This is a genomic window from Candidatus Symbiopectobacterium sp. NZEC135, assembly GCF_025962695.1.
Genome location: NZ_JAGFPF010000029.1, coordinates 1 through 52,534, shown reverse-complemented (window position 1 = coordinate 52,534; position 52,534 = coordinate 1). Strand labels below are relative to the sequence as shown.

General features: G+C 52.4%; 53 protein-coding genes and 2 pseudogenes. 13 read left to right on the top strand and 42 right to left on the bottom strand.

Annotated elements, in window-relative coordinates:
• Positions 1–484: 484 nt before the first annotated feature.
• Entirely contained in the window at positions 485–1,048 is a 564-nt protein-coding gene (gmhB, locus tag J5224_RS14870) for a D-glycero-beta-D-manno-heptose 1,7-bisphosphate 7-phosphatase (protein ID WP_264626112.1), read from the bottom strand.
• 181 nt (positions 1,049–1,229) lie between these two features.
• On the opposite strand from gmhB, the gene metN reads away from it, so the two are divergent.
• The 6 genes from metN (at position 1,230) to proS (ending at position 6,948) form a co-directional block, all read left to right on the top strand.
• Positions 1,230–2,264 (top strand): methionine ABC transporter ATP-binding protein MetN, encoded by a 1,035-nt coding sequence (gene metN / locus J5224_RS14865; protein WP_264626111.1) that lies wholly within the window; start codon positions 1,230–1,232, stop codon positions 2,262–2,264.
• Positions 2,257–2,910, top strand: a complete 654-nt coding sequence (locus tag J5224_RS14860; protein WP_195316266.1) for a methionine ABC transporter permease MetI — start codon at positions 2,257–2,259, stop codon at positions 2,908–2,910. Before metN ends, J5224_RS14860 begins: the two co-directional genes overlap by 8 nt.
• A 70-nt stretch (positions 2,911–2,980) precedes the next feature.
• Positions 2,981–3,796 (top strand): MetQ/NlpA family lipoprotein, encoded by an 816-nt coding sequence (locus tag J5224_RS14855; protein WP_264626110.1) that lies wholly within the window; start codon positions 2,981–2,983, stop codon positions 3,794–3,796.
• A gap of 121 nt (positions 3,797–3,917) precedes the next feature.
• Positions 3,918–4,325, top strand: coding sequence for an Rcs stress response system protein RcsF (rcsF, locus tag J5224_RS14850; protein WP_264626109.1), 408 nt, complete (start codon positions 3,918–3,920; stop codon positions 4,323–4,325).
• 9 nt (positions 4,326–4,334) lie between these two features.
• A complete protein-coding gene (gene tsaA, locus J5224_RS14845; protein ID WP_264626108.1) occupies positions 4,335–5,045 on the top strand; it encodes a tRNA (N6-threonylcarbamoyladenosine(37)-N6)-methyltransferase TrmO in 711 nt (236 codons plus the stop codon).
• A 184-nt stretch (positions 5,046–5,229) separates the two neighbouring features.
• Positions 5,230–6,948, top strand: a complete 1,719-nt coding sequence (gene proS, locus J5224_RS14840; protein WP_264626107.1) for a proline--tRNA ligase — start codon at positions 5,230–5,232, stop codon at positions 6,946–6,948.
• Between the two features lie 102 nt (positions 6,949–7,050).
• Here the strand turns inward: proS and rpoS are convergent, their stop codons facing one another.
• From rpoS to ftsB, 7 genes are all read right to left on the bottom strand, one after another.
• A complete protein-coding gene (gene rpoS, locus J5224_RS14835; protein WP_264626106.1) occupies positions 7,051–8,043 on the bottom strand; it encodes an RNA polymerase sigma factor RpoS in 993 nt (330 codons plus the stop codon).
• Positions 8,044–8,096: 53 nt separating this feature from the next.
• Positions 8,097–9,167 carry a murein hydrolase activator NlpD gene (gene nlpD / locus J5224_RS14830; RefSeq protein WP_264626105.1) on the bottom strand — a complete coding sequence of 357 codons (1,071 nt, stop codon included), beginning with the start codon at positions 9,165–9,167 and terminating at the stop codon, positions 8,097–8,099.
• 191 nt (positions 9,168–9,358) lie between these two features.
• Positions 9,359–9,970, bottom strand: a complete 612-nt coding sequence (locus J5224_RS14825; protein WP_264626104.1) for a protein-L-isoaspartate(D-aspartate) O-methyltransferase — start codon at positions 9,968–9,970, stop codon at positions 9,359–9,361.
• A 175-nt stretch (positions 9,971–10,145) separates the two neighbouring features.
• Positions 10,146–11,210, bottom strand: coding sequence for a tRNA pseudouridine(13) synthase TruD (gene truD, locus J5224_RS14820; protein WP_264626118.1), 1,065 nt, complete (start codon positions 11,208–11,210; stop codon positions 10,146–10,148).
• Positions 11,210–11,707, bottom strand: coding sequence for a 2-C-methyl-D-erythritol 2,4-cyclodiphosphate synthase (gene ispF, locus J5224_RS14815; RefSeq protein WP_264626103.1), 498 nt, complete (start codon positions 11,705–11,707; stop codon positions 11,210–11,212). Before ispF ends, truD begins: the two co-directional genes overlap by 1 nt.
• Before the next feature lie 51 nt (positions 11,708–11,758).
• Positions 11,759–12,469 carry a 2-C-methyl-D-erythritol 4-phosphate cytidylyltransferase gene (gene ispD, locus J5224_RS14810; protein WP_264626102.1) on the bottom strand — a complete coding sequence of 237 codons (711 nt, stop codon included), beginning with the start codon at positions 12,467–12,469 and terminating at the stop codon, positions 11,759–11,761.
• Positions 12,470–12,472: 3 nt separating this feature from the next.
• The gene (gene ftsB, locus J5224_RS14805) at positions 12,473–12,835 is read right to left on the bottom strand and encodes a cell division protein FtsB (RefSeq protein ID WP_264626101.1); all 363 of its coding nucleotides are present in this window, start codon (positions 12,833–12,835) and stop codon (positions 12,473–12,475) included.
• 292 nt (positions 12,836–13,127) lie between these two features.
• On the opposite strand from ftsB, the gene J5224_RS14800 reads away from it, so the two are divergent.
• From J5224_RS14800 to J5224_RS14790, 3 genes are all read left to right on the top strand, one after another.
• On the top strand, positions 13,128–13,898 hold the full coding sequence (locus J5224_RS14800) for a basic amino acid ABC transporter substrate-binding protein (protein ID WP_264626100.1): 771 nt from the start codon (positions 13,128–13,130) through the stop codon (positions 13,896–13,898).
• Positions 13,899–14,025: 127 nt separating this feature from the next.
• A complete protein-coding gene (locus J5224_RS14795; protein ID WP_264626099.1) occupies positions 14,026–14,787 on the top strand; it encodes an amino acid ABC transporter permease in 762 nt (253 codons plus the stop codon).
• The gene (locus J5224_RS14790; protein ID WP_264626098.1) at positions 14,774–15,496 is read left to right on the top strand and encodes an amino acid ABC transporter ATP-binding protein; all 723 of its coding nucleotides are present in this window, start codon (positions 14,774–14,776) and stop codon (positions 15,494–15,496) included. The genes J5224_RS14795 and J5224_RS14790 overlap by 14 nt, the downstream gene beginning before the upstream one ends.
• Positions 15,497–15,531: 35 nt before the next feature.
• Here the strand turns inward: J5224_RS14790 and J5224_RS14785 are convergent, their stop codons facing one another.
• The 24 genes and pseudogenes from J5224_RS14785 to J5224_RS14670 all read right to left on the bottom strand — a co-directional run bounded on the left by J5224_RS14785 (position 15,532) and on the right by J5224_RS14670 (position 37,459).
• Positions 15,532–15,858, bottom strand: coding sequence for a DUF3561 family protein (locus J5224_RS14785; protein WP_264626097.1), 327 nt, complete (start codon positions 15,856–15,858; stop codon positions 15,532–15,534).
• 58 nt (positions 15,859–15,916) lie between these two features.
• Complete coding sequence (cysC, locus tag J5224_RS14780) at positions 15,917–16,696, bottom strand: adenylyl-sulfate kinase (protein ID WP_319802444.1); 780 nt, start codon at positions 16,694–16,696, stop codon at positions 15,917–15,919.
• A complete protein-coding gene (gene cysN / locus J5224_RS14775; protein ID WP_264626095.1) occupies positions 16,635–18,062 on the bottom strand; it encodes a sulfate adenylyltransferase subunit CysN in 1,428 nt (475 codons plus the stop codon). Before cysN ends, cysC begins: the two co-directional genes overlap by 62 nt.
• 11 nt (positions 18,063–18,073) lie before the next feature.
• A complete protein-coding gene (cysD, locus tag J5224_RS14770; protein ID WP_264626094.1) occupies positions 18,074–18,982 on the bottom strand; it encodes a sulfate adenylyltransferase subunit CysD in 909 nt (302 codons plus the stop codon).
• A 9-nt stretch (positions 18,983–18,991) separates the two neighbouring features.
• Complete coding sequence (gene cysG, locus J5224_RS14765) at positions 18,992–20,413, bottom strand: siroheme synthase CysG (RefSeq protein ID WP_264626093.1); 1,422 nt, start codon at positions 20,411–20,413, stop codon at positions 18,992–18,994.
• Positions 20,414–20,687: 274 nt separating this feature from the next.
• Positions 20,688–23,090 (bottom strand): pyocin knob domain-containing protein, encoded by a 2,403-nt coding sequence (locus J5224_RS14760; protein WP_264626092.1) that lies wholly within the window; start codon positions 23,088–23,090, stop codon positions 20,688–20,690.
• A gap of 14 nt (positions 23,091–23,104) precedes the next feature.
• On the bottom strand, positions 23,105–24,112 hold the full coding sequence (locus J5224_RS14755; protein WP_264626091.1) for a hypothetical protein: 1,008 nt from the start codon (positions 24,110–24,112) through the stop codon (positions 23,105–23,107).
• Positions 24,113–24,172: 60 nt separating this feature from the next.
• Complete coding sequence (locus J5224_RS14750) at positions 24,173–24,640, bottom strand: DUF1983 domain-containing protein (protein WP_264626117.1); 468 nt, start codon at positions 24,638–24,640, stop codon at positions 24,173–24,175.
• Between the two features lie 924 nt (positions 24,641–25,564).
• A pseudogene (locus tag J5224_RS14745) lies at positions 25,565–28,390 on the bottom strand (phage tail protein); the annotation flags it as partial.
• Positions 28,391–28,437: 47 nt separating this feature from the next.
• Positions 28,438–28,728, bottom strand: coding sequence for a hypothetical protein (locus tag J5224_RS14740; RefSeq protein WP_413544681.1), 291 nt, complete (start codon positions 28,726–28,728; stop codon positions 28,438–28,440).
• A 132-nt stretch (positions 28,729–28,860) separates the two neighbouring features.
• A complete protein-coding gene (locus J5224_RS14735) occupies positions 28,861–29,466 on the bottom strand; it encodes a tail assembly protein (RefSeq protein WP_264626089.1) in 606 nt (201 codons plus the stop codon).
• Positions 29,450–30,178, bottom strand: a complete 729-nt coding sequence (locus J5224_RS14730) for a C40 family peptidase (RefSeq protein ID WP_413544680.1) — start codon at positions 30,176–30,178, stop codon at positions 29,450–29,452. The genes J5224_RS14735 and J5224_RS14730 overlap by 17 nt, the downstream gene beginning before the upstream one ends.
• Before the next feature lie 4 nt (positions 30,179–30,182).
• Positions 30,183–30,935 carry a phage minor tail protein L gene (locus J5224_RS14725; RefSeq protein ID WP_264626088.1) on the bottom strand — a complete coding sequence of 251 codons (753 nt, stop codon included), beginning with the start codon at positions 30,933–30,935 and terminating at the stop codon, positions 30,183–30,185.
• A 63-nt stretch (positions 30,936–30,998) separates the two neighbouring features.
• Positions 30,999–31,346, bottom strand: a complete 348-nt coding sequence (locus J5224_RS14720) for a phage tail protein (RefSeq protein WP_264626087.1) — start codon at positions 31,344–31,346, stop codon at positions 30,999–31,001.
• Entirely contained in the window at positions 31,346–32,698 is a 1,353-nt protein-coding gene (locus J5224_RS14715) for a phage tail tape measure C-terminal domain-containing protein (RefSeq protein WP_264626086.1), read from the bottom strand. The genes J5224_RS14720 and J5224_RS14715 overlap by 1 nt, the downstream gene beginning before the upstream one ends.
• Positions 32,679–32,984 carry a phage tail assembly protein T gene (locus tag J5224_RS14710; RefSeq protein WP_264626085.1) on the bottom strand — a complete coding sequence of 102 codons (306 nt, stop codon included), beginning with the start codon at positions 32,982–32,984 and terminating at the stop codon, positions 32,679–32,681. Before J5224_RS14710 ends, J5224_RS14715 begins: the two co-directional genes overlap by 20 nt.
• 20 nt (positions 32,985–33,004) lie before the next feature.
• Entirely contained in the window at positions 33,005–33,391 is a 387-nt protein-coding gene (gene gpG, locus J5224_RS14705; protein ID WP_264626084.1) for a phage tail assembly chaperone G, read from the bottom strand.
• A gap of 247 nt (positions 33,392–33,638) precedes the next feature.
• Positions 33,639–34,109: pseudogene (locus J5224_RS14700) on the bottom strand (phage tail tube protein); the annotation flags it as partial.
• Between the two features lie 7 nt (positions 34,110–34,116).
• On the bottom strand, positions 34,117–34,518 hold the full coding sequence (gene gpU / locus J5224_RS14695; protein ID WP_264626083.1) for a phage minor tail U family protein: 402 nt from the start codon (positions 34,516–34,518) through the stop codon (positions 34,117–34,119).
• Between the two features lie 63 nt (positions 34,519–34,581).
• Positions 34,582–35,109, bottom strand: coding sequence for a hypothetical protein (locus tag J5224_RS14690; RefSeq protein ID WP_264626082.1), 528 nt, complete (start codon positions 35,107–35,109; stop codon positions 34,582–34,584).
• A 4-nt stretch (positions 35,110–35,113) separates the two neighbouring features.
• Entirely contained in the window at positions 35,114–35,668 is a 555-nt protein-coding gene (locus tag J5224_RS14685) for a lysozyme (RefSeq protein ID WP_264626081.1), read from the bottom strand.
• Positions 35,661–35,879, bottom strand: a complete 219-nt coding sequence (locus J5224_RS14680) for a class II holin family protein (protein WP_252120335.1) — start codon at positions 35,877–35,879, stop codon at positions 35,661–35,663. The genes J5224_RS14685 and J5224_RS14680 overlap by 8 nt, the downstream gene beginning before the upstream one ends.
• Positions 35,880–36,321: 442 nt before the next feature.
• Complete coding sequence (locus tag J5224_RS14675) at positions 36,322–36,726, bottom strand: hypothetical protein (RefSeq protein WP_264626080.1); 405 nt, start codon at positions 36,724–36,726, stop codon at positions 36,322–36,324.
• A 301-nt stretch (positions 36,727–37,027) separates the two neighbouring features.
• Entirely contained in the window at positions 37,028–37,459 is a 432-nt protein-coding gene (locus J5224_RS14670; RefSeq protein WP_264626115.1) for an antiterminator Q family protein, read from the bottom strand.
• Between the two features lie 256 nt (positions 37,460–37,715).
• Between J5224_RS14670 and J5224_RS14665 the strand changes: the two genes are divergently transcribed.
• Positions 37,716–38,450, top strand: a complete 735-nt coding sequence (locus J5224_RS14665; protein ID WP_264626079.1) for an XRE family transcriptional regulator — start codon at positions 37,716–37,718, stop codon at positions 38,448–38,450.
• Between the two features lie 70 nt (positions 38,451–38,520).
• Here the strand turns inward: J5224_RS14665 and cysH are convergent, their stop codons facing one another.
• From cysH to cysJ, 3 genes are read right to left on the bottom strand one after another with little or no spacing between them, the layout of a single operon-like run.
• On the bottom strand, positions 38,521–39,255 hold the full coding sequence (gene cysH, locus J5224_RS14660; protein WP_264626114.1) for a phosphoadenosine phosphosulfate reductase: 735 nt from the start codon (positions 39,253–39,255) through the stop codon (positions 38,521–38,523).
• Between the two features lie 12 nt (positions 39,256–39,267).
• Positions 39,268–40,983, bottom strand: a complete 1,716-nt coding sequence (gene cysI / locus J5224_RS14655) for an assimilatory sulfite reductase (NADPH) hemoprotein subunit (protein ID WP_264626113.1) — start codon at positions 40,981–40,983, stop codon at positions 39,268–39,270.
• Between the two features lie 32 nt (positions 40,984–41,015).
• A complete protein-coding gene (cysJ, locus tag J5224_RS14650) occupies positions 41,016–42,830 on the bottom strand; it encodes an NADPH-dependent assimilatory sulfite reductase flavoprotein subunit (protein WP_264626078.1) in 1,815 nt (604 codons plus the stop codon).
• Between the two features lie 336 nt (positions 42,831–43,166).
• Between cysJ and queD the strand changes: the two genes are divergently transcribed.
• Positions 43,167–43,529, top strand: coding sequence for a 6-carboxytetrahydropterin synthase QueD (queD, locus tag J5224_RS14645; RefSeq protein ID WP_264626077.1), 363 nt, complete (start codon positions 43,167–43,169; stop codon positions 43,527–43,529).
• A gap of 16 nt (positions 43,530–43,545) precedes the next feature.
• Here the strand turns inward: queD and queE are convergent, their stop codons facing one another.
• The 4 genes from queE to J5224_RS14625 form a co-directional block, all read right to left on the bottom strand.
• On the bottom strand, positions 43,546–44,217 hold the full coding sequence (queE, locus tag J5224_RS14640) for a 7-carboxy-7-deazaguanine synthase QueE (protein WP_264626076.1): 672 nt from the start codon (positions 44,215–44,217) through the stop codon (positions 43,546–43,548).
• Positions 44,218–44,347: 130 nt separating this feature from the next.
• Positions 44,348–44,656: a YciI family protein gene (locus J5224_RS14635; RefSeq protein WP_264626075.1), complete on the bottom strand. Its 309-nt coding sequence runs from the start codon at positions 44,654–44,656 to the stop codon at positions 44,348–44,350.
• Between the two features lie 32 nt (positions 44,657–44,688).
• On the bottom strand, positions 44,689–44,823 hold the full coding sequence (locus tag J5224_RS14630; RefSeq protein ID WP_264626074.1) for an NAD(P)H-dependent oxidoreductase: 135 nt from the start codon (positions 44,821–44,823) through the stop codon (positions 44,689–44,691).
• Positions 44,824–44,851: 28 nt separating this feature from the next.
• On the bottom strand, positions 44,852–45,625 hold the full coding sequence (locus tag J5224_RS14625; RefSeq protein ID WP_264626073.1) for an alpha/beta fold hydrolase: 774 nt from the start codon (positions 45,623–45,625) through the stop codon (positions 44,852–44,854).
• Between the two features lie 152 nt (positions 45,626–45,777).
• On the opposite strand from J5224_RS14625, the gene J5224_RS14620 reads away from it, so the two are divergent.
• Together J5224_RS14620 and J5224_RS14615 are read left to right on the top strand one after the other, a co-directional pair.
• The gene (locus J5224_RS14620; protein ID WP_264626072.1) at positions 45,778–46,794 is read left to right on the top strand and encodes a GlxA family transcriptional regulator; all 1,017 of its coding nucleotides are present in this window, start codon (positions 45,778–45,780) and stop codon (positions 46,792–46,794) included.
• Positions 46,795–46,914: 120 nt separating this feature from the next.
• Positions 46,915–47,892: an MBL fold metallo-hydrolase gene (locus J5224_RS14615; RefSeq protein ID WP_264626071.1), complete on the top strand. Its 978-nt coding sequence runs from the start codon at positions 46,915–46,917 to the stop codon at positions 47,890–47,892.
• A 56-nt stretch (positions 47,893–47,948) separates the two neighbouring features.
• On the opposite strand, the gene J5224_RS14610 is transcribed toward J5224_RS14615, so the two are convergent.
• The 3 genes from J5224_RS14610 to J5224_RS14600 all read right to left on the bottom strand — a co-directional run bounded on the left by J5224_RS14610 (position 47,949) and on the right by J5224_RS14600 (position 52,298).
• Complete coding sequence (locus J5224_RS14610) at positions 47,949–49,088, bottom strand: glycoside hydrolase family 105 protein (protein WP_264626070.1); 1,140 nt, start codon at positions 49,086–49,088, stop codon at positions 47,949–47,951.
• A gap of 39 nt (positions 49,089–49,127) precedes the next feature.
• On the bottom strand, positions 49,128–50,690 hold the full coding sequence (locus tag J5224_RS14605; RefSeq protein WP_264626069.1) for an MFS transporter: 1,563 nt from the start codon (positions 50,688–50,690) through the stop codon (positions 49,128–49,130).
• A 429-nt stretch (positions 50,691–51,119) separates the two neighbouring features.
• On the bottom strand, positions 51,120–52,298 hold the full coding sequence (locus J5224_RS14600; RefSeq protein WP_264626068.1) for a hypothetical protein: 1,179 nt from the start codon (positions 52,296–52,298) through the stop codon (positions 51,120–51,122).
• Between the last annotated feature and the right edge of the window lie 236 nt (positions 52,299–52,534).

Here is a 52,534-nt window from a genome sequence, read left to right as displayed (position 1 = left end):
TTGCATGTGTTAGGCCTGCCGCCAGCGTTCAATCTGAGCCATGATCAAACTCTTCAATTTAAAGTTTGATTTGCTTATGCCGTGTTTTTACAAACAACGGTAAGCGATGCTCAAAGAATGTTGACTGTTCATTCGTAATGAATTCACTGTTGTTCACTCTTCAAGACTTTTATTTTTTAAGCCCGTAGGCTTTACGATAAAGTCCTGTGAGTGCCCACACAGATTGTCTGATTAATTGTTAAAGAGCGTTGCGATGCGGCTTACAGCCTGCTATCGCGAGGTGGCGTATACTACGCTTTCCTCTTTAAGAGTCAACGATTATTTTCATTTGAAAGTGAATCGTTTTTCTCTTGCTGACCTCGCCTTGAATCGCTTCGTGTCGTGTCAACGGAGGCGCATTATAGGGATCCCAGTAATTTACACAACCCCTTTTTTCATCTTTTTTTCCGTTTGTTCAAATTCCGCCCGATAAGCCCGATTTTACTCATTTACGCTGTTCGATAATGCGCGGCAAATCGGCCAGGCTATCAATCACAACATCAGCCAGCGCTTCGCCTTGCTCGGTAATCGGCTTGCCGGTACGCACCAACACTTTTGTGCCGACACCCGCCGCAATGGCAGCCTGCATATCCTCTTCTTTATCACCTACCATATAAGAAGCGGCCATATCGATATTGAGGAAGCTCTGCGCTGAGAGGAACATGCCCGGCTTGGGTTTACGGCAGTCACACTCCTGACGGTATTCCCCTTGCCCGTGTTCTGCGTGGTGGGGGCAGAAATAGATGCCGTCCAAATCAACCCCGCGATCGGCCAGCGACCAATCCATCCACTCAGTCAGGTGCATGAAATCATCTTCACTGAACATGCCACGCGCAATACCGGACTGGTTAGTCACCAGTACCAGTGCAAATCCTTTCTTCTTTAGTTCACTCATCGCGTCGATAACGCCATCAATAAACTCAAACTGATCGATCTCATGAACGTAACCATGATCGACATTAATCGTGCCGTCGCGATCGAGAAAAACGGCTGGAATCGGTTGTGCCACTGCTATGTGCTCCTGATGGCGTTATTTGCGCGTTAGTATCGCATGTTTTTGTACGTTGCGAGAATGCGTCATAACGACAAAGTAAATTGACTTAGACGTCTAGACGCCCTAACATCCGTACAATATTCTGCATACGGCAGACGTTGATCTATCCCGCGATAGGCACTTACGATAAATAAAGATGATTAAACTTTCTAACATTACAAAAATTTTCCAGCAGAAAGGCCGGACCATCACAGCACTGGACAATGTCAGTCTGTATGTCCCTGCTGGGCAGATCTATGGCGTTATCGGCGCATCCGGTGCAGGTAAAAGTACATTAATCCGCTGTGTAAATCTGTTGGAGCGCCCGACACACGGTGAGATATTGGTTGATGACCAGGATTTGATGGCGCTGTCCGAAGCGCAGTTGACCAAGGCACGTCGCCAGATTGGCATGATCTTCCAGCACTTTAATCTTTTGGCGTCACGTACTGTGTTTGGTAACGTGGCCCTGCCCCTTGAGCTGGACACGACGCCGAAAAGCGAAATTACCCGCCGCGTCAACGAACTGCTCGAACTGGTGGGGTTATCGGACAAGCACGATGCCTACCCGGCAAATCTGTCCGGTGGGCAAAAGCAGCGCGTTGCGATTGCTCGCGCGCTGGCCAGCAATCCCAAAGTGCTGCTGTGTGATGAGGCCACCAGTGCGCTCGACCCAGCAACTACGCGTTCCATTCTCGAATTGCTCAAAGACATTAATCGCCGTTTAGGGATAACCATCCTGCTGATCACCCATGAAATGGACGTGGTAAAACGCATCTGCGATCAGGTAGCAGTGATCAGTGGCGGTCAATTGATTGAGCAGGACACGGTCAGCGAAGTGTTCTCTCACCCTAAAACGCCTCTGGCACAAACCTTTATTCAGTCTACGCTGCATCTGGATATCCCCGAGGATTACCAATCCCGACTCATTGCCGCACCGCACAACGACCAGAACACCCCGCTGCTACGGCTGGAGTTTACCGGTCAATCCGTCGATGCGCCGTTACTCTCAACTATCGCGCGCCGCTTTAACGTCAATAACAATATCATCAGTGCGCAGATGGATTACGCAGGCGGCGTCAAATTTGGCATCATGCTGGCCGAGATGCACGGCGAAGAACAGGACACGGTGGCCGCCATCGCGTTTTTACAGGAACACCATGTGAAAGTTGAGGTGCTGGGCTATGTCTGAAGCAATGATGTGGTTGATGGCGAAAGGCGTTTGGGAAACCGTCGTGATGACATTTGTTTCCGGCTTCTTTGGCTTCGTGCTGGGATTACCCGTTGGCGTAATGCTTTATATTACCCGTCCGGGCCAGATCGTTGCCAATCCGCCGCTGTATCGCACACTGTCAGCGTTAGTGAATATTTTCCGTTCTATTCCATTCATTATTTTACTGGTGTGGATGATTCCGTTCACACGCGCTATCGTCGGCACCTCTATCGGGCTGAAGGCAGCCATTGTGCCATTGACCGTAGGCGCTGCGCCGTTTATCGCGCGCATGGTAGAAAACGCCCTGCTGGAAATCTCCAGTGGATTGATCGAGGCGGCGCGCGCTATGGGTGCCACGCCGTTACAAATCATTCGTAAGATTCTGCTGCCAGAAGCACTTCCCGGTCTTATCAATGCCGCCACCATCACACTTATCACCCTGGTAGGCTATTCTGCAATGGGGGGCGCAGTCGGTGCCGGAGGGTTAGGTCAAATTGGTTATCAGTATGGATACATTGGTTATAACGCGACAGTCATGAATACGGTATTAATATTACTGGTTGTTCTGGTCTACCTGATCCAATTCGTAGGCGATCGCACGGTACGGGCAGTGACTCATAAATAAGTTTTACTACACGTCGGACTATGCCGCTGACGGCAAGCCGCAAAACGTTAAATATGCAGAGGTTAAGGAAATGACAATCAAATTTAAAACCGTCGCCGCATTGGGTACATTACTGGGTGCACTGGCGCTGGCAGGCTGCGGACAAGAAGAAAAAGACCCGAACCACATCAAAGTCGGCGTTATTGTAGGTGCTGAGCAGCAAGTTGCTGAAGTTGCACAGAAAGTGGCTAAAGACAAATATGGCCTGACGGTGGAACTGGTGTCCTTTAACGATTACGTGCTGCCAAACGAAGCGCTGAGCAAAGGGGATATCGACCTGAATGCCTTCCAGCACAAACCGTATCTGGACCAACAGATCAAAGACCGTGGCTACAAACTGGTTGCTGTTGGCAATAGCTTTGTCTATCCGATCGCTGGCTACTCTAAAAAAATCAAATCATTAGACGAGCTGCAAAACGGGGCGCAAATTGCGCTGCCTAACGATCCGACCAACCTGGGCCGTTCCCTGCTGCTGCTGCAAAAACAGGGTCTGGTCAAACTGAAAGATAACGTTGGTCTGCTGCCGACCGTGCTGGACGTGGTTGAAAACCCGAAAAACCTGAAACTGGTCGAGCTGGAAGCACCGCAACTGCCGCGTTCTCTGGATGACGATCAAATCGCACTGGCTATCATCAACACCACTTATGCCAGCCAGATTAACCTGACACCGACCAAAGACGGTCTGTTCGTGGAAGAGAAAGACTCTCCGTACGTTAACCTGATTGTGTCGCGTGAAGACAACAAAGACGCGGCTAACGTGAAGAAATTCGTTCAGGCTTACCAGTCAGACGAAGTTTATGAAGCTGCCAACAAGATTTTCAACGGCGGCGCGGTGAAAGGCTGGTAATATCACCCGATACGCGAGTGACAATTATTTCAAGACGGGCCTCGGTGCCCGTCTTGTTATTTGTGTCGTAGCTTGCTTCAATAAGCGCACTTCAAAAGAAGAATAGTAGAGAGGAAATGCTATGCGTGCTATACCGCTCGTGTTTTTAGCGCTGTCATTAACAGGATGTTCGCTGCTGCAACCCAAAACGGCATCCGCGCCGCAGCCCGTTATCGAACCTGCTGTCGAAGCACCGGCCAAAGTGAAACCGGCTCCGCGTCCGGCAACCGCCGTGCTGTATAACAATGCAGAGGAGTTGGTGGGTAAACCGTTCCGTGATATGGGCGAAGTGTCCGGCTCAGTATGCCAGGCAAGCATGCAAGATACGCCCGCAACGGTTGCGAATGCCCGTCGCCGAATGCAAACGCGTGCAACAGCGATGCGCGCCAATGCGGTTCTGGTTCACAACTGCCAGGTTGTCAGCGGCGTTGCAGGCTGCTATCGGCAGGCCATTTGTGAAGGTACTGCACTGAAAATTTCTTCTCAATAAAGCCGGGCAATGACCACCTATCATTTCGATCAGATTGGCGTTATCCGTTCGCCTTATAAAGAAAAATTCGCCGTGCCACGGCAACCCGGCCTGATTGAAGATGGCGACGGAGAGCTGCATCTTCTGCCGCCCTACCACCAGCCAGAAGCGGTACGTGGGCTGGAGGCATTCAGCCATATTTGGGTGTTATTTGTTTTTCACCACACCATGGAACAGGGCTGGCGACCCACGGTGCGCCCTCCCCGTTTGGGCGGGAATGCGCGTATGGGGGTTTTCGCCACCCGCTCCACGTTTCGCCCGAATCCCATCGGTATGTCGCTGGTCCGATTGAAAGGGATAAAAACCACAGGCGACAGCGTTATCTTACAGTTGGGCAGCCTCGATCTGGTCGATGGTACGCCGGTGGTTGATATCAAACCCTATTTACCGTTTGCAGAGAGCGTGCCTGATGCCATCGGCGGCTTTGCGCAACAGGCACCCGACACCGCGATGCCCGTGTATTTCTCTCCCCTGGCAGAGCAACAACTGGTGCAACATCAATCCACTTACCCGCACCTGCGCCGTTTTATCACTCAGGTGTTGAATCAGGATCCGCGCCCGGCGTACCGCAAAGGCGAAGCCTCGCGTGATTACGCCGCCCTGTTGCTGGAATTCAACGTGCGCTGGCGCGTAACAGCCATGCAGACGGAAGTGCTCAGCCTTGAGCCAGCACCGCGCTAAGCGAAAATTGAATCGTTATTCATGGCCTGCGCGCCATAAAATTCACGCCGCACACTTTTGACGAAGGAAAGTCACTGTTACACTAAGCCACTTTACCGTGTTTAAGGGCCTACATGGCCTTTTGCATCTTGTTTTGGGGCACACTGGTGCCCATTACTTTGCGTTCTGACGGAACTAAAACACCATGCGTACTAGCCAATATCTGCTCTCCACTCTGAAGGAGACGCCTGCCGACGCGGAAGTCATCAGCCATCAGTTGATGCTACGCGCCGGGATGATCCGCAAGCTGGCCTCCGGGTTATACACCTGGTTGCCGACCGGCTACCGGGTTCTGAAGAAAGTCGAAAACATCGTGCGTGAAGAGATGAACAACGCCGGTGCGATCGAGATTTCTATGCCCGTGGTACAACCCGCCGATCTGTGGCAGGAGAGTGGCCGCTGGGAACAGTACGGCCCGGAATTGCTGCGTTTTGTCGATCGCGGTGACCGTCCGTTTGTTCTCGGTCCGACGCATGAAGAAGTGATTACCGATCTGGTGCGTAATGAGCTGAGCTCTTATAAGCAGCTGCCGCTGAACCTGTTTCAGATCCAGACCAAATTCCGCGATGAAGTGCGCCCACGTTTCGGCGTGATGCGTTCTCGCGAATTCATCATGAAAGATGCCTACTCGTTCCATACCTCGCAGGAATCGTTGCAGGTCACCTATGACGCGATGTACGACGCCTATAGCCGTGCATTTAGCCGCATGGGATTGAACTTCCGCGCCGTTCAGGCGGATACCGGCTCCATCGGTGGCAGCGCATCACACGAATTCCAGGTGCTGGCGCAGAGCGGCGAAGACGACATCGTTTTCTCTACCGACTCCGAGTACGCCGCTAATATCGAATTTGCTGAAGCCGTTGCCCCCACGCTGGGACGTGCCGAAGCGAAAGAAGAGATGCGTTTGGTTGATACCCCCAACGCCAAAACCATCGCCGAACTGGTTGAACAATTTAATCTGCCGATTGAAAAAACGGTTAAAACGCTGCTGGTGAAGGCAACCCAAGAGAGCGGACACAAGCTGATTGCCCTGCTGGTGCGCGGCGATCATGAGCTGAATGAAGTGAAAGCGGAGAAACTGGAGCAGGTCGCCAGCCCGCTGACCTTCGCTACCGAAGCAGAAATTCGCGACATCGTTGGCGCAGGTCCAGGCTCACTCGGCCCGGTCAATATGCCGATACCGGTGATTATCGATCGCACCGTCGCGGCAATGAGCGATTTCGGCGCAGGCGCAAACCAGGACGGCAAACACTTCTTTGGCATTAACTGGGAGCGTGACGTTGCACTGCCGCAAGTGGCAGATATCCGCAACGTGGTTGAAGGCGATGCCAGCCCAGATGGGAAAGGCACGCTGTTAATCAAACGCGGCATCGAAGTGGGCCATATCTTCCAACTGGGCACCAAATACTCTCAGGCGCTGCAAGCCAGCGTACAAGGTGAAGATGGTCGTAACCAGATCCTGACCATGGGCTGCTACGGTATCGGGGTGACACGCGTGGTGGCTGCCGCCATCGAACAGAACCACGACGATCGTGGCATTATCTGGCATGACGCTATCGCCCCCTTCCAGGTGGCGATCCTGCCGATGAACATGCACAAATCGTTCCGCGTGAAAGAGCTGGCTGAAGACATTTATCAGCAACTGCGCGCCAAAGGTATCGATGTGTTGCTCGACGATCGTAAAGAGCGCCCGGGTGTGATGTTTGCGGATATGGAATTGATCGGCGTACCGCACACTATCGTCATTGGCGATCGAAATCTGGATAACGCCGAGATTGAATATAAATATCGTCGCGACGGCGAGAAAAAGATGATCAAGGTTAGCGAGATCGTTGATTTTTTGTCTGCCAATACCGTTCGTTAATACGCAGCAATAAAGCATAAAAAAGAGGTGGGGTTTTCCCCACCTCTTTTATTTGACTGATAGTCGACTCAACGTGCAAATACGGTATTCACTTCTGCTTCGTTATTCACGGAACAGCTCTTCAATATCCAGCCCCTGTACTTGCAAAATTTCACGCAAACGGCGCAGCCCTTCCACCTGGATTTGGCGCACGCGTTCACGGGTCAAGCCAATTTCACGACCAACGTCTTCAAGCGTTGCCGCTTCATACCCCAGCAGCCCAAAACGACGAGCCAGCACTTCACGCTGTTTAGCGTTTAGTTCGAACAACCATTTAACGATATTTTGCTTCATATCGTTGTCTTGCGTGGTGTCTTCTGGTCCGTTATTTTTTTCATCCGCCAGAATATCCAGCAGCGCTTTATCAGAGTCCCCGCCCAATGGCGTATCGACCGATGTGATACGCTCGTTCAAGCGCAACATGCGATTTACGTCATCAACAGGTTTGTCGAGCTGCTCAGCAATCTCTTCCGCACTGGGCTCATGATCCAGCTTATGCGAAAGCTCACGCGCAGTACGCAGATAAACGTTTAATTCTTTAACGATATGGATAGGCAAACGAATGGTGCGGGTTTGGTTCATGATAGCCCGTTCAATCGTTTGGCGAATCCACCATGTGGCATAGGTTGAAAAGCGGAAACCCCTTTCGGGATCGAACTTCTCAACCGCACGGATCAAACCAAGATTACCTTCTTCGATAAGATCCAACAGCGCCAAACCGCGATTGTTGTAGCGACGAGCGATTTTCACCACCAGTCGCAGGTTACTTTCAATCATACGGCGTCGCGATGAAACATCACCACGCAGCGCTCTACGGGCAAAAAAAACTTCTTCTTCAGCGGTCAGAAGCGGAGAGTAACCGATCTCTCCTAGATAGAGTTGTGTAGCATCCAGCACACGCTGGGCTGCACTTTGGGATAACAACTCATCGTCGGATGCCTCATTATCTCCCGCTTCTTCCTCTGCTAGCGCCTTTTCGTCAAAAACATCAAGTCCATTTTCCTCGAACTCGGCATCATCATGTAACTCGTTAACTTTCAGCGTGCTTTGGCTCATAAGTGGCTCCTACCCGTGATCCCTTGGCAGAATACCTAAATACTCTGCCCGATTTATCGCTGCGGAAGGTAACGCAGCGGGTTTACGGATTTCCCCTTGTAACGAATTTCAAAATGCAAGCGTACTGAACTGGTTCCGGTGCTACCCATGGTAGCGATCTGTTGACCCGCCTTGACCTCTTGTTGTTCCCGGACCAGCATAGAGTCATTATGGGCATAGGCGCTCAGGTAATCATCGTCGTGTTTGATGATGATCAGATTACCGTACCCGCGTAAAGCGTTGCCCGCATAAACGACGCGCCCTGAAGCGGTCGCCATGATCGGTTGCCCACGAGTGCCAGCGATATCAATCCCTTTGTTTCCCCCCTCCGACGCGGAGAAACTATCTATGACTTTCCCCTCGGTAGGCCAACGCCAGCTGCCGACAGCAGGAGCACTGCTTTCAACAGCCGCGGGGGCGGTCACAGGAGCCGTCACGGCAGCCCCGGTGGAAGGCAACATCTTACCTACATTCTGTTTACCCGAATTTCCAGAATACGCATTAGTTGGCTGAGAATCAACCTGCGTTGTTTGAATTTGCGTCATTGACGGCGGCTGAGGCACACCGCCACGCGTGGCATCAGAAGGTGCCAGCATACCGCCGCTGCTGCCGCCCGTACCACCTGCCAGCATGCGCCCGCCACCGGTCGATCCGCTGCTCACTGGCGCGGAGGAGGAACCGTCACTCACCTGAAGCACCTGACCAACGTTCAGGCTATAAGGCTCAGGCACGTTGTTGCGTTGCGCCAACTCACGATAATCACTGCCGGTAATCCAGGCGATGTAGAACAACGTATCGCCCCGTTTTACCGTATAGGTGCTGCCGCCATAGCTACCTTTAGGAATGGCGTTATAGCTACGGTTGTAAACAATGCGGCCATCGCGCGTGGTGATCGGCGCATCGCCAGAAGATGATATGTTCGAAGGCGCAGTCGCGAGCATGCCACCGCGGCTGCTGCTATTGCCCTGACCGCCTACGCTGCTGATTGGCGCAGGTTTACTGTCGTTATTGGAGCACCCCGCCAACCCCAGAATAATTGCCGTGCACGCCGCCATCTGACGCAGTGTTCTCGTTTGGCTTCCCATGCGTCTTGCTCCCCTATAACCGTAATACTCAATAATCAAACCGCTCAAAGACGGCCCTGTCGTCACCGTATTGGCATTTATCCAATGCTAACAATATCAACATGTTCTCACTATGACAGGGTTGTATTGAACTACGTTCTATTGAAATAAATCGTAAATGACTGATACCCATAAACGTGTTTGCAAAGGTATCAGGCTAGTTCGCCTTTGACCAGTGGAACAAATTTAACCGTTTCAATGGTATTAACCACAAATTCTCCACCGTGACGTTGTATGCGCTGCAACGTTTGCGACTGTTCTCCCACCGGGAGCACCATAATGCCCCCTTCATCCAGTTGCGCTATCAGCGCATTCGGAATTTCAGGTGCCGCCGCCGTTACAATAATGGCATCGAACGGGCCGCGTGACGGCCAGCCTTGCCAGCCATCGCCGTGCCGGGTGGAAACATTGTGCAGGTCCAGTTGCTTCAAACGCCGTTTCGCCTGCCATTGCAGCCCTTTGATACGTTCAACGGAAAAAACCTGCTTGACCAAATGCGCCAAAACCGCCGTTTGGTAGCCGGAACCGGTGCCAATTTCGAGCACGCGAGACGCAGGGGTCAATTGCAACAGGTCCGTCATGCGGGCAACCATATAAGGCTGAGAGATGGTTTGACCGGAGCCTATTGGCAACGCGGTATTTTCATAAGCCTTATGCTCAAAGGCTTCGTCGACAAAACGCTCACGCGGCACAGCCTCGATGGCCTTAAGCAATCGCTCGTCATGAATGCCCTGCTGACGCAGCAGTGTCAGCATCGTTTGCATGCGTTTGTTCACCCTATCCCGTCAGCCTCAGTCGTGATTAACGTCTTCATGCCTTTACTCTATAACGGCAATGCCTTGCCGTGAGTTCGCACCCTTATTACCTAGGTACTCTATATAAGTACTGCATACAGGAATTGTATAGCGACGACATCGTTGCTATATCAGACACTGGGTTTCAATCAGCGATATCCATCTGCTCAAGCGGCGTAATCAGTTCACGCACAACGCTGGTGGCAAAACTGCCTGCCGGCAGCCAGAAATCCAGCGTGACCGACGCATCATCCAGCCAAGACCAGCGCATCTGCTGCGGATAGAGCAGCGCGGCACGGCGCGCGACCTCCACCCGTTCACGACGCAGCAGTCCAAGCAGCGTCTCGTGCCCCGCCAGGCAGCGTTGTTCAAACGCCAACGCGTCACCCTGAGTGCCCGGATCGCCGTCACCGGGCAGCGGTGCCGTCACGCACAGCTCACGCTTATCAACGCGCGTTTGCAATTCGGTCACTTCGTCGTCATTTGCCACAAACCAACTGCCGCGCCCGGCCAGTTGCAATGCATCGCCCGCCAGCACCTGCGTTGCCAAGCCTTGACTCAAACGTTGGCTCACGATGAGATTGAACAGCGCGCTACGGCTGGCCGACAGATAGAAGCTGCGTTTACTGCGCTCACTGACACGAATCTCGTCTCTGGCCCAACGCACCGCCTGAATCAGGTTATTGCCACCGCGACCAAAACGCTGACTGCCAAAATAGTTCGGCACACCCTGTTCGGCAATCGCGACTAACCGCGCATCAACGGCCGCACGGTCGCTGATAGCGCGCAGCGTCAACGTAAACTGATTGCCGCGCAACGCACCGATACGCAGTTTGCGCCGATGGCGTGCACTGCTAAGGATTTCACACCCTTCAAGCACAAAAGCGGATAAATCGGGTAACACTTTGCCCGGCACATGCAGGCAAAACCACTGCTCCGTCACCGCATGCCGGTCTTTCAAGCCAGCATAGCTCACGGCACGCGCGGGAATACGGGCAAATTTCGCCAACGCCTCCGCGACAAAGGAGGTGTTGCAGCCACGTTTACGTACCTGAACCAGCAGATGTTCGCCATCGCCGTCCGGTGCAAACCCCAGATCTTCCACCACACGGAAATCATCGGCGGTGGCTTTGAGCGTCCCTGTCGCCTGCGGTTCACCATGCAACCAGAACAGGCTTTCCATGTTGAGCGTAGCGGGTTCTTGCTGCATTACCATGCGACCACTTCACTCCGTTCATCTTTCACTAACAGCGCAACCGCTTCGCAGGCAATCCCTTCTCCACGGCCGGTAAACCCGAGTTGTTCCGTGGTGGTGGCTTTGACGTTAACGTCATCCATATGGCAGTGAAGATCTTCTGCCAGATTCACCCGCATTTGCGGAATGTGCGGGGCCATTTTCGGCGCTTGCGCAATGATAGTGACATCCAGATTGCCCAGTCGATAGCCCTTTTCCTGTATTTGCTGCCACGCTTGACGCAGCAGTTCGCGGCTATCCGCGCCTTTGTAGGCGGGATCGGTGTCAGGAAACAGTTTACCAATATCGCCTAGCGCCGCCGCGCCAAGCAGCGCATCGGTTACGGCATGCAGCAATACATCACCATCAGAATGCGCTAACAATCCCTGAGGGTAAGGAATACGAACCCCACCGATCACCAATGGGCCTTCGCCGCCCAGTTTGTGGACATCAAAACCGTGACCAATACGCATGGGGTTATTCTCCTTGATTAGCAAATGGTTATGAAACCGATGAAGGGTACATCACACGCTTGGCGGTGCCAATCGAGCCAGGTAGAACTCGGCCAGTGCCAAATCCTCAGGGCGCGTTACTTTAATATTATCAGCACGCCCGGCAACAATGTGTGGATGATAGCCACAATATTCCAGCGCCGACGCTTCATCGGTCACGACAGCCCCTTGTTGTAACGCGCGCGCCAGGCAATCTTGCAATAATAACCGTGGAAACAGTTGCGGCGTCAAGGCGTGCCATAAATCGCGGCGATCAACCGTGTGCTCAATCGCCTCACCCTGACTACGCTTCATGGTATCTCGCACCGGTGCAGCAAGAATGCCGCCCACGTCGCAGTGCCGGATAAGCTGTAACAGGTTGTCGAGATCCTGAAGATGCAAGCACGGACGGGCAGCATCATGCACCAGCACCCAAGGCGCATCATTAACCGCACGCAAACCGGCCAGCACCGAATCAGCCCGCTGTTTGCCGCCGAACACCACGCTGATACGCGGGTCTTGTGCCAGCGGCAAGGCGGCAAAGCGCCAATCGTCGGGGCTGATAACCACCACGGCACGCTGAATGTGCGGATGCCGAAACAGCGCAGCCAGCGTGTGTTCCAGCAGTGTTTTACCATGAAGGGTGAGATATTGTTTTGGGCAGTCGCACGCCATTCTGCTACCGTTTCCGGCAGCGGGGAGAACGGCGACAACCTCAGGTAAGGAAACCAGCGGTTCAGACATGGGTTAACGTGACATCATAGGGTTGGAAGACGACAGGGAGCTGGACGCACCAGAATTCGCCGATGAAGACGCTGTCGCCGCGCGGCGACCGGATTGATCCGGCACCAGACGATAGAAGCTCTCACCCGGTTTAATCATGCCCAGTTCATTGCGCGCACGCTCTTCAATGGCTTCTTGTCCACCGTTGAGATCGTCGATTTCAGCAAACAGCTGTTCGTTCCGGGCTTTGAGCTTACCGTTGTTGCCCTGTTGGACAGCCACGTCGTCTTTAACCCGAACATAGTCATGAATGCCATTTTTACCCAGCCACAGCGAATATTGCAGCCAACCGAGCAAAACCAATAATAACAGCGTTAGCTTTCCCATCCCGCCCCCTGAAAAACCGCCTAATCATCCCATAACTTTGCCTTCGACTCCATATTATCAGGGCGGATTAGCACACAGAGGCGCTTTCAACGCCGTAAAGCACCCAATAATCAGGATAGCTATTCATTTGCATTTTACCGGAAATACGGGGTGATGAATCCATAATGGCAGAAGGCAGGCGGGACTTTTACCCGCGAATAAGTTGAACCTTTAGGTCGACCTGTGTATTTTTATGAAAATAAAATGCATAAAACAGATGATTCATCTGCCACACTTTGATCCAGGAGATAACATGTTCAAACCCTTTTTGTTCGCTGGCACGCTATTCGCGGCAGCATTTTCCACGTCTATCGTGGCGGCAGAACCAACCTATGTGGTGGGCGCTGGCGGTACCTATCGTCCTTTTGAATTTGAAAACGCGCAGAAAGAGTTGGAAGGCTTTGATATCGACATCATTAAAGCGATCGCCAAGGCGGAAAATTTCTCCATCAAACTGGTCAACACGCCGTGGGAAGGGATCTTCGCTACGCTGAATTCCGGCGATCGCGATATCATTATTTCCGGGATCACCATTACCGACAAACGTAAACAGATGGTCGATTTCTCTTCTCCGTACTTCCCGGCAGAACAGTCAATCGTGACGCCAAAAGGCTCCAGCATTGGCGCCATTGCTGATCTGAAAGACAATAAAGTCGGTGTGGTGAACTCCAGCACCGGCGACGTGGTGGTTTCTGACGTGCTGGGAAAAAACAGCACGGCCATCAAGCGTTTCGACAACACGCCGCTGATGTTGCAAGAGCTTTATGAAGACGGTATCGGTGCCGCCGTCGGTGATGTGGGTGTGATCAAGTTCTACATCAAAACCCACCCGGAGAAGCAGTTTAAACTGGTGTCCGATGCCAAATTTCAGCGTCAATACTTTGGCATCGCCGTTGCTAAAGGCAACGATGCACTGCTGGGTAAAATCAACGCTGGCCTGAAAAAGATTGTTGCCGATGGCACCTATGCGCAAATCTATCAGAAATGGTTTGATAACGACGTTCCTGCCCTGCCTGCTCAGTAAACCGCGGTTTGCACGCTGACTCGGCGTGTCTTGCATTCAAGGCCTCTGTCACGACGCGAGTCAATGACGCGTAAATGACAGAGGCGCTTTATCACCTCGCCTATGACACCAAAAAGGACCGCACGCGATGGGATTTCGTTGGGAAATCATTCAGGAATATGCCCCGTTGTTTATGGAAGGGGCCTGGATGACAATAAAATGTACGCTTATCTGCGTTATTTTGGGGACCTGCTGGGGGCTGACGCTCGGATTAGGCCGCCTGGCGCAAGCACCGCACGGCCCCTGGAAGTGGATTTTACACTATGGCGTACAGTGGCCTGTACGTATTTATGTCAGCGCGTTGCGCGGTACGCCGCTTTTCGTTCAGATTATGGTGGTGCATTTTGCACTGATTCCATTGCTTATTAATCCGCGCGACGGTTTATTCGTCAGCGGTGGGCTGATGTCAGCGGATTTCGCACGCATGCTACGTGCCGACTACGGTGCCTTCCTATCGTGTATCGTGGCAATCACCCTGAATGCCGGTGCCTATGTGTCCGAAATTTTCCGTGCTGGCATTCAATCTATTGATCGTGGGCAGATGGAAGCATCGCGTTCATTGGGCATGAGCTACGGCCGCACCATGCGCAAAGTCATTCTTCCTCAGGCATTTCGTCGCATGCTGCCGCCGCTCGGCAACAATGCTATCGCCATCGTCAAAGATTCATCACTCGCTTCTGCGATTGGGCTGGCCGATCTCGCCTATGCGGCACGTACAGTGTCAGGCGCCTATGCCACCTATTGGGAACCCTATTTGACCATTTCCCTGGTTTATTGGGTCATCACTTTCCTGCTCTCGGTTCTGGTGCGGCAGATGGAAATAAGGTTAAGCAAAAGTGATTCACGTTAATAATTTGCAAAAACATTTTGGGGATACCCACGTCCTGCGCGGTATCAGTTGCACTATCGCACCACAGGAAGTGATCTGCATGATCGGCCCTTCCGGTTCGGGAAAAAGCACGTTCCTGCGCTGTTTGAATGCGCTGGAAACGCCGACCGGTGGTGAAATCACCGTCAACGGATTTGCGTTGCATAACCCCAAAACCGATCTCAACCGGTTACGTGAAAGCGTAGGTATGGTCTTTCAGCGCTTCAATCTGTTTCCGCACATGACGGTGTTGGAAAACATGATCATGGCCCCGATGGACGTGAAAAAGCTTTCCCGCGCTCAGGCGGTTGAACGCGCCCATCAGCTGTTAGAAAAAGTTGGCCTGCTGGATAAAGTGGACGCCTGGCCCAATAGCCTTTCTGGCGGACAACAACAGCGCGTCGCCATTGCCCGCGCATTAGCGATGGAACCGGCCATTATGCTGTTTGATGAACCCACTTCGGCGCTTGACCCAGAGCTGGTAGGCGAGGTGCTGTCGGTCATGAAAACGCTGGCAACAGAGGGAATGACCATGGTGATAGTGACTCACGAAATGGCATTTGCCCGTGAAGTCGCAGACCGTATCATTTTTATCGATCAGGGAATTATTCAAGAAGAGGGAGCGCCGGAAGCACTGTTTACGGCACCGACCAACCCGCGCACTCAAGCATTTCTCAGTAAAGTTCTTTAACACCGCACTGGCGTGCGCGATGCGCGCGCCGCTTCTCACCACCCAGTGATCAGCGAAAACACCAGCCAGAAAAGGCAGACAATCACCGCACCGCTACACAACACCATCAGCGTCATGTTGCCTTTGAATATCACACTGAAAAAAACGCCAATCAGCACCGACGCAGGCATCAGCCCCAGAAAAAACGGCCAGGTGTAGAGCATGAAGAATAACGTGGTATTGGTGCCATAAACCAAAATGGGCACCACAAAGGCCAGCCAGTAGAAAGAAAAACCGGCGATAGCGCCCATAGACGGGTAGGTGCGTTCATCTTCACGCACCACACGTCTTTTACTCACCGATAACTGCGTTACGTTCTGCATAGTCTACCCTGTGACACTCCGCCCCACCGCGAAAGGCGGTGACACCTGACAGAGCCAATCAGACTTTGATAATAGCTCGACTGTGCAGCAGATCTAATAACTGATCGGTCAAATTTGTTACCAATTGTTCACCTTCCAAGCGCAGTTCAGGCGTGTGTGGCGGCTCATACACGGCATCGATACCGGTAAAATTGGTCAGCGTGCCGGCACGTGCTTTCTTATACAATCCTTTAGGATCGCGCGCTTCGCATACGACCAACGGGGTATCGACAAACACTTCGATAAACTTTCCTTCCGGCAGCGATTCACGCACCAGCTGGCGCTCCGCGCGGTGGGGCGAAATAAACGCCGTCAATACCACCAGCCCGGCATCCACCATCAGGCTGGCCACTTCGCCCACACGCCGGATATTCTCGCGCCGATCGGCATCGGAAAAACCCAGATCGCGGCACAGCCCGTGGCGCACATTGTCGCCATCAAGCAAATAGGTGCTGACGCCGAGTTGGTGCAAGCGCTGTTCCAGTTGTCCTGCCAGCGTGGACTTTCCCGACCCCGACAGGCCTGTGAACCAGATAACGGCCCCTTGGTGGCGGTGCAACCGCTCCCGATCGCGGCGTGCCACCGGGTGATCGTGCCAGACAATGTTTTCATCACGACTGTTTTCATCATGACTGTTTTCATCATGACTGTTTTCATCATGACTGTTTTCATCATAAATAGTGTCATCGCGATTGCCATCAACGGCCTGGTGCTTCTCTGCTGGAGGCAACGCCATGCTACTTCCCTCCCAGCAGATCGCGCGCACCCCAGTGCGGGAAGTGGCGGCGCACCAGCGCATTCAACTCCAGCTCAAACGCACTGTAGGCGGACGGTTCCTGCGTCACCTGCGCAATTGCCTCGCGTACCAGCCCGGCACCGACGGTCACGTTGCTCAGTCTGTCGATAAAAATCATACCGCCGGTGGTAGCATTTTGTTGATAGGGTTCGAGCAACAGCGGCTCATCAAAGGTCAAATCCACCAGGCCAATGCCGTTCAACGGCAAACTTTCTGTGACGCGCTGCGTCAGCGAATTGATCTCGACCTGATACTGAATATTGTCTACCCGCGCACGGGTTTTCTTGCCCGCGACCTTGATGTCGTAGCTGTGTCCCGACACCAACGGTTGCTCCGCCATCCACACCACATCAACCTGTGCATACTGCACCGCACGCAGATTATCCGCTTCCGGCACCAACAGATCGCCACGGCTGATATCCACCTCATCGGCCAACACCAGCGTGATCGCTTCCCCCGCGTGCGCCTGTTGCAGATCGCCATCAAAGGTGACGATGCGCGCCACGGAGGAGGTCACGCCAGACGGCAGCACCCTCACGCGCTGCCCAACCTGCACCACACCGGAGGCCAGCGTTCCGGCATAACCGCGAAAATCCAGATTAGGCCGATTCACATACTGCACCGGGAAACGCATCGGCTGCGTATCGCTCTCGCGCGTAACGTCAACCGTTTCCAGCACGTCCAACAACGTCGGGCCGCTGTACCACGGCATGGTGGTGCTTGGCGTCGCCACGTTATCCCCATCTAACGCGGAGATAGGCACGAAGGTCACTTGTAGCGATGACGGTAGCTGTTGGGCAAAATCGAGGTAATCCTGCTTGAACTGCTCAAATACCGTTTGCTGATAGTCCACCAGATCCATTTTGTTCACTGCCACCACCAGATGGCGAATGCCGAGCAGCGTGGCAATAAAGCTATGACGGCGGGTTTGATCCAGTACGCCTTTGCGCGCATCGATCAACAGGATAGCCAGATCGCAAGTTGAGGCGCCGGTCGCCATGTTACGGGTGTACTGCTCATGACCGGGGGTATCGGCAATAATAAATTTACGTCTTTCCGTAGAGAAATAGCGGTAGGCCACATCGATGGTAATACCCTGCTCACGCTCGGCCTGCAAACCGTCCACCAGCAACGCCAGATCCAGCTTCTCCCCTTGCGTGCCTAACCGCTTGCTGTCGTTGTGTAACGTAGACAGCTGATCTTCGTAGATCTGACGCGTATCGTGCAGCAAACGGCCAATCAACGTACTTTTACCGTCGTCCACGCTGCCGCAGGTCAGAAAACGCAGTAAACTTTTATGCTGCTGCGCGTGCAAATAGGCTTCGACACCGCCCTGTTCGGCAATCTGTTGTGCAATGCTTTGGTTCATTTGACGATTCCTTAAAAGTACCCTTGACGCTTTTTCAGTTCCATCGAGCCGGCCTGATCCCGGTCAATGACGCGCCCTTGCCGTTCGCTGGTGGTCGAGACAAGCATTTCTTCAATGATTTCCGGCAGCGTCTGCGCCTGTGATTCCACCGCGCCGGTCAACGGCCAGCAACCGAGGGTACGGAAGCGCACCATGCGTTGCTCAATCACTTCGCCCGGTTGCAGATCGATACGATCGTCATCCACCATCAGCAACATGCCATCGCGTTCCAGCACCGGGCGCGGAGCAGCCAGATAGAGCGGCACAATATCGATATTTTCCAGATAGATGTATTGCCAAATATCCAGTTCCGTCCAGTTGGAGAGCGGGAACACGCGAATGCTTTCCCCTTTGTTAATCTGGCCGTTGTAGTTATGCCACAGCTCTGGGCGCTGATTTTTCGGATCCCAGCGATGAAAACGGTCGCGGAAGGAGTAGATACGCTCTTTGGCGCGGGACTTCTCTTCGTCACGCCGCGCCCCGCCGAACGCGGCATCAAAGCCGTATTTATCCAGCGCCTGCTTCAACCCTTCGGTTTTCATGATATCGGTATGCTTGGCGCTGCCGTGTACGAACGGGTTAATGCCCAACGCCTCGCCCTGTGGGTTACGGTGCACCAGCAGTTCGCAGCCGTAGGCTTTCGCCGTGCGATCGCGGAAGGTGTACATCTCGCGAAACTTCCACCCGGTATCCACATGCAGCAGTGGAAAGGGCAAGGTGCCGGGGTAGAATGCCTTGCGCGCCAGATGCAGCATCACGGAAGAATCTTTGCCGATGGAGTACATCATCACCGGATTACTGAATTCTGCCGCCACTTCACGAATGATATGTATGCTTTCCGCTTCAAGCTGTCGCAGGTGCGTCAGTCGTTTCTCGTCCATAACCCTTCCTCAAGCCAAATTCACGAGCGCAGAACGTCCGGTTTGCCCGGCCTCCTGCGCCTGAAGACCAAACCAGGCGAGCTGATGGTGCAGTGCAACCACCTCGCCAATCACCAATAGTGCCGGCGTCGGTGCCTGGTGCGCCAACGCGTCCAACTCCGCCAACGTGCCGATGTTCACGGACTGATCCGATCGCGTACCACGGCTAATCACCGCCACCGGCGTATCCGGTGCACGCCCGTGGGCGATCAGCTGCTGGCTGATTTCCGCCGCTTTCACCGTGCCCATATAGATAGCGAGCGTCTGACGCCCGCGCGCCAGCGTGGACCAATCGAGCGCTTCACCGTCTGGACGGCAGTGCCCGGTAATAAACAACACGCTTTGTGCGTAATCGCGGTGGGTAAGCGGGATACCGGCATAGGCGGTTACACCCGCCGCCGCCGTGATCCCCGGGACGATTTGAAAAGGAATGCCCGCTTTTGCCAGGTATTGCACTTCCTCACCGCCGCGCCCAAAGATGAACGGATCGCCGCCTTTCAGGCGCACCACCCGTTTACCGCTCGATGCCAGCGTAAACAGCAGACGGTTGATCTCCCCCTGCGGCAACGAGTGCGAGGAGGCGCGCTTGCCGACACAGATTTTTTCCGCATCGCGACGCACCAATTCCAGCACTTCCGGGCTCACCAGATGGTCATAGAGCACCACGTCCGCCAGTTGAATCAGTTGTAACCCCCGCAGGGTCAACAAACCGGCATCCCCCGGTCCCGCGCCCACCAGCGCCACATCCCCCTGCACCTGCTGAGGTTGCTCCAACTGCTGGCGCAAGGTTTCTTCTGCCACCGTCTGTTGCCCGGCAGCCATCTGGTCAGCAAAAGGGCTATTAAACAGCCGTTCCCAAAACTGACGGCGCGCACGCATCGAATGAAACCGCTCTTTGACGCGATCGCGCCATTCCCCAGCCACTCGGGCCATATCGCCCAAACTGGCAGGCAGCAATGCTTCCAGCTTCTCGCGCAGTAAACGCGCCAACACTGGCGCTTGTCCGCCCGACGAAATCGCCACCACCAGCGGCGAGCGATCGACAATAGACGGAAAAATAAATGAGCATTTAGGCTGGTCATCCACCACGTTAACCAAGCGATAGCGCTGCTGCGCCGCTTCAGACACCGCCGCGTTCAACGCCACATCATCGGTAGCGGCGATCACCAGAAAGACCTTATCCACCTGATCAGGGGAGAATTCCTGCGCCAGCCAGCGCAATTGACCGGCGTGGTGCTTTTCCAAAAGCGGCTCTGTCAGGGCTTTGGCCACCACATGCACGTCGGCACCCGCACGCAACAGCAAATCAATCTTGCGCGTTGCTACCTCACCACCGCCGACCACCAACACCACACGCTGCTTCACGTCAGCGAACAAAGGGAGATAGTTCACAATCGCCTTAACAAAGTTAAAAATTGGATAAGTAGACTATACGGTGCTGTAGGAAGGGTTATGAAATGCCGAATTGGAATGATAAGTTCCGTAATGGAATAAAAGCGGGGCAGGAAGCGCAGAGTAATGCTTATCGATTGATTTTTATGGGGTTAAAAAAACACCTTTAGGCTCACGGCGTGTGACTATCAACGCTGTGAGAAAAAATTTCACGTTTAGGGATTATGCGCGAAGCCCAGTCAGGTCGGCCATCGCTGACCGACCTGGGGGTTATTCACACTGGCGTTGAGGTTTCCAAAACGACGTCGCTTTCAACCGCATTGGGCACCGTTTCAACCACCGCCTCCTGTGCCTCAACCGCTGGCATCTGTACCCGTACCGAGATAAAGGTGTCGTGCGGAATATCGATCGGATCGCCGTTGGCGTAGCCTTCAATTTCATTACGTGCGAACACCGGCGCATCCGGGTGTGGCCGATGATAGGTACGAATAACGATAGAGCCATCCGGGTTTATCTGCGCACTGCCCTCATCGCCGCCATAGTCCACCCACAGGCGCGGTAACTTATTGCGGCACATCGGCACATCGATACCGCCGTCATCACCACCCCAGGCGCGATCGGCATTCAGGCCCAAACAGCCGGCAATACGGTAAACGCCTTCGCTCAGGCGTTCGGTGGTAATGCCTTCGGCTTCGCTGGTGAGTTCGCTGGTGCCGTCTGCAAACAGCTTCACAACCGGGGAGGCGGTTTTCCAGAAGCCGTTGGAGTCGACTACGGCGTTATTTCCAGTAACTAACACTGTGCCTGTAGCAGTGGTGGGGAACGAAATCACCTTCTCACCTGCTGATATAGGTGAGCCGCCGCTACCTGCCTTGAGGTAAAGCCGTGGAACCCCGGCGATATTCGCAACCTCAATGTGTCGTCCGACTATGGATTCCGCGATAGCGGTTGCTTGGAGTCTGAAAACCGGAGTTGAGCCTCTAACCTCCGGGTAAGCCGTAAACACCTTAGCCCCAGCGATTGTTTGTGCGGTTGCGGCGTCTATTACAGCATTACCGTTCCATTGTAAGTTTGCTGCATTGATATTCATTGTGCCTTGACCAATTGCAGCCGCTCCACCGCCAGCCAATATTCTTACATCATAATCGTTATTGTTGCCGCTTGTATGAAAATCAATAAAAGAGTTTCCAGCAGCGGACAAGGAACCTATTTCAAGACCTCCAGTTGCTGAACCTGTAGCAACGTTCATTGACGCAGAAAAAGTTTTTTGTCCTGTAAATGTCTGCGCTGTATCAAGTGTCGCCAGTTCATGCCAATTCCCGACAGCGTTTCCTTCTATCGTCCGATACTGAAATGACGGAGTGGCATTGTTAGGGCCGATAAATAACTGAGAACCATATGTATTGGATGGGTTGCCAAAAATATTATACAAATACCCATTGGCAGGAACATCTGACTGCTGACTGCTGCGAACATACCATGCGCCGTTAGCTCTAAAATTGGATGCAAGTGTTGCATCAGGTACTGTTTGTGACGAGTCCCTGCCAATTCCCCCGGCAAGACCGGAAATTAGCACATCCCCCGATGTGCTAACATATTGAGATTGTTTAACAAGATTGCCGCTTGTCCACTGCTCAACCCATGCAGACCATGTATCTCCGGGCAAATCGCGAGCCTTATAGCGCACAAATACTCTATTGCTGGCGTGTGTTGTATAGCGCTGAATAACACCAACGCCATTAGCGGCATTGTAAATAACCTCAAGACTGCCAGCGCTGTTTATTGGGTAATTTCTGGCTACTGTGGCATTAGCCGTTGAGCCTTGATCCCATACTCCACGGTAGTTTGGCCCGAATATTGTATCAAGGTCAGCAGTTCCCAAGGTTCCGCGAGAACCATACATGTCTGAGGGAGTAAGGTTTTTATCTGTCCATAATTCATGCACGGTTGTTGCAGAGCCTGAATTAGTACCCGCCGCAATTCTAATACCACCGGATACGCCGGACACCGTATATCCGACCGACACTATCGCCCAGGTATCGCCAGTCTTAAGCATGAGCGACGGCGCATATTGTTTAGAGTAGGCACTTACGGTGTCATTTCTAAAAACCCTGCTACCAAAAGCAGCGTTTCTAGCTGAAACCAACAGCGCAGCGTCGTCCGAGTTAAAGGTTTGACCTAACCCACCCCAACCCCATGCCCCGTTTATCAATAGTGAGCCTGCTGTTGCGTCAAACGGGCCTGTTTGCTTAACCCCTGTTACCTTCCCATTCAGTACAGCATTCATTTCCTGTAGCGAACGAACGGTAATAATTGATCCGTCATCACTGGTAACCTGCACCTCTTCCGTGCCAGTCAGAACCGACATCATCTGGTTACGTGTCAAACGATAGTATGTCAGCAGTGCATTAAATTGGGCTGCAAACTGGGATAAATCCCCCTGATAGGTTGTAAGGATTGAATACGACTGGCCAGATGCTGTGGGCCCCGTATAGGCTTCATTCAGTGTCATCCCCGTATTACTTTCAATCGACTTAATCTCATATATTAAGCCATTTGGTCCTTTGAACGGAAAACCAGGCATAACACCGTTTTTGAGATCTGCCCACTCAGTGCCTACACCAATTACTTTGGTGCTACCTGAAACTACATTAACCGTACCTATGCGATATCCCATTTATACCTCTTTCTCTAAAAATTGAAATAATTTTCCGCATCCAAAACCATGACAGGAATTTCTTTTATTTCCAACCAATGAGGACCATGTGAAGCTCTTACATAGTAAGAACGCCCTCGCTGAGGGGCTATTTGAGTGCCATTCGAATTAACGCCAATAGAACCAAACCATCCTGCATAATACTCTCCACCAATTTGTGTCGGAGTTATCATAGGTCTCGCCACACCAGGAACTGTCGTGTACTCTCCAAGACCTTTGTTCACCATTGTGATTACCTTTGGTGAAACCATTATTTCATTAGCAGAATCAAAAACAATTTCTTTTGTTTTTGGGTTGTGGACTCTAACTCCAGCTCTGGATTTTTTTATTCCACCATCGCCGAATATAATCACTTTTGCTTTTACGACCCCATAATATTCTCCAAGCCCAGAACTATAAAGACGGTAAACACCATCGAAGTCCTTATGAACTGTGACAGTTTCATTATCAAGATAGAAAAAAACAATAGTGTTATTGGGTGTAATTGATGAATCAATGCTCGAAGGCGTCCAACCACTTCTTAAATCTATATCTCCTTTCCATTTTAAAAAAGAAAACTTACTTATATCTGAAATAGTGGAAAATGAGTTACCATGAATAAATTTTAGCCCACCTTTCCCCGTTTTATCAGGAAGCGGAAAAGTAAATAAGGAATAATAATTAGAACTGACATGACCAAACACACCATACTCGTTATGTGAATCTATCAAAACATTTCTATTACTATCTAATCTGGTTGTGTAGTAATAAACGCCGCGTGGTGTCCACTGACTCCTCTCTACCAGATAATCCATCGCAGCATGGGTAGCCAGCCAAAGATAATAATCAGATCCCTCTGGTATCTTGATGCCTAGATTTAATGTAGTGGTATAGTATACAGTATTATAATACCCATATCCGAGTATTGCGGGAGCCGTACACGTCGCATCAAACTTCCAAGATGTTCTATCTTTATTCCATATCTTCATCCCACCCAGTGACATTGCCATACTCCCTTAAAGGTTACATTTTCAGAATAGGAAGATACGCAACCAGATAAAGTGCTAGTTAACATTATCAAAAATGCCAACTTCGACAATGAGATCTTTATTTTCGTCATAGACCTTTAACCCTTTTGAACTTAAAGTCACACTATATCCGTCAGATTCAGAGTTCATGACAAGATTGCCATTTTTTAAATCAAGCCTTAGTCCTGAACGACCGGAAACATAATTATCTGATTCAAGGTAATCAGTTAATTGAAGTCTTCCAATTACAGCTTTACCCAGCATTGCATTGTCTACAACCATTCGACCGTCTTGAATAACAAATGGCATAGATATATTACCGTCTTCGTTATTCATCACACCGAATGTAGACGCGTTCACCAAAAATTGGCGCTGGACAACACCATTAACAACTTCTACCCCCAATGCCATACCAACATCGTAGAACTCACCGTCAACATTAACCCCCATTTTTAGAGTGTAAATGGACTTACCTGCACCCGTTTTGTCAAAAACGGTTTGCATTCTTTGTTCTAATTCCGATGAATTATTACCAACCTGAGTTTTTAGCTGATTAATTACCCCTGTCTGTGCTGAATTATCAGTTGCTAGCGATTCAATTTTTTGAGTGAGTGAAGCTTTATTGCTATCAAATGATGATGATAATTCTAATATGCTTTTAGACAGTGATTCATCTGCTGTTGCCCTAGTTGATTCCTCTCTGGCGATCCGCACATTACTCGACTCAATATTTGCTGTTAGCTCAACCACATTTTTTGACAATGCTTCAGTTTCACTGGCGCGGGTAGATTCTTCCTTTAATAACCTTGCCGATGTAGCATCATGATTAGCCTCAAGAGAAGATAGTTCTTCAGCGAGAGATTCTTGGTCATTAGCTATTACTCTTTGTGACGTTAATATTGATGCATTTTTTTTCTCTTGTTCCCGAAAGTCACTTTCATTATCCAGCGCATGCTGCACTTCCGAACGTGCTATTGCATCGAGAGATTGAGTTAATGAAGCAGTAGCCCCAGTGTTATTGCTAAGGGCTTCCTGCAGTTCGGTGACAGCCGCACGGTTTTCATTCGCGGAGCTACTTAGGTCATCAATCTTTTTGGCTTGAGCGGAGCCCGCATCAGACAACACCTGAATCTTCTGATCTACAGATGCCTGATTTTCTCCGACAACAGCAGCGAATGATGAGATTCGCTGCCCAAGCGCTTCGTCGGCTGTAGAACGGGCTTTCTGCTCATTTAATATATCAGCTTTATTCCCCTCAACATCCGTCTTGAGCCTGTCAATCTGCTGGGCGCTAGACTCTATTTCATCACTGAAAACACGATCCAGTCTTTCAATACTGGTTTCATTTTCAGATGCTCTGCTTTCTAACCTTTCAAGAGATTCTACAACTGATTTTTGATTATCGGATACGGTTCTATCGATATGCGTTAATGCAGCCTGCTGTTCATCAAAGTTTGCACCCAGTTGCGTAACATCCTCAGCAATTGATTGTTGATCCGTTTCCAACTCGGCTTGCTGCTTAATGATCCATGCTTCACGTTCCCGGCGCTCTTTTCCCTCTGCATTAAGAGCCAGGCTCCATTCGATAGTAGAACGCGCTAGAATATCTGTGCTCTCTCTTACTGACTCAACTTCTCCCTGCAACTCAGCCCTATTTTTTGTGATGTTCTCTTGAGCTTGCGTTATCTGGTTCGCAAGGTCGTTCACATTAACATCACTGGGAAGGCTATTAATTTTTTCAAGCAATTCCTTGCTTAGCTGAGTCTCTGTTATGGCTTCCTTTAGTAGGTCTTTTATAGTGCTGGCATCATTTGTTGCCATGCCACGAACCCACTCAGTCGAGTCCGATTCATTCCCCAGCTTGTCAGTAAAGATCGCACGAAAAAACAGTATTTGCCCCGGCGTCAGTTTCCCCGGAAGACTGTAGTTCCGTTGCGGATAGGGCACATCAGCCAGGAACATCTCATCGCTATAATCAGGGGCTGTGGCCACCATCAACGTCGTCTTGAGCCCATCCTCTGAACCGGAGCCAAACATCCATGACAGATCGATACTGAATACAACGTCGGTCGATGCAGAAAGGTTTAAGAGTGCCGGCGGATTACCCACTTTGCCGGTTAGCGTGGTTTCCTGCGCGTTGGCCCACAGGCTGGAGATTTCCGTGGCATTGATGGCGCGCACGCGCGCTTGGTAGCGTCCGGCATAAATACCCGGCACGTCAACGCCCAATGCCGAGGTGCGCGCCGCGCTGATCCAGTTGCCGTTATCACGCCGCCATTGCACTTCATAGGCAATGGCGCTGTCCGCCTTGTCCCAGGTAATGCGCAGGGTGGTGATAGTGATGCCTTGTTCGATGCGGTTATCGCCACTGATCGCTACGTTGTTCGGCGCAGGCTGTACCGAAGGTGGCACCAGGCTGATGGGGCGAGATTCAATGCGCGCACCGGTATCAATTTTGGCGAATTTATCCGGGTCGAATTCGATAGCCGTGATGTCAAAGGAGGTGCTGTCTTCGCCCTCTTTCACACCAATGACGCGATACTGTTGCAGCGCCAAATCGTTAGCATCGACTGCCCACACCGACTCAGGCACCGGCGTTTCACTGTACGCGGTGGTAACAGTGACTACCTTGTCATTCACCGCCTCGATGGTGCGCCCTTCGGCCTTGCCACTCGGCAGGTTGAGAATCAGGCGTTCACCGATTGCCGCAGAGGAAACGCGGTCAAGCGTGATGTTACGTCCATCAACCGCACTGATGCGCCCCCCTAATGGACGCCCGGCCAGCAAGGCATCAGCAATACCGACAATCGCGCCGGGAACCGGGATATCCCCGTCCAGCCCCATGGTGTAGGAGACGGTGCGATCGGCATCGTTGGTGTGCAAAATCCATTTGCCGCGCCGGATAGCCTCAGTCTGGCGCGTACAGCCAATCGCGGTCACATCCGCCTGTTTAATGCCGTAGCGCCGCACCAGCTTGTTATCCGCAACGGCTTCCACCGCGTCCTGATAGGCGTTATCCGGATCGGACCACGCCACCATCGCGGTGCTGTAGTGCGTCTTGCTGCTGGCATTGCTATAGGTAAAGCGCCCGTCACGCACGTTGGCACGGGTGACCACGTAATCCATCTCGCGCGGCATGTCGGCCAGCACGTTCATCTGGTTGTTGGCCCAGAATGAGGAGCCGCGAAAAATCGCCGCCAGATCGTTGAGCACCGTCCACGCCTCTTCTTGCGATTGGATATACACATCGCATAAAAAGCGCGGTTCCGTGCCGCTGCCGCCGTGACCGTCCGGCACAAGCTGATCGCAGTATTGGGCAATCTGGTACAGCGTCCATTTCGACAGCACCAAATGGGTGGCTTTGATGCGCTCGCCCAAACCAAAACGTTCAGAAAGCTGAATGTCGTAGTACACCCAAGCCGGGTTATTGGAGAAGGCCCACTTGAAGGTGCCATCCCAACTGCCCGAGTAGCGCCGCGTTTGTGCATCATAGTTAGTGGGTACGCGGATAATTCGCCCGTCCGGCTCGCATGAGATAACCGGAATATTTTGAAACTGCTGTGCATCAAACTGCATCAGCAGCAGCGCCGTTTCCGGGTAACGCAGCTTGGCGTCGATCACCTCGGTAATGGCTTCAATCGCCATCTTATCGGCAATACGATTGCTGGTGGAATTGGGCGTAATGCGGCGCACGCGGATCTGCCAACCGGTGGATGCGGTGGGCAGATCGATACGGTGGCTGCGTTCATATGACGTGGTGGTTTTGCCATCAATCGCCGTTTTCAGCACTTCACGGTAGCTGCCGCCGTCCGTAGCAATATCAATGGCATACTCAATACGGTAGCCGCCTACGTCACCATTATCATGCTGCTGTTGCAACGCCGCCCAGGAGAAGCGCATGCGTACCGCTGAGAGATTGATATTGGGCAGCAAACGCGTCCATGGCGTTTTACTGGTCAGTTCGGTGCTTACCGCAATCTCGTTTTCCACGCCGGGAAAACCGGGAATATAGCTTTGATCGGGCGTACCGGGACGAAACGCCCACGACACGCCGGAAAAATTGGCGTTGCCGTTGCTGTCATTGAGCGGCGTACCGTCAAGAAAAATACGCGAGCCATCCAGATTCCCGGCAAACTCCCCCTCCCCCAGCGCCAGCAGTATTTTGGCGTAGGAGGTGGATTGAATGGAATCCGGCGACTCAACGGGAACACGCGCGTTCGCGCTGCCGCCTTTGCTGCCTTTGATCGCTGTCATGGGTACTCCATTAAAAAGAAAACCCGCTCAAGGCGGGTTTATCGGCATCAGGATTTATGTCGTTTCTTCCAGGTGTCTATCATCTCTTGCGTCACCTCATGCTTATAACAGATCGGTGAATAGCCCCCGGCCCGGCTCCACGCGCTGCGTTTTCCACAGCTGCTGCCGTTACGTGCCGAATTGTAGGGACACGGGCAATTTCCCGAATAAGCAGAAATAGACTCATCGATGATGGCTTGTTTTATTTGCTCGTTATTAACCGGTTGCGCTTTGGCAATAGCACCTTCCGGTAATAACAGTACGGAGAAAAACAATACGTAGAAAAACAGGGTTGGCAGAAACCATAATTGCAATGGCAATAATAAGGATGCTTTCATTTTTTTACCTTGGCAGTGTGCAGATATTTGCTGTGTATAGATAACGGTAAATAAAGCACGACAGCACCGGTAAAACGTTGATGAAGGCAATAATTATTGCTGGTCTTCCGCGTAAATTCCCGCAGAGATAATCGCACCGCCAATACGACGGCGGCCATAGAGAATCGGCACTGGGTTACCCTGCGCAATGGAGTTAACCGGCCCGCCAAACGCATAGGAGGGCTTATTGTCGGGAGACTGACGCATAGAGATGCCGCCTTGAACCGGGGTGAGCATTTGCATTACGCCGCCAAGCATCATGGATGCCCCCATGGCACCGACCGTCAAAAGCGCCTTGGCTGGTATTAAAGCACCAGGATTCCATATAGAGGCAATCAGCAACACTGCACCTAAAATCGTTTGAAATATACCCGCCTGTTTGCTGCCAATAATAACCGGAGCAATGCGAATTTCATCCGCAACGATAAAATCTAATTCATCTTTCGCAAGATTACGTTTCCCATCAAATACGGCATAAACCAAACCGCGAGATTTACTGGTCAACAGAAACTTTTCAAAACCAGGAATAGTCACGCTTAACGCCTTTATGGCCTCTTGCCGGGTTTCCACCGCCAGACGATGCACACGACCAAAGGTGGCACCCAATACGCCGTAAAGCCGAATGGTTTTTAACGGCTGATACTCAATGGCTAGCGTCATGATTCCCTCCGGTATAACGCAGTCGGATAATGGTTCTGTCCAGCCAGTAGCCGCCGTAGGGCACTTTCTGGCTAAGCTGACCGTACATATGGTGTAGCATTTCACCGTTGCCAACGTAGACGCCAGCATGATTCGGCTCGCTGGCGCGCACTTGCATAACGATCACGTCACCCGGCGCAATATCATCCGTCACTGGCATAAAGCCCGCGTCGCGGTAGTGCGTCATATACAGGTTTTCGCCCCGGTTCCACCAGTCGTCGGTGCGCGCAAAATTCGGCAGTTGAATATTGCGCTCCAGTTGATACCAGTCGCGCACAATGGCGTAGCAGTCCCAAATGCCGTGCACAAAAGGGCGCGCCAATAGGGGCTTAATCCCCTGCTGTGGCATCAGGGTACGAACATCGCCTTCCGGCCAACTCACGATCACCCAGGGCAGTTGCGATTGATCGCACTGGGCAAGATCGACGGCACTGGGCGTGGTGGTGGCATCGGGATGGCTGTGCACGATCGCCACCAGCGTGCCGCTGTCTTCCGCCTGCGCATAGTCCTCGGGGCTGATGATAAAATGATCCTGCGGTGCCTGCGCCAGATTGCGGCACGGCACATAGCGTTGCCGCTGTTGATTGTGCACCACCACCCCGCACGCCTCGCGCGGATATTCTTGCTCAGCATGGGCGAGGATCGCGCTGACGATCAAATTTCCCAGTTTCACACTATTACCTCTTAATCAGAGCCGATCCCGGAAAGCCGCCGAACGGCAATTCGGCCGCTTCACCAAAGCGCGGTTTGCAGCCAGTGGAAAGCAGCCCGGAACATTCATCCTTTGCCGGATCGTCAACCGGGTTGCCGTCAATGTCGAAATAGCGCGACCCGGTGTAGCTGCAGGAGGCACCGCGATACTGCCCGCGTGAACACCAGGTACACAGGCTGTGAATCTGCCGGGTCGGGATCATGATCCCCTGCAAATCCGCAGGAGAAGAGAGATTGAACGTGACCGATTCACTGTCCTCGTTGGCCTTGCTGTCGATGTACCAGACTTCCAGCCGCTCTTGCGTCGGGTCAGCGCTGTGGTTGCCATCGGGGAAATTGCGCGCATCCAGATAGTGAGCAAAGGTGGTGTGAATGCGCACCGTGGCCTGCGCCAGATTTTGGTAGACCAGACACAGCGCGGTGATGGTGCCGTCAATATTACCCACGGCCAGCGTGGGCGTGGGAGCACTGCCATCGCTGGTCATTTCCAGCCCCTCAATATGCGTCGGCCAGGCCTTGTACTCTTTACCCTGCCACCAGAGGGATTTGGCTGAAAGCTTACTTTCCTCCCCCGCAGCGGCGGCAAGCTCGTCGGCACTGTGCGGGATGGGATGGTTGTGAAAATAGAGTTCCGGGCCATCGAATGCGGTGCAATCCACTTCAAACAAGCGCACGCGATCGCCCGGCGCCAACTGTTGGGCGTCGAGATTGATAGACATCGGTTCTCCAGAGACAAAAAAACCAGCGCGCAGGCTGGGGAAGGGTGATGAAAGAGGGGTTAATTACACGCCATACCACTGAACGAAGGTCGCCGTGATCACCCCCTGAACGTTACCGGCCGGAGCAAACTTTATTGAGTCTTCCACCACCCGATAGAGCCCCGGCTGTTCATGCGGGGGAGTCCATTGGAATGATTTCTTGCGATGACGCCGCAAGAAATCGCGAATCTCGACAGCGGTGTCGAGCGTGCCGCGAAACGCGTAGGGAAAAGTGATGGTTTCCCCGTTTAACCCCGTGCCGGACAGTTGCGTATAGCCATCGCCAAACTGCACTTTGCGTACCGTTTCGCTGTATTGCACCTCGGGCTGATTGCCGATTTGCAGCGGCCAGTGAAATGTCTCAATTGCCATTAGCTTCTCCGCCCTTTCATTGCTGTGCTCAACATGCGTCCCTGCCCCATTTCCCGGGTCAGCAGCGATTTAAAGCGTTGATCGACAAAGCTGCCAATCTCACTGCCAAATTGCGCCAACCCGGCCGATGAGGTCTGAGAGATGCGACCATCGCTGGCGATAGTGATACTGACCTGCGGTGCCGTATTGCCACTCACGCCCCCCACGGCGCGCACCCCCAGTACACCGTTGGCGTTACGCGTCAGCGGCATAATGGCTTCCGGTCCAGCCTCGCCCATCAGTCCGGCCCCTTTGGCGAAGGCAAACAGCGTGGGGCGATCGACCACCTGCCCCGAATAGGCCGACAGGCTGGATGAGGTATACACACCACCGTTGGCGTTAGCCGTTACGCCAAACGCGCCCATTAACGCATTCACCCCCTGCACCAGCGCCGACTTCACGGCGATTTCCGCCAGCATGCCCAACACCGATTCGGCAAAAGAGGAGAAATTGAGTTTCCCGGTCCGCACAAAATTCATCACGCTATTATCCAACTGTTGGAATGCCGCCTCTCCTCCAGCCTGAATAATGGAATAAGAGTCCAGCGCACTCTCGGAATATTTCCCCCAGGATTCACTCAGGCCATCTACCCAGGTTTTGCCGATGTTGTTATTCGACCCTCCGGCCTCCTGACTGTTATTACTTTTCTGGACATCATTGCGCTGCGCTGGGGGGGTTGCCGGATTTGCCGATGCGCTCTGCTTATTTTGACCCGAGTCTTTATCCTTATCTTTATCCTTGGTGGTTGTCGAAATATCGAAAAAACCAAGAATGGCGTTAACCCCTTCGACCATTGATGCCCTGAGCGCGACGTTCGCTAACATACTCAGCATGGATTCGGCAAAATTCGAGAGATTCAGTTTGCCGGTTTTCACAAAGCGCGTTAATCCCGCGTCCAGCGTTTTAAATGCTGCCTCGCCGCCGGTTTTCACCTGGGTGTACGTATCTGAAGCCACTTTGGCGTATTCGCTCCATGACTCAATCAGGCCCTCCCGCCAGGTTTTCACCTTCGCTTCATCTTTGGATTGATCGGTGCCAATGCCATTCAGCCCTGCCAGCATAAAGCCACTGGTATCGTTAAAATCAGCGCTCCCTTGCGCCATTACGCGCTGTGCTGACCAGGTGCCCGGCTGGGTTCGCACCTCACTCGCTTTCAACGCGGCGCTCTGCTGGGCGACCAATTGAGAAAAACTCTGCGTCGCTTGGGTAACAACCCCCCCCAGCGACAGCAAATCCTGCTGCACGCGCAGCACGCTACTGTTTAACAACACAGCGTTAAAATTTAATGCCTGTTCATTGGTTGTCTGGGCCATAACGAACCCCTCCAAATAATCCTTCGCCTATTGCCATCAATTCATCGTCACTCATCGTTTCAGGCTCAACCGTTGGCTGTAACAGGCTGAGTTGCTCTAACGGGATGTCTTGATGACCCGTCAACGCCAGCATGGTGGCACGCAGGGCGCAGCACTCCGCATCCAGCAGCACATCGGAAAAGTAGTGCTCCTGATAGAACGCAAACCATTCCGATAACTCACTGGAAGAGAGTTCAGACAGCATCGTGCGCCAGTCATGACGCCGGAACTCCCGAGCCAGACGCATCGCAAAACGCACCTGTGCGGCTAAGACTTTCCCGGCGTGCTGGATGCACGCTCACCCGCAGATTCTTCACTGGCACTTTCTGGCGCAATGCCGCTGAGCTGCTGAACCAGCAAGGCGGCTTCATTGATCAAGCGCGGTGGCCAGTCGTTGAGCACCTGATTGAAAATGTCATCCAGAGCGCGTTCCCGATCCTGTTGCCACAGCGAGCGGGATACCAGCCAGGCGTGCAGCTTGATGGTCAGGCTGCCAAAAATGGCCATTTTCTTGGCCTCGGGGATAGTGTCAGGAATGTTCTCCAACGCACTCATGTGCTCAACAATGGCTTCGAGATACTCGATGCGCTGCAACCCTGATAGTTCAGACAGCACCACCTGATTGGGGCCGAAAGGCTCGGTTTTCAGGTACATGTGTTCTCCTTTATTTCATTTTTACCAAAAAAGCCCGCGTACGCGGGCAGAGGTAGCTGACAAACGGCCTTACTCTCACCGTCATTCCCGCCACCACCGTCATTCCCGCCACCACCGTCATTCCCGCGCAGGCGGGAATCTCTTGCCGAACAAACGCGTTTCTGCTGGCAGAGATCCCCGGCTTTCGCCGAGGATGACGAGGTAAAGTGACCGGGGTATAAAAAAAGCAGCGTCTGCTGCCTTAAGGCGTTACTGCCGCCGGTGCGTCTTCCGCCAGCACTGGCTTGCCGGTATTGGTGACCTTCGCGGTGCGGGTGATCACTTCCTTAACCGGAATCGATTTCCCTAACGCACTGACCCAGCCCTTAAACACATCAACCACGCCGTTGGCATACTTGATTTTGTAGCCGCGCACAGCGCCGGAGGTAAACCAATCCACCAGTTCCTGTTGCCCCAGGTCGCCCGCTTTCCATGCCAGGGTGAAACTGGTGTCCCCGGCGGATTTGATCCCCTGTGCGGTATCGCTCCACCCGGCGTTTTCACCGTCCAGATAGGTGTTATCGAAGGATTCCGCCGTCATCTCACCCGGCGTTAGCTCTTTGACCTGCGCCAATCGCGTCCAACCGCTGTCGCCCGTTGGGTTGGCATACGGGTCACCGGTGCCGGTAAAAACCCAAAGCGTTGTTCCTGCACCTTTAATGGCTTCTGTTGTAGACATAATGGCCTCACTGATAATAAGTTATTGAAAATTCAAGGTCCGCAGACCTCCAAATGCGCCCTTCTTCATCGCGTCGATAGTCATACCGCTGCGTTGAGAAGGTTTGCGTACTCTCCTTAAGCGCTGACACTGACATCAGCGCAGGGGAAATTTTTTGCGCCATCTTTTCATCCAGCGTCGAATCAGGGCTCTCAGCCTGTTCGAAAAGCGCGACGTGCAGATTGGCTTGCCACAGCGCCTCATCCAGTGCGTTTTCCACCGGTTGTGCATCACTGATGTAGACCGCGATGGCGGGCAGGCTGTCTGGCGTTAAGGCGACGGGGCGTCCGTCAAGAAAAGTGGTGTGTTCGGTGATGGCGGCGCGCAGCGCAGCCAAAACCGCAGCACGTAGCTGCATATGCTTGATCATGATGGGCATGTCATCCGTAGTTAATTGTCAGGGAGAGACGTGCTGGCCCCGGCGGACAGCGGGTTATTTGCTGTCGGCCTGTGCAGTACGTATTGCATCAAGCTGGCTGTTGGCTTGCTCCAGTGCCGCCAACAGTGGCTCAATCCAGTAAACGGCCTGGGCGTAGGTCAATCGGCAACCGGCGGTAACGGCACCACGACCGGTTGCGTTAGCGTCTGGGGCAACGCTGTGCACGACGCGGGCACGTAGACGGTGCGCGTCGTCGAGCAACCGCTCAGACACAGCATCAGGCACGCACTGACGCCCCACCGGATCGCGCTTGACGGTCGTGCGGTAAATAATCTGTTTTTCATCGGAATCGGCCTTGATAGAGAGGCTGCGCTGATAGGCATCGGCAGCTATCTGGTTCACGCGCTGAAAAGTAAACGCCTGCTGCGCAATAATTGATTGTTGCTGCGTCTGGCGCAGCTCGCTGGATTGCTTGTCACGAGCGGCAATATCAGCTTCCCAACGACTCCCTTGCAGAGACCAACCGGCACCAAAGGCAGCCGCGAGGGCCCCCGCGATCAGTAATAGGTAGATTTTTATCATCGGGCTATTTCTGCGTAGCCAGGCACAGCGCCTGTTCTTTGGCGCGACGAGCCACCAACCCCGGAAGCACCGCCTGCCCGACATAGACCCAACGGCTAAGTTGATGACAGGCGGCAAGGTAAGAGCCCGCCGTCAGGTAGCGGTACAGCGTGGACGTCAGGAAATTCGCACAGCCCACGTTGAACACAAAGCTGCCAACACCGTCAAAAACATTCTGCGGCAAGCGCGCGCCCAATTTGCGCTCAACGTTCTGCTCAAGGCAGTTTTGCGCGTCCAGCTGATCTTCTGCGAACCAGCGGGCAATCTGCTGGTCATCGGCCAGTGTGACAGCCCCTGTAACACGCCGCGTATGGCCAATGCCCTGAGTGCTGATGCGTGCCGGGCACTGGTAAACCTCCCGTCGGCACCCCTCAGCATTCCCCATCACCTCCATCGCGGCCTGACTGAAGCGCAAAGCATTGCCCTGTTGGGAGTGATAGCTATCGCTATTATTCAGCACCATGGCAACGATCACGCTGACGGAGCAAAACGCAGCGGTGACTATCTGGCGTCTACTCATTATGCATTCCCTCTTCTCTGCGCCGGTCTTCCCTGATTTTGAAAAACAAATTCACCAGAAAAGTCAGCAGACCAAACAGCAAACTCCCCATCACACCAATGGCTGTCCACTGGTTTGGAGAAACAGCATCCAGCAACTGAAGCATCCAGTAACTGCCGGTAGCACCCGAAGCGCCATAGGAGATGCCCGTCGTCAATTTATACATACGCATAACCTCACCGCCGTCGTGCGGTGCCTACAGTGATAAGAACAAAAAGCGGAAAGTGGTTATTAATAACGTTCCGGCATCTCAATAGCCGTGATGTCGAAGCACGAGAGAAGTGTTACATCGGAATGCAGCGTAAATTTAAAAAATCAAACATGCCAAATCACCATTAACATTACACCAAACTAAAAAAAGGCCTCGCAAATGCGAAGCCTTTTTTATGATTGCTGAAATTAACGATTTTTAACAGACTACCTTGTTATTTGGAATTCCACAACACGTTTAATGTCTATTTTAATTCTCAGATGATATTTTATGACGCCGAACCCAATAAGCATTTTTGTAGCGTAAATGGCTTTTTGGAATTCCACAACCGTTTTCTAAACGAATACGATAAAAAAGATATCGTCATTCTGTATATATGCAGCAATATTTTCACGCCGGGTTATTATTTCGCAGGCCCGGTATATTGCAGCGTCATGGGTGTTCTATCCCACTCCCAATTTGATTTGGTTTGTTGCTGCCAGCCATTGTCCCACATGCAGTCGCGATAGGAACTGTTACGACTGCCGTCGTTCACATCCGTGACATAGCTTTGAAATTCCTCAACTTCATAAGTTCTATACTTTTTCCCACCGCACCACCGTTTATAATTACAAGGTTCAGTGACAGTACGGTAGTTGGTGCGGTTGATCACTTCATTGCGCACCGGGAATCGCTGTTCAGCGCTAACCCGGCACAGGGTTCTTGAAGTAACATGATCAGTTGGGTTATCACGAATTTTCACCCACCGCGTCGAACACCCAGAAAGCAACACAGGAACCAACATGAATAACAGCAGCGTCTTCATCATAGGCCTCGTTAAAGGACGAAATGGCAACATGACTTTCAATTTTTGCGATAAGACTAATCTGGAATATTCCTGATTTACTGTTTCGGTCGGTGATTACGAAGGCAATGCACTCCTCTGTCATGCGTTCGATAGTGAACAATACTACACGCACAAATACACCTTTCCTTGCGAAAAATCAAAAAATATTCGCACACCCTTTAACCTATCCGTTAATTAGGACAATATGCCATTCGAAAAAAATGCTTGTCATAGGAAATGAACTTCGCATTAGGAATAGGATGAATTAATCATTTTTATCAGACTATATTGCCTTTTGGAATTCCACCACCTTTTTTATTTTCGGCGTATAAACCAGCTCTTTCTGGCATTCAAGATCGATATCCAGTTTGATATCCATCATGCTCAGGCAGCCATCAATAAATCCTTCTGCCATTTGTAGCTGTTTTAGCACCAGCGTATGTGAAATGCCCAGCTTGGTACCAATCGCCCTCACCGGCAGACCAAGCACATAGTGCCACTCCAATAGCACATGCAGGTACGGGTCACGCTTTTTCAAACACGCCATCGCCCCATTGACAATCAACCCATCGTCATCGCAGCACGAGGGTCGCGAGCGCTGGCTGGAGGGCAGCAACCCGCGGAAGCCCGCGGCCACCGATGAGTAATACAGCCCGTGCTCGGTATGAGAAGCCCATGCGCCATAGCGCTCGAGCACCTTTTGGATATCACGAATCATCTCGCCACCTTTGTTGTTTCTATACTTTTATCTGGCAAGACCATTGGGTTCTTGCCGCACCATCCCCTGGAGTAACAAAAGCGCGGCAGCCATAGACTGCCACCGAAAAGCTATTGATTTCATTAAACACTAACGCCCGTTACTCACGCATAGTCGGTGTTGGTAGTGTGATAATACCTTTAGCTATCTCTAATAGCTAAAGGTATTGCCATTTCCCTTGAAAAGCAATAGCGAATGCTATAAAGTGACTGGCATGAAAACGATGAACACTTTGGCAGAACGGCTCAACCATGCGATGTCTCTGACGGGAATGACTCAGGGGCAACTGGCACGCGCCGTTAACATGGCTCAGCCGACAATCTGGCGCTTGACCTCCGGTCAGGCGAAAGGAACATCGCGTATCATTGATATCGCCGATGCGCTGGGGGTGCGTCCAGAATGGCTAGCAAATGGTGATGAACCGATGCGTGCACCTGCGGCAGCCCCTTACGACTCGCGCTCCAACATTCCCCCGGAATCCCAGTGGGGAACGGTTGACGTATGGGACAGCCACACCCCCTTGCGGGATGATGAAGTGGAAGTGCCGTTTCTGAAAGATATTGAATTCGCCTGCGGGACTGGGCGCATCATGAATGAAGATCACAACGGGTTTAAGCTGCGGTTTTCCAAATCGACCCTACGCCGCGTCGGTGCAAATTCGGATGGCTCCGGCGTACTCTGTTTCCCAGCCAAGGGCGACAGCATGGAACCGTTTATTCCCGATGGCACTACCGTCGCCGTCAACACCAACGATAAGCGCATTATTGATGGTAAGATCTACGCCATCAGCCAAAACGGTTGGAACCGCATCAAGCTGCTGTATCAGGTCGGGCCGAACACGGTAAGCATCCGCAGCTACAACAGTGCAGAACACCCTGTCGAAGAGAAATCGCTCAGCGACGTCGATATTATCGGTCGCGTGTTCTGGTGGGCGGTGCTGGACTACTGATTACTGTGCCAGCGCTGTGTACAAAAAAGGCCGTTGGTTAACGGCCTTTTCCTTTTCAGCACGATGACACTCACCCCTCGTGCAACCCACACTCCCGTTTCAAACCGAAGAAGCGAGTCTCTTCTTCGCTCATTCCCGGTTCCCATTTGCGTGTGGTATGCGTATCCCCTACGGACAGGTAACCCTGCTCCCACAGCGGATGGTAGGATAAACCGTGCTGCTTGAGGTATTGATACACCTGCTTGTTATCCCAATCGATAATCGGCAGCACCTTGAAAACGCCACGCTGGATAGCCAGTACCGGCAGATGTCCACGGCTACCCGACTGCTCGCGCCGCAATCCGGCAAACCAGGTCTGCGCCTGTAGCTCGCTCAGCCCACGGTTCATCGGCTCCACTTTGTTTAGCAGATTGTACTGTTCAATACCTTCGACGCCCTGTTCCCACAGTTTGCCATAGCGCGCTTCCTGCCAAGCTGGAGAGTGCTCGGCGCGATACACCTTCAGATTGAGTTTCAACTGCTCGGCCAGCGTATCGATAAACTGGTAGGTTTCTGGAAACAGGTAGCCGGTATCGGTGAGAATAACCGGAATATCAGGGCGCAGTTGTGTGACCAGATGCAGGCTCACCGCTGCCTGAATACCGAAGCTGGAGGAGAGCACATACTCTCCCGGCAGGTGCTCCAGCGCCCAGGCTACGCGTTCCTCCGCGGAGAGCGTTTCCAACTGGGCGTTGGTTTCGGCCAGCGCTTGCGCCTGCTCCGGTTTGGGTAGCGCATTAAGCGCCTCAAGTGAGAATACCGACATCATGCCTCCCGGTTAATCGTAAAAGTCGCGCGCCGGATCGAGCACCGGCTTGATAATGCCGCTACGGATAGCGAAATCACCGAACCCTTCTCCCTGCTGACGCTCCAACGCCCAGCGGCTAATCAGACCATCCAGTTCGCTCAGGATCTCCGCCTGCGTGATATTTTCGCGGTACATGCGCGGAATGCGCGTGCCTTCACGGTTACCGCCCAGATGCAGGTTGTAGCGCCCAACGGCTTTGCCAACCAGACCAACTTCCGCCAGCATGGCGCGGCCACAGCCGTTCGGACAGCCGGTGACCCGCAGGACAATATGCTCGTCGCCTACGCCGTGGCGCTGCATAATGCCTTCCACCTCGGTGACGAATTCCGGCAGAAAACGCTCGGCTTCCGCCATCGCCAGCGGACAGGTTGGGAAAGAGACGCAGGCCATCGAGTTTTTACGCTGCTCGCTGACGCTATCGTCAATCAACCCGTGCTCACGGGCCAGCGCTTCAATCTTCGCTTTATTGCGCGCACTCACGCCTGCCACAATCAGGTTTTGGTTCGCCGTCAGGCGGAAATCCCCTTTGTGGATTTTGGCGATTTCGGCCAACCCGGTTTTTAGCGGACGGCCCGGATAATCGAGAATACGGCCATTTTCGATAAACAGCGTCAGGTGCCATTTGCTATCGATGCCTTTTACCCAGCCAATACGATCGCCACGGCCCGTGAATTCATACGAGCGCACCGATTCAAAGGTCACGCCCGCGCGCTTTTCCACTTCGCGTTTGAAGGTGTCAACGCCGACACGCTCCAGCGTATATTTGGTTTTGGCATTTTTGCGGTTGGTGCGGTTACCCCAGTCACGTTGCGTGGTTACCACCGCTTCAGCCACGGCCAGCGTATGCTCAATCGGAATATAGCCCAGCTCACTGGCCGTGCGCGGATAGGTTGCCTTATCGCCATGGGCGATAGAAAGGCCACCGCCGACCAGCACGTTGAAGCCGACCAGGCGGCCATTATCAGCAATGGCAATAAAATTGAGATCGTTGGCGTGCAAATCCACATCGTTTTGCGGCGGGATCACCACCGTAGTTTTGAACTTGCGCGGCAGATAAGTTGCCCCGAGGATCGGTTCTTCATCGGTGGTAGCGACTTTCTCTTGATCCAACCAGATCTCGGCGTAAGCGCGGGTACGTGGCAACAGGTGCTCGGAGATCTTCTTCGCCCAGTCATAGGCCTGCTGATGCAGCTCGGATTCCACCGGGTTAGAGGTACAAAGCACGTTACGGTTCACATCGTTGGCCGTCGCCAACGCGTCCAGCCCCAGATGGTTTAGCAACTGGTGCGCCGGTTTCACGTTCGGCTTCAGAAGGCCGTGAAACTGAAAGGTTTGGCGGTTGGTGATACGAATGCTGCCATAGAGCGTGCTCTCGGCGGCAAATTTATCGATCCCTAACCACTGTTCCGGTGTCATCACGCCACCCGGCAAACGGCAGCGCAGCATCATGGCATGGCGCGGCTCCAGCTTTTGCTCGGCACGTTCAGCGCGAATATCGCGGTCATCCTGCTGATACATGCCGTGAAAGCGGATCAGCAAAAAGTTGTCGCCGTTAAAACCGCCCGTCAGCCCTTCCTGCAAATCTTCAGCAATGGTACCGCGCAGGTAGTTACTTTCCCGCTTCAGGCGCTCCGCATCAGCAAGTTTCCCTTCTACCACTAACGGGCCGGGATAACGTTCATCGATTGGTAATTTTTCGCTCATTGATAAAGATCTCGCTAGTACACATCGCGCTGATAACGGCGCTCAAGGCGCAGTTCGCTTAAAAATTCATCGGCCTGTTCTGCATCCAGACCGCCGTGGGTAACGATGATGTCCAGCAGCGCCTGCTCCACATCTTTCGCCATACGGTTGGCATCGCCACACACGTAGAGATGAGCGCCATCCTGGATCCAGCGCCACACCTGCTCGCCCTTCTCGCGCAGTTTGTCCTGCACATAGATTTTGTGTGCCTGATCGCGCGACCAGGCCAGATCGATATGCGTCAGCAGCCCGTCTTTCACGTAGCGCTGCCATTCCACCTGATAGAGAAAATCTTCGGTAAAGTGCGGGTTGCCGAAAAACAACCAGTTTTTGCCTTCTGCACCGTCCGCTTCGCGCTGTTGCATAAAGGCGCGGAACGGGGCGATACCGGTGCCAGGACCGATCATGATGACGGACGTCGAGGGATCGGCAGGCAGGCGGAAGTGATCGTTATGTTCAATGAACACCTGAATCTCATCGTCTTCATTCAAACGATCCGCCAGATAACCTGATGCGCCGCCCGTTCGTGCACGTCCCTCATAGTCATAGCGCACAACACCCACGGTAATATGCACTTCGCTTTCAGCTTCAGCCTGAGAAGAAGCAATGGAATAGAGGCGCGGCGTCAATGGGCGCAACCAGCTAATCAGTTGCTCCGGCGTCAGTTCCGTCGGTGCCTGACGCACCATATCCACCAGCGGCGTGCGCTGGGCAAACTGTTGCAGCGCAGGTTTCTCTGCCACCAACGCCAGCAACGCGTCGTTGCGGGACAACGCGGCGTATTTCTCCACCAGCGGCGCCGTGTTTTGCGTCAGTTCGAAATGGCGTTGCAGCGCCTGCGATAAAGGCAGTGTGTCGCCCGCCACGGTCACAGGCTCATCCCCTTTTAACCACAGCAGTTCCAGTAATTCCTGTACCAGCGCCGGATCGTTTTGATACCACACGCCGAGCGCATCACCCGGCTGATAGCGCAGGCCGGAATCCCCCAGATCGATCTCGATATGTCGCACATCTTTGTCGGACGCACGCCCCGTGATTTTCTGATTCACAGCGAAACTTGCCGTGTAAGGGGCGGTTTTACTGTAAGGACTGCTGGAAATTTCATCCCGCGTTCCGCTGGCACTCGCCTGAACCACCGCCGCACCTTGTGCCGGCACTCGCGCCTGAAGGATATCAACAATCTGGCGACGCCACTGCTCAGCCGCCGCCTGATAATCAACATCGGCATCCACGCGATCGAGCAGGCGCTCTGCGCCCAGTTCGGCCAACCGGCTATCAACATCTTTACCGGCTTTGCAGAAAAATTCGTAAGAGGTATCGCCCAACCCAAACACCGCAAACGACGTGGTTTTCAGCGCAGGGGCTTTTTTGGAGAACAGGAATTTATGCAACGCCACGGCCTCTTCCGGCGGTTCCCCTTCCCCTTGCGTAGAGGTCACCACCAGCAGCAGCGTTTCCTGCGCGATTTGCTTAAATTTATAATCGCCTGCATTCACCAGCGTGACCGCGAGCTTGGCGGCCAGCAAATCGTCACGCAGTTGTTCAGCCACACGGCGGGCATTGCCCGTTTGCGATGCCGAGATAAGGGTGATGCTTTGGGCAGGCGCAGCGGCACTGGCCGGGAGCGACACAGCCGACACGGCACCGCTCTGAGCCCCATTGCCCTGCGCGACGCCCCAAAAATAGCCTGACAGCCAGGCCAGCTGCGCTGGAGAGAAATCCCCCGTGGCGCTCTGCAAACGCGCAAGCTGCTCGGCACTAAGCGGCAGCAACGAAACCGGAGTGGTCATCGTGATTTCAGTGTCCTTTTAAGTCGTCCCGCGGCATACCCTACTACGTGAAGCTTGACGGGTATAAAGCGATTTTTATGCAATACAAAGTTGTATGGAATATAAGGTTACCTATCCCGCGCGCAACAATTAAAGACGCGATGGCAATATTTAATAACCAAAATGCCTAAATGGTTTTTCTGATAATCTTTAACGCTTAAAACGTTATAGGTCGCGCGCTCAGATGAACACCCTATCGATCAGATTATTCTTCGACCAAACGTGCTTCAAGGACGACTTTCCGGTAGTATGCGACGGCTTTGGTTTACGCTCGGTTATCCCTTCAGGAACGTTGTTATGGTCACTACCCTATTTAAAGATTTTCAGTTTGAAGCCGCCCACCACCTGCCGCACGTGCCGGAAGGGCACAAATGTGGCCGTTTGCACGGGCATTCCTTTATGGTGAGACTGGAGATCACCGGTGACGTCGATCCGCATACCGGCTGGGTGATGGATTTCGCAGAGTTGAAAGCGGTCTTCAACCCGGTGTGGCAACAGTTGGATCACCACTACCTCAATGAAATCCCAGGATTGGAAAACCCGACCAGCGAGGTGCTGGCGCACTGGATCTGGCAGCAGTTAAAACCCACGCTGCCTCTGCTGAGCGCCGTGATGGTGAAAGAAACCTGCACGGCGGGCTGCGTTTACCGCGGGGAATAAAAGGATCGGCCGGCTATCAGGCGATATTCAGATACTTGTGCGTCTGCATCGACAGACGCCAGTTACGCGCAATACAGGTTTCGATACAGAGTTTGGTCGCCGCGTCTTTCTGGCTGATGGGCTGCAAAGCGATAATCCGCGATTTATCATCGTGTAAACGCGCCAGCAAGGCATCCAGCGCTTCAATGTCTTTCTCTCGCGCCACCGGATGTTTGATTTCATCCGCACGCACGAGTGCCTGATCGAGCACCACCATGCCACCGCGCATATTCACTTTGGGTGAAACAGTGACCCAGGTTTGCGACGAACAGCGCACCTCATGAGTACCGCTGGTTTCTATCTGGCAGCGATAGCCGTTTTGTTCGAGATAGTCGGTCAACGGCGTCAAATCGTGGATACAAGGTTCTCCCCCGGTGATAACCACATGCCGGGCGCTATACCCCTCTTGCTGGATGCGCGCCAGAATCGCTTCCGGGCTGGCCGGTGCCCAGGCATCGCTCTCCTGCGTCTTTACCAGAATCTGCGCCAGCGTGGTTTCACGTTCAGCAAACTTGTCCCAGGTGTGTTTGGTATCACACCAGCTACACCCCACCGGGCACCCTTGCAGGCGTACAAAAATCGCCGGAACACCGGTAAAAAAGCCTTCGCCTTGCAGGGTTTGGAACATCTCATTTATCGGGTACAGCATAACATCCTATGGCTCAGTCATCGGGTGTCCGCCCAAACAGGCGGGCAAACCGCTATTATCGCAGATTGCCCGCGGTGCGCCAAATGCCGCTGTAGAACTGTCGATACGCCTCTCTAACGCATTGAGTGATTCACAAAAGCGTTGCTGAAGCAGCCCAATCAACGTGGAAGTTCTTCGAACCTATCGCTGGCGAAATACTGTGCATTTCCACCGTAACCAGTTTATGAACGACAAACGGGTCGCTTTGCAAGAAGGTCGTTATCCACTCCGCATCGTCGGCCTGAAACAGAATAAATCCAGCGTTGCCGCCAGTTAGCGGACCCGCAACAATCACCCACCCTTTGCTTACCCCTTCTGCGAGCCACTTTTTATGTGCTTCAACGTAAGGGGCTAATGTCTGTGCGGGTTGTGTATAGGAGGGCGTCACTGCATGTAACATAGTCATCACCTCTGATTAGTACGAGAGTGTTTTCACAACATCGGGTCACGATAGATAACAGTGGCATCATCCTGTGTGTCGAGCAGTTGCTGAATCAGCTCAGCAGACAACTCACGCGTAATGGAATCATGCTGCATAATGCTGGAATCAATATGGAGAATCTTCATCGTAAAACATCCTCTTGCAGTGTGGCGTTTATTTAAGATGTCGGGCCGCGTTATCAATAAATGCCGCTACGGCATCAGGGTGTGAAATCATCGACATATGGCTGGAAGGGATCCGCAACAGGGTTGCCCCGATATCATGCGCCAACGTTTCCTGAAGGCTGGGCTTAAGAGCGTTGTCATTTTCGGTCAACAGATACCATGAAGGTTTTGTTTTCCACGCAGCCTGTTGCACCTTCCCGCTAAATGCCTGTGCCGCAATAGGTTGCTGTGCAGCGCTCAGCAGACGTGATTTCGCCTCAGGAACATCATTGGCCATAACGTGATGAAATATTTTGGGATCATCCAGCCATATCAACCCATCCTGATCGGGTTTAAGCCCCTCCATTGGTGCATTCAAGCGTTGTAAGAGGTCACTCACAGATTCGCCACTGTTAGGAATCAGCGCTGAAAGGTAAACCAACCCTTTTACCGCCGGATCGTTTCCAGCCTGAGAAATGACAGCCCCGGCCCAAGAGTGGCCGACCAATAAAACATCCCCGTGTTGACGCTGAATAACGCGCATTGTTGCTGCCACGTCATCTTGCAAAGAGGTCAGCGGGTTTTGCACTGCTGTCACGTGGTACCCCATAGCTTGCAGCCGGGCAGTCACCTCTGACCAACTTGATCCATCCGCAAATGCGCCATGAACCAGTACGATATTGTTGATTTTTTCCTCCTGAGCATAGGTTGCCGATGCCATGAACACAGACAGTACAAATGCCAGCGTGATGCTTACCACGCGGTAGAAAAGCGAATGCTTCATTCTCTCCACCTTATGTCATTCATTGGTTATGTTAGAAATCGCCCCTGACGCGATCGTTAATACAGTGTAAACATCTATTGCACATGTCATAAGCTGTCAGATAAGACGTTTATCAGGCAAAATCAGCCAACGTTGTTAAACAAGGGTTACTGATGAAAATCGCGCTTCTGGCTCTGCCCGGCAGTATGATGTCCGCTATTTCTGGGTTAGCAGATATGTTCTGGCTGACTAACCAGACCATCATGATGAACCCGGGGATCGCGACCCCCCCTACGGACAAAAATGCGCAATTTGATACCGTGATTGTCAGCGCGGATGGAAAACCGGTGCATGATGCACAAGGGAAAAAGATTGATTGTGAGGCATCCTTTGGTGATAGCACGGTTTTCGATAGGATCATCGTCACGGGCATGCGTCTGAATGAGCATAAGCTTCCGATTGCGCCAGATGCCGTACAAGAAGCCGCAGTCTGGTTACAAACGCAATACCGGCAAGGTAGCCAGATCGCTGGAGCCTGCGCCGGGGGATACGTACTCGGCGATGCGGGCCTGTTAGACGGGAAAATATGCACCACCACATGGTGGTTGTTTCCCTCCTTTCGTCAACGTTATCCCAACGCTAAAGCACTGTGGGGGAAACCGCTGGTCGAACAGGATGGCATCATCACTACCGGAGGGCCGCTTTCGTGGATTGATTTGGCATTGCATATTGTCAAAACAGACGCGGGAAACGCATTGGCTAAACTGGCGGCGGATATGGCGGTGGCAGACAGCCAGCCGATGTCACAACACATCTACGCCCCGCGCGGTTTCGTGAATACCATCCACCCGCTATTGATACGGGCAGAGCAGTTGATTCGCTACGACGCTCCCGCGATGACGGTAGAGCAACTTGCCGCAGCGCTTACCATGAGCACGCGAACACTACATAGAAAAATCAGCGACCTGACGAATGAGACGCCAAAAGCCTTTATCACGCGAGTGCGAATAGAATCTGCCTGCGTTCTGCTGGAGAACCCCAAAAACACCATTGTGCGGGTGGCAGAACAATGCGGCTACCATGAAGAAACCGTGTTCAGACGGGCCTTTCAGCAAGTGATGGGGATGTCTCCCGCTCAGTTCAAAAAATGGACGCTGGCGCGCAACGCCGCCGCCCTGAGTAAACGATAACCAAATAGCCGCTGCGCCCCCAGAAAGACAGGATAACATTTGAGGAATGTTGCAGTTCAGTTAATAATCAAGAGGATTGCCCATTTCTTTTTCACGGTGTTTACGACAAGGAACGATACGATGAAACCTTTGAAAGCGGCGAGCCTGATAGCGATGATAGCCTTCGGCCTCCCCGATGTCGCCGTGGCTGAAGCCACGACGCAAGTCAAAACCCAACCCGGCCACTATCGGCAGTTGTTGGGGCAATATGAAATTACCGCGCTTTCAGATGGCACCAACGCTATGCCGATGGACAAACTGCTCACGCGCACCGATCCCAACACCATTCGCCAGTTGCTGGCCGAGAAATCCTTACCGCCAACCGTTGAAACGTCTATCAATGCGTTTCTGGTTAACACAGGTAAAAATCTGGTATTGATTGATACCGGCAACGGCACGCAGGCCAACAGCAATGTCGGGAAAGTACAGAAAAACCTACTGGCATCGGGCTATCGTCCCGAGCAGGTCGATACCATCCTGATGACTCACCTGCACGGTGACCATTTTGGCGGGCTGGTGCAAAACGGCAAGCTCTCCTACCCCAATGCGACCGTTTACGTTTCGCAAAAAGAGTATGATTTCTGGTTAGATCCGCAGCATCTGGCGCAAGCCGCCCCTGAGCGCAAGCCCGCTTTCCAGCGGGTTCAGGATGTCTTTAAGATGCTGGCGGCGGCCAATAAAGTGAAAACCTTTACCGGGGATGCCCCACTGCTGCCTGGCATTACGCCAGTGTTTGCACCAGGCCACACCCCGGGACATACCGCCTATAGCATCGTCAGTGACGGCAATAAATTGCTGGCATGGGGCGATATCGTGCACGCTGAAGCGGTGCAAATGCCGATACCGGAAACCACCATCAGCTTCGATTCAGATATGGATCAGGCCACCAAAACCCGTGAAGCTCTGTTTGCACAGGCAGCCAGTGAAGGCTATCTGGTGGCAGGCGCACACCTGCCATTTCCGGGCATCGGCCATGTGAATACCCGCGTGGAACGCAACGGCACCACCAACGGTTATCGCTGGATTCCGGTGAATTACAGCCTGAACGGACTGAAATAACGCCAAACCCCGCGAAGCAACGGAGTGCTTTCGCGGGGCAACCTTTGGTTTATCGCTTACAGATAGACGCGCAGATACTCAGACAGGCACAGGATCGCCATCGCCTGACCGTAAGGCATGGAGGTCAGCGGGATCTGGCGGTAGTAATCCAGATCGCGGCCCATCGCGGTACCAAACGACACATTGACCAGTTCGCCTTCCTGATTGATATTGGCAATCACGCCGCGAATCGCTTTTTCCGCCATCTCGGCATAGCGCTTATCCACATAGCGTTTACGCACTGCTTTCAGGATGCCATAGGCAAACCCGGCAGTAGCAGAGCTTTCTACGTAAGAGTCAGCATCATCCAGCAGCGTGTGCCACAGGCCGCTGTCATCCTGATACTGCGCCAGCGCTTCAATTTGGCTTTCTAACACCTGCAACAGGAAGCGACGCGTTGCATTTCCTTCCGGCAATTCCAGCAACTCGATAAACTCAGGAATGGCTACCGTCAGCCAGCTATTGCCGCGCGCCCAACGCGCTTCGGCAAAATTGTGCTTGCCATCAAACGTCCAGCCGTGGAACCACAGGCCGCTGCGTCGGTCCATCAGATACTGTACATGCAGTAAGAACTGGTAGGTTGCTTCCTCGATAAACTCGGGGCGGTTGAGCAGCTTGCCGATTTTTGCCAGCGGCAACACGCTCATCATCAGGGTGTCGTCCCACAGTTGATCGGTGTTTTCGCTGTTGTAGACGATATGCTGCAAACCGTTTTTCTGAGTGCGCGGCATGTCGTACATCACCCACTCCGCCCAGCGCTCCAGATAAGGCACCCAACGGGCATCGTGCGTCTCTTCATAGCGATAGGCCAGCGTCAGGAACGGGCAGACCGTGTTGACGTTTTTGGTGGGCGTACCTTCCGCCAGACGCGCCTCGAACCAGTCATCAATGATGGCACGCATCTGGTCATCGCCGGTTTGTTGGTAATATTGGTAAATGCCGTACAGGCCAATACCGTGCGTCCACTCCCACCCGGCCCAGCCTTTGGTATCGATGACACGACCATCATCCAACCGCAGCAGAAACTCACCGGTTTCATCCTTGATATTGACCAGATTATCGGTAATGCGGCAGATCAGCGCTTTGAGATCGTCGCGAGAGATAAAGTGCTCAGGCTGACGCAGCAGCGGGCTATGTTTAACACTGAATACGGTCATAGTTTATCATCCACTTTTATCGTTAATGCGTTAATGCGGTTAATGCTGAGTCACCTGGGTTGCTGAATGCGCCGGTTGCTTATGACGATTCAGGTAACCGATATTGTTGTTGCCCCACAGCGATTCGTAAGACATGCCAGAGAGCATTTCCACCACCTGACGCGCCTGCGGCGTAATGCGTTCCGGCACCGGACGTCCGGCTTCGCGCATTTTTAGCGTCTCTTCACGCAGGGTCTGGTGCGTTTGCAGGTTCAGTTTAAACCGTAATGAGACCAGAAAACCCAACGCCAGCACGCAGACTGTACCTACGCTAAGCACCATCAGGATGGTGTGGCTCACCCCCGGAGCCTGTACGCTCTGCCCTGAAACAAACCCCGACAGTTGCAACACGATGCCGACCAGCATCACCGCGCCCGCCTGAGAGGCTTTGCGGGTTAGCGTCATGATCCCGGCGAAGATCCCTTCACGGCGCTGTGCGGTGATCACTTCATCCACATCGGCTATATAGGTGTAGGTATTCCACGGTACGTAGTTGATGCCACCACGTCCCAACCCCGCCAACGCAGAGACCAGCAACAGCAAAGAAAACACATCGTGCAGGCCGCTGTAATAGAGCACGCCGTAAGAGATCGCCGCCAGGCCGAACAGGCAGACCACCAAGCGATAAGAAGGTGCCGGTCCGAAGCGAATGCACAGCGGGATCATGCCAATCACCGCCAGGAATTGCAGGATAGCCATGGTGCCCATCAGGTTGGAAGCCACCGTGGGGCTTTGCATCAGCACAAACACCACGTAGTAGGTGAACACGGCGTTAAATACGTCCTGCGCAATGTAGCCGCCGAGGTACATCCCCAAATGTTGGCGAAAAATACGAATACGGAGTGTGGACGTCAATTCGACGTTCAAGCGCTTTAAACTTTGCCCCAGCGTCAAGGATTGGCGTTCTTTTTCTGCCTGCAAGGAAGCGGCCGACATCTCTTCTCGTGAGCGCTCCCAGGTGAAGAGATACACCAGCGTCAGCACGCCGGCGCAAATCACCGAGAAGACCAGACTTGAATAGAAGAAGGAGACTGCGTTGTCTTTGCCAAAGTGGCTGAGCAGAATACCCGGCAGGAATGCCGCCAGAATGGCAGAAAGCTGCGCCAGCGCGATACGCGCACCGGAGAATTTGGTTTTCTGTTTAAAGTCATCGGTCATTTCCGGTACCAGCGTTTCATACGGTACCAGAATCATGGTGTAGACCACGTCAAACACCAGATAGGTCAGCAGATAGTACCAGTACCCCATGTCGCCCACCCACATAAAGCTGTAGCTGAACACGCAGGGAATACCGAGCAAAATAAAGAATTTACGGCGACCAAAGCGTTTACCCAAGCGGGTTGAACCAAAGTTGTCCGTCAGGAACCCCATCAGTGGGCTGACGACAGCATCCAGTACTCTGGCCATCGCGAAAATAAACGTGGCTTCAATAGGCGTCAAACCACAAAACGTGGTGTAAAAATAGAGCAACCACGCCGCCGTTAGCGCCGTGGTTCCCGCACCGAGAAAATCACCTGAGCCGTAAGCCAAATAGTTGGCCAGCCCAATTTTACGCGTTTTCATTTGCCATCCTTCCTGTGTCATTGTTTTTATACCCTAAATAATTCGGGTTGCAGGAAGGCGGCAAGTGAGTGAATCCCGATGAGCTTACTCAGGTAAGTGATTCGGGTAAACCAGTGCAGCCAACGCCTATGCAACTTGAAGTATGACGGGTATATGAAGGTAATGCGGTAGGGTACCCACCCTTTACTGCCGTGATAGCTAAACTACTGCCGGGACGTTGGGAAAACCTTTGCACCGTTGCCACGCCCCGCACGGGATTGGCATCCCAGGGAAGAACACGACGATCGACCTCAAGGTTTTTATAAAAAGCCATTTTAAACCAATGAAACCGGGGGTTCGTTTATGGCGATCACAGGAGGAGCAGAGGAGCAGAGGAGCAGAGGAGCAGAGGAGCAGAGGAGTGTAAGGTCTTCCTGCATGAAATCCAGGCTATTCCTTTCCCTGAATACGCTGATATTTCTCGATGAAAATCTGCTGTTGTTCCGCATAACGACGTGGCATTCTGGAAAAAAGCATTTCACCCGTCTCCTTTTTTTGAAAAATAGTCATTGGATGATTTTCGGAAAAAAAATGGTTGAAAATTTTATTTGCTAACGGATCTCTCTTGGCGAAGTCTAAATACTCATTTTCGTTTTTTATATTTCGTACCCGCCGAACAAAATCAAAAACCTCCTTATTTGTTACTCTAGATATTTGATAAGCAGCCTCTATTGATAAAGGGAAAGAATCTCCTGCTTTATGCGTCCACAACACTTCGTCAATGCTAAAAATACAATCATCGAAAAAATGGGCTGATGGAACAATTGACCATGCATCTACAACGATTGATTTGTCATCCTCAACATTTCCTATTATGCAAAATGAATGATCAGAGTCTTGCGATCTCACCCTATGAATATTTTCACCTAAATTCATATTTGCCAGAAGCATGTAGGTAATGGCGCTAAACTCCCCACAATTTCCCGCACCATATTTAATTATTTTTTTAATTTGCTCCACTTTTTTTTCGTTATCATCATTATCTATTTTCATGTACCGAGTCTGGTTCATTTTTGAACGAGCCCAGGATAGGCCTTCTGTACCAAATAAACTTATACATTGATCAGGACTACCGTAAGGAAGTAAGTTTTTTGCCAGCCAGATAGCATCTTGCGCTTTTTTCAAATTATTGAAGGCTCCCTCGTCTACACTTTCAATTCTATGAGTAAGAACAACCTCTGGCATAAAGGCATTAATAACGCTTTCTTTAATCCATTTCTCTTTTGAGATGTTATCTCTAGTGACAGTTAAAATTACATCTTCAACTTTTTTTCCCGGTGGGTGCGTTTCAGTTCCTGATGTAAGATAAGAAGCATGAGCATTATCGATTAAAATAACATTTTTTAAAAAACCTGGTAGTTTCGATGTAGAAGATTGGTGTGTAGCGATATCATATCGAGTCATCACTGTTGAACGCTGTATACCAATTGGCATCAATTCCTTTCCCTTATCACATACAATAAGTTCTTCCCATCGATAATAAACCTGATGGGATTTGGGGCCATAAATGATTTTATCAACCGGGATGATAATCCTAGAAGGAATTATATATACAGTGACAGAAGACACAAACGCTTATGGTAGCTCAACGGTAAAAAGTGTTGATTTATAATAATAGGCACAGCTATAGCTCAATCTGGTTCAATGCCGAACCCTGATAAAAATAAAAACCCCCAGAAGCGCTAACCGCTCCCGGGGGTTGAGCACTGGGCGCAATGCCCAGTGCGTGACAGGCGATTACGCCTGGCCTTTCACTTCTTTCAGACCGTTGAATGCAGCACGGCCAGCCAGCGCTTCTTCGATAC

Coding starts and splice junctions, on each gene's coding strand:
- metN (WP_264626111.1), top strand. CDS start 1,230: ATGATTAAACTTTCTAACATTACAAAAATTTTCCAGCAGAAAGGCCGG.
- J5224_RS14860 (WP_195316266.1), top strand. CDS start 2,257: ATGTCTGAAGCAATGATGTGGTTGATGGCGAAAGGCGTTTGGGAAACC.
- J5224_RS14855 (WP_264626110.1), top strand. CDS start 2,981: ATGACAATCAAATTTAAAACCGTCGCCGCATTGGGTACATTACTGGGT.
- rcsF (WP_264626109.1), top strand. CDS start 3,918: ATGCGTGCTATACCGCTCGTGTTTTTAGCGCTGTCATTAACAGGATGT.
- tsaA (WP_264626108.1), top strand. CDS start 4,335: ATGACCACCTATCATTTCGATCAGATTGGCGTTATCCGTTCGCCTTAT.
- proS (WP_264626107.1), top strand. CDS start 5,230: ATGCGTACTAGCCAATATCTGCTCTCCACTCTGAAGGAGACGCCTGCC.
- rpoS (WP_264626106.1), bottom strand. CDS start 8,043: ATGAGCCAAAGCACGCTGAAAGTTAACGAGTTACATGATGATGCCGAG.
- nlpD (WP_264626105.1), bottom strand. CDS start 9,167: ATGGGAAGCCAAACGAGAACACTGCGTCAGATGGCGGCGTGCACGGCA.
- J5224_RS14825 (WP_264626104.1), bottom strand. CDS start 9,970: ATGCAAACGATGCTGACACTGCTGCGTCAGCAGGGCATTCATGACGAG.
- truD (WP_264626118.1), bottom strand. CDS start 11,210: ATGCAGCAAGAACCCGCTACGCTCAACATGGAAAGCCTGTTCTGGTTG.
- ispF (WP_264626103.1), bottom strand. CDS start 11,707: ATGCGTATTGGTCACGGTTTTGATGTCCACAAACTGGGCGGCGAAGGC.
- ispD (WP_264626102.1), bottom strand. CDS start 12,469: ATGTCTGAACCGCTGGTTTCCTTACCTGAGGTTGTCGCCGTTCTCCCC.
- ftsB (WP_264626101.1), bottom strand. CDS start 12,835: ATGGGAAAGCTAACGCTGTTATTATTGGTTTTGCTCGGTTGGCTGCAA.
- J5224_RS14800 (WP_264626100.1), top strand. CDS start 13,128: ATGTTCAAACCCTTTTTGTTCGCTGGCACGCTATTCGCGGCAGCATTT.
- J5224_RS14795 (WP_264626099.1), top strand. CDS start 14,026: ATGGGATTTCGTTGGGAAATCATTCAGGAATATGCCCCGTTGTTTATG.
- J5224_RS14785 (WP_264626097.1), bottom strand. CDS start 15,858: ATGCAGAACGTAACGCAGTTATCGGTGAGTAAAAGACGTGTGGTGCGT.
- cysC (WP_319802444.1), bottom strand. CDS start 16,696: ATGCGCTGGTGCGCCGCCACTTCCCGCACTGGGGTGCGCGCGATCTGC.
- cysN (WP_264626095.1), bottom strand. CDS start 18,062: ATGAACCAAAGCATTGCACAACAGATTGCCGAACAGGGCGGTGTCGAA.
- cysD (WP_264626094.1), bottom strand. CDS start 18,982: ATGGACGAGAAACGACTGACGCACCTGCGACAGCTTGAAGCGGAAAGC.
- J5224_RS14760 (WP_264626092.1), bottom strand. CDS start 23,090: ATGGGATATCGCATAGGTACGGTTAATGTAGTTTCAGGTAGCACCAAA.
- J5224_RS14755 (WP_264626091.1), bottom strand. CDS start 24,112: ATGTCACTGGGTGGGATGAAGATATGGAATAAAGATAGAACATCTTGG.
- J5224_RS14750 (WP_264626117.1), bottom strand. CDS start 24,640: ATGCAAACCGTTTTTGACAAAACGGGTGCAGGTAAGTCCATTTACACT.
- J5224_RS14735 (WP_264626089.1), bottom strand. CDS start 29,466: ATGACGCTAGCCATTGAGTATCAGCCGTTAAAAACCATTCGGCTTTAC.
- J5224_RS14725 (WP_264626088.1), bottom strand. CDS start 30,935: ATGTCTATCAATCTCGACGCCCAACAGTTGGCGCCGGGCGATCGCGTG.
- J5224_RS14720 (WP_264626087.1), bottom strand. CDS start 31,346: ATGGCAATTGAGACATTTCACTGGCCGCTGCAAATCGGCAATCAGCCC.
- J5224_RS14715 (WP_264626086.1), bottom strand. CDS start 32,698: ATGGCCCAGACAACCAATGAACAGGCATTAAATTTTAACGCTGTGTTG.
- J5224_RS14710 (WP_264626085.1), bottom strand. CDS start 32,984: ATGCGTCTGGCTCGGGAGTTCCGGCGTCATGACTGGCGCACGATGCTG.
- gpG (WP_264626084.1), bottom strand. CDS start 33,391: ATGTACCTGAAAACCGAGCCTTTCGGCCCCAATCAGGTGGTGCTGTCT.
- gpU (WP_264626083.1), bottom strand. CDS start 34,518: ATGATCAAGCATATGCAGCTACGTGCTGCGGTTTTGGCTGCGCTGCGC.
- J5224_RS14690 (WP_264626082.1), bottom strand. CDS start 35,109: ATGATAAAAATCTACCTATTACTGATCGCGGGGGCCCTCGCGGCTGCC.
- J5224_RS14685 (WP_264626081.1), bottom strand. CDS start 35,668: ATGAGTAGACGCCAGATAGTCACCGCTGCGTTTTGCTCCGTCAGCGTG.
- J5224_RS14680 (WP_252120335.1), bottom strand. CDS start 35,879: ATGCGTATGTATAAATTGACGACGGGCATCTCCTATGGCGCTTCGGGT.
- J5224_RS14675 (WP_264626080.1), bottom strand. CDS start 36,726: ATGATGAAGACGCTGCTGTTATTCATGTTGGTTCCTGTGTTGCTTTCT.
- J5224_RS14665 (WP_264626079.1), top strand. CDS start 37,716: ATGAAAACGATGAACACTTTGGCAGAACGGCTCAACCATGCGATGTCT.
- cysH (WP_264626114.1), bottom strand. CDS start 39,255: ATGTCGGTATTCTCACTTGAGGCGCTTAATGCGCTACCCAAACCGGAG.
- cysJ (WP_264626078.1), bottom strand. CDS start 42,830: ATGACCACTCCGGTTTCGTTGCTGCCGCTTAGTGCCGAGCAGCTTGCG.
- queD (WP_264626077.1), top strand. CDS start 43,167: ATGGTCACTACCCTATTTAAAGATTTTCAGTTTGAAGCCGCCCACCAC.
- queE (WP_264626076.1), bottom strand. CDS start 44,217: ATGCTGTACCCGATAAATGAGATGTTCCAAACCCTGCAAGGCGAAGGC.
- J5224_RS14635 (WP_264626075.1), bottom strand. CDS start 44,656: ATGTTACATGCAGTGACGCCCTCCTATACACAACCCGCACAGACATTA.
- J5224_RS14630 (WP_264626074.1), bottom strand. CDS start 44,823: ATGAAGATTCTCCATATTGATTCCAGCATTATGCAGCATGATTCCATT.
- J5224_RS14625 (WP_264626073.1), bottom strand. CDS start 45,625: ATGAAGCATTCGCTTTTCTACCGCGTGGTAAGCATCACGCTGGCATTT.
- J5224_RS14620 (WP_264626072.1), top strand. CDS start 45,778: ATGAAAATCGCGCTTCTGGCTCTGCCCGGCAGTATGATGTCCGCTATT.
- J5224_RS14615 (WP_264626071.1), top strand. CDS start 46,915: ATGAAACCTTTGAAAGCGGCGAGCCTGATAGCGATGATAGCCTTCGGC.
- J5224_RS14610 (WP_264626070.1), bottom strand. CDS start 49,088: ATGACCGTATTCAGTGTTAAACATAGCCCGCTGCTGCGTCAGCCTGAG.
- J5224_RS14605 (WP_264626069.1), bottom strand. CDS start 50,690: ATGAAAACGCGTAAAATTGGGCTGGCCAACTATTTGGCTTACGGCTCA.